Genomic DNA, 57,460 nt, shown 5'->3' with positions numbered 1-57,460 from the left:
TTTCATCAACCCACTACAGTTGACAAAGAGCCCACAAAATAAGCGACTCTCATCAAAGACTCGCTATTTATCTAACACCTCGATTTAATAGAAAAAAACACCTCACGGTGATTACTTATTATCAATCGTCCATTACTCCGCCTGTAAGTTGGTACATGAGATAAATGTGCTCCAAGGTTTTTAGCTTATCCATATGTTCCACATCTTTAAAGGCACCTAATGCTAGTAAAGGAACAAAACCGAAACATTGGTTATAAGACAAGGGACCATCTTTTAACACAGCCTGTCTATATAAATCCAGTTCAAAGTTATCAGTCACATATGAGTTATCTAAATACTGAAGAAAATATTTCAAGCTCTTGATAATAATGTCGCAGTTTTGAAGATTGTATTTTACAATACCAACAAATTCATTCTCTTCCCAAGTAATAATATCTCCAAAGGCTGTTACGAACATCGGAAAAAGAAGTAAGGAACTATTCATAATAATAGCCGTAGCAAATCTTTGCATTTTTGCCTTATCTTATTTAAGATAGTACTATTAAAAAAAGAAAAGGTGAAAATCATGGAAACATATACACTTGCAAATGGGGTTGCTATTCCTAAAATTGGTTTTGGAACTTGGCAAATTGCTGAAGGCGAAGAAGCCTATAACAGCGTTAGCTTCGCACTTAAGGCGGGTTACACACATATTGATACCGCACAAATTTACGGTAACGAGGTTTCTGTAGGTAAGGCGATTGCTGATAGTGATTTGGCACGTGAGGATATTTTCCTAACTACCAAACTTTGGAATGATAAGCACGATTACGAGTTGGCTAAGACTTCTATCGATGAGTCTCTCGAAAGACTTGGTGTGGATTATTTGGATCTTTTGCTTATCCATTGGCCTAATCCAAAGGCGCTTCGTGAGAATGATGCTTGGAAGTCTGGTAATGCAGGCGCTTGGAAGGCAATGGAAGAAGCCTACAAAGAAGGTAAGGTGCGTGCTATCGGTGTGTCTAACTTTATGCAACATCACCTAGAAGCTCTTCTTGAAACAGCTGAAATTGTACCACATGTCAATCAAATCCTCTTGGCTCCAGGTTGTGACCAAAAAGACTTAGTTGCCTATTGCCAAGAGCGCGATATCCTTCTTGAAGCCTATAGTCCACTAGGTACAGGTGGTATTTTTGGAAATGAAGATGTTGAAGCAGTGGCTGAACGTAACGGTAAATCTGTGGCACAAGTTGCTCTGCGTTGGAGCCTTCAAAAAGGTTTCTTGCCACTACCTAAGTCTGTGACACCTAAAAATATAAAAGCTAACTTGGATATCTTCGGCTTCGACTTATCAGAGGAAGATATGGCGGTCTTGGATAAGATTCAAGGCATCAAAACTCAGGATGATCCTGACAAAGTTAATTTTTAATAGGATTTTAATCAACTCGTCAGGGTTGCTTTTTAGCGTGTTTCTTTAGATTTGCTATAATGAAACAATCATTTTTTTATAGATGGGAGTTACGTAATGGAGTCTCGAAATCTTTTGCCTCAAAATACACGTACTTCATTATCAATCGTCAAACATTCCGCCTGTAAGCTGGTACATGAGGTAAATATGTTCCAAAGTTTTGACAATTCGCGCCACATGAAGTTATTTAAGCATATCCTTTTCTCTCATTACCATTTTCTGTTATAATAAATTGTACTTCTAAAATAGAAAGGTCTTAAGATGACAACTCTTATTAAACATAAACGTGTAGAATTTTCAGAACTTTTTTATGACTTAGTTTTTGTTTTTGCAATTTCAAAAGTAACTACTTTAATTGACCATCTTCATAACGGTATTTTGACTTGGAATTCTTTCCTTGATTTTCTCATTGCTACTTTGTTTCTCATCGATTCCTGGATGATTCAAACCGATTATACCAATCGCTATGGAAAGAACTCTTTATTTAACATAGTAATCATGTTTATCAAAATGGGAATTTTACTCTTTATAGCCAATATGATTGGACCTGATTGGCAACAATATTTTCATTATGTCTGTTGGGCTATTGGTACATTAACCCTTACCTTATTTTTTCAATATTTGGTTGAGTTTTTTAAAAAATCAACCGATAATGTTCATAGGGAAAGTATCAAAGGTTTTCTATGGATAACAGGTCTACGAAGTTTAGAAATCTATCTAGCAGCTCTTCTTCCTATTTACATTGGAGTCTATATCCTTTATGCTAGTATTCTGCTAACATTTATTACGCCAATTACCTCGATTAGTAAAGATGATCATTTCCAGGTAAATCTCCCCCATTTAATCGAGCGCATCTCCCTTCTTGTCATTATTATGTTTGGAGAGATGATTACGGAGCTAGCTAACTTCTTTACAATCGAGAATTTCTCGATTTATTCGGTTCTTTATTTCATTATTATGATTTCTCTGTTCTTGTTTTATTTTGGTCAATTCGACCATGCTATTGATGAAAAATCTAATCAAAAGGGGCTATTTCTAATTTACAGTCACTATCCTATTTTCATTGGACTTATGATGATGACTGTATCGATGGGATTTCTTCAGAATCCTGAAGCTAATCGTCTCTTTGCAACCAGCTTCTCTTATATCGGATTTGGCCTCTTTCAAGCTGCTGTCCTAGTAAATGGGCCCCATAACAAACACTATCTTCGCTATTCGAAAAGTTACTACTGTGTCCAAGCTACACTCTATCTGGCTGCCTTGATTCTCTCTTTAATCTTTGCTTCTAATCCTATAATAGTAGTGAGTATAACAACCATTTTAGCTCTAGCTATAGCTATTCATTCTATTTATTTTTATATGACACAGACTAAAAAACATTCCACACCTTACTGGGAGTTGTTTTAATGAGTTTATAAGATTAAAAAGCTTTGGGAACCAAGGCTTTTTTTTCATTAATTTGTTTTTCCATTTTATCCTCCGATTTGAACTCGCACTGACATTTATTTATAACAACACTATATATCTAGTATGGCATAATCATTAGGTATTATAGGTTTTCAAACCAAATGTGAGTCATTCGTTTTTGCCCCACTTTTGCCCCATTTTTAAATCCTGACATTGAAAACACCTAAAAGTATTTCCCTAAAATCAGCTATATTTCAACATTTTTGTTTATTTTCAATATGAAAAGTTCTTACAAATTCATGCAGGGGGCATCTAAACAACAGGAAAAAGCCTTGATTTCAAGGCTTTTTTGATGTCAAATAACTTTTTGTAGCAAATCATTATAAAGGTTTTCCAACCTTATCAAACTTATCATTTATTCTCAATCAATTGCTAGCAATATTTGATAAGACCAACTGTTTTTTACAGTACAGAGCTAGTCTATAATTAACTAAACTATACTAATTTGTGCCCATATTACATGGCCAATCCGCATAGAGATTAAAATGGGCTATTATGAATTCATAAATTTTCGCAACAGAACAAGAGCAAGTCATTTAGAAATAAAAGAGAAGAGAATCTTTCACTCTCTTCTTAGTATATCTTATTAAATTCAGTCTTTCTCAATCTACCTGATTTTCCTTTGCAACGACAAATTCTTTAACCAATCGATAGATAACAGCAAATATGGGTGTAAAGAATATCATTCCAAGTAAGCCAAATAGATTTCCTCCAATACTAGCTGCTGCAAGTGTGAAGAGAGCTGGTAAGCCGATAGATTGACCCACAACTTTGGGATAGATAAGGTTTCCCTCAATCAGCTGTATAATTTGATAAAGAAGGATAGACAGTAAAGCTTGACTTGGACTGACTGTAAAGATAAAAATCGCTCCTAGCACACAAGCAATCATAGGACCAACATAAGGAATGAAAGACAGCACTCCTGCAAAGATACCTGTCATTACTCCATAGGGTATCCCAAACACGCTGTAACCAACCGCTATCATAACTCCTATGATAACTGCTTCAATCAGCTGACTCATCAAAAATTGGTCATAAGTCTCTAGTGCTACTTGTCCAATGTAAGTCAACTTTATCACCACCTTCTCTGGAAGAAAAACTTTTAGAAGTCGACTCGTCATCGCTGCCAAATGTTCCTTACTGGATAAAAATAAAAAGGTGAAGACTATAATCAAAAAGGCATTCATCAAACTTGAAAAAATATTGCCGATATTACTAGTCAGACCTGATAAAAAACCTATCAAAGCTTGGCTAATAGAGCTAGACTGTCCCTGTATGCCTGATACGATAGTTGACAACATGTCTTTGGTTACAAATTCCGAGCTGCCTAGCAATTTCCCAAGTTGAGTAAGGACTGTTGAAAGGACTGTTCCCAGCTGACTAATAGTCTGGGCTAGGGTTGGCAGCACCAAAACCAAAAGAGCAATCACGATTAAGATAAGAGCTAGGAAAACAAGTACCATGGCAATCGGACGACGCAACTCTGCCTTTACCTTCAATTTAACTAAGTACTGTTCAATTTTTTTCATAGGAACATTAAGCACAAAAGCAATAACAGCACCATAAATCAAGGTTGATATTACATCAAAGAGAGAGATTGCTCCTGATATAAAGCTCGATGCATTCAGAATTACAAGAGCAACCAGCCCTATAAAAAGTATTAACGGGGTGTATTTTTTTACTAAGTTCATAAATTCTCCTTAATAAACATGTTTAGATACGACTATACTATTTGGTTTTTCAAACTCTCGATTAAGGTAGGCTTGGTAAGTTCCTGGAGCGATAAATCCTTTGGGTGAGAGGATATCGGTGCCAGCCTGACCGACTATGGTATCAGCCAAGAGCACACAGTTTGTAGATAAGACAAAGTAGGATTTAAACTTAGATTTGATAAATTTATAAAGTTCCCCATCCGTCTCATGTCTGATTTTATAAGCGTAGGTGTAGTCTTCCTTACCATCTTCCGTTTTAATTTTATCTGCGCTTGGCTCCCAAGGAATCGTTAGTTGTTTTAATTCAGCCAACTTTTTCTGAACTGCTTTTTCCATTTCAGGTGTCAAATCTATTCCGTAACCAAAAAGTGTTTTTTGACTCTCACGTTTACATAGATCAATGTACTTATCGCGGTCACAGAAATATAAGACACCATCTCCTACCATACCAAATAAGGTCTCAGATGACGGATCATAGTTGCCATAAGAAATAACACGGCCCTGATAGCAGATATCCACATGACCAATAGCTGAAAACAGGGAGGTCTCAGCTGTATGAACAAAAATTTCTAGCTCTGCTGTCTTACCAGACTTCACTATTCCAAGATGGATATCTTCTTCCTCATCAGCATTTTCCAGCATAAATTTGTTAATTTTTGCTAAAGTTCTTGCAGGGATGAGAGCGGCTAGGGCAATAGGTAAGCTCATTCTGACACGACGTTTGAGATGGTTTTTCCCAATTTCCTTTTCAAATAAGAAACCGTCACGGATATTGGACACACCATAAAGGCAAAAATAAGCCCCTAAAACAAAGAGTTGAAAGACAGAATTTCCCGTAGAGGACAAAAGACTAGTCCCACCAAGAAAAACTAGTACGAGACCATCTAGTAAGAAACGAAAACGAGGTCGAATTTTGTTTTTGCGGTAGAGAACATAGGTGACAAGGTTGATACTAGCATGAAAAATCTGATAAATTCCAATCACAAGAGCCAAAATATAAATTGGCACATCAGTAGCAAGATTCGAGCCTAGCAAATATCCCATCACTAACAATTTAACCAGTTCAACTCCCAAGGTGTCCGTTGACTGACTTTTTTTGAAAATACGTAATACTAAATCTAAGACCGTTGCTATCCAAGCTAAAAACAGAACCAGTCGAATAACCGTCACTGGCAACCAAGTTCCCGTGACCATCAAGATAAGACCTAGCAGAACAAACAAGAAACCCTGAACAAGTAATTTCTTACCTGTCAGACCTAAAGAAAGAATTTTTTCCATAAAAGACCTTTCAAAAATAATAATTAAGCCCTTTGATCAAATTGACTGGTAAATAGCTGACGGCACAAACAGCCTGTGCCAGCAAGACATGGCGACTGACTGTAGCAATGTCACCATCTTGTCTTTTGCACTTCTGAAATTTGTTTTATTGAGTCGAAATCAGAGCTTTTAAAAACTAGCTAAACTTGAAAGCTAACCATAATTGCTAGATAAAAAAGGTGCAACCAATCCTTCTTGTAAAGGTAGGAAAGAATTATATCCATTCCATTAATTATTTATATATTACCTATTGTGACACAATACTCACTATAATTCAACTTTTTACCTATTTAAAACCATAAAGCCTACATAACTCTTTGAAGAGAACAAAAATCTGAATGTAATAAGATAGTACCCATTACCCATATTATAATTAGATTATGAATTGAAGCTTTTTGGAACTAAAATTAGGAATAATTGAGAAAGTAGGGAGGGAAATTTTGCTTTTACCCCATTTTGAAATAATTTCATTTTAGATTTTTCTAAGTTTCTTTCAAAGAGCCTGCAGGGGGCATCTAAACAACAGGAAAAAGCCTTGATTTACAAGGCTTTTTTGTTTTTCTAAAAGATTTTCTCTAGATATTTAGCAGAATCCCAAGATAGTTTCTCAATGTTCCACTTCTTCCTTAAATCGTACTTTTCCTTGGCTGTATAATCTCATAATCTTCACAAAGCGAACTGGATTGTTTTGGTTATACAAAAGAAATACTGAAAAGAATAACAAGCCAGCAAACCACAAACCATAGCCTTCATCACCAATCGGTTGGCCAAATTTTAGAGGAAGAATCAAGAAATACAAAAAGTAATAGATAGACACTATATTTACTACAAAGCGGGCAAATCGATAAGGTAAAGCAGACAGTTGTCTAGGATCAAACTGGTTTTTTACAAACAAATTATGAGATGCTGCAAAGAAAAAGACTTTCTCTGTCGTTGGCTGGGCCTTTCGAACATTTTTATAAAGTGCTCGTTCAAGTATAGCAACCAACAAGGAAAACTGCATCAACCAAAATAGAAGAATACAGGCTAGACTGAACCAGTTATAGACACCAATAAACTTGAGGGAAAAGAAGCCCGAAATTGCAGGTCCACCTGCTAGTAAGAGAATTACCAATTGAGGAATAAAAGAATTCGTTTCACCAGCTTTTTCAGTATTGAGCAACTTACTCTTTGGAGCAGCTAAAGCCTCTCCTGTCTTTTGGTCATAATAAACAGCCTGACCATTGCATTCGCCGATAAAGACACGACGGCGTCCGAGAAAAAACATATTGACCTCTTTCTATTTATGAAAACAAGTCTTCAAATTTTGGAATTTTATTATCCTAGTATACCATAAACCAACTTGCTAGGTCATAAGATAGCTAAGAGCCACATCTTGCTAAAAGGTTGACAGAACTTCGCTCCATAGGATATGATGGGAATACCTAAAATTTTAACTCTGCATGATCTTTACGACTTCTACTGAAAAAGCGTTGGAGAGTTCAATTCTATATCTGGAGGTTTCTATGAAAATCTATTATTCAAAATTTGTCGGTGTCGGCTATCTAGTTTTTGCGGTAGGTATATTCTTTCAATTTTTCTTTTTTCTCGCGCATGGATTGATCGACTTTTCTCAGCTCAGTCTTCTCACTGTGGTACCAACCATCCTCTTTTTCACTGCTATCTATGCAACGATTGCAGGCATCAAAAGACTTTCTAGTCGCAGACTCTCCTTTGAGTTCACCTTGGAAGGTATTTATGTCTATCCTGGGCTCTTCTTTTCCAAGGAAATTTTCATCCCAAAAGAAGAATTGTTGCGAGCATCTTATGTTGAAGTGGATGTCAGTGACCCTGACCATACCAACAGCAAAGCTTACTATTTAGATTTTGATCTGAGAGAGGTCACCCAGCTAGAAGATATTTCTAAGTCAAATGTTATCATCAATACAAGTGCCCTGATATTGCGACTCGCTCTTAGCCTCTGTCGATTTAGAGAGGAAGAAAAAGCCGAGTTGGCAACCTATCTAAAAGAAAACTACGGCATTGATTTCTTATACTAGCAAGTAAAAAAAGCCCTACATCAGGGCTTTTGTGTTGTTAGCGATTTAGTACTTGCGCTTCAAAGTGGGCAGGTTTATCGTCCAACTTAAACGTCGTGTAAATTTGAATGCTTAAAATTTTATGCTTCGAAAACTATTAAAAAAGTAAGAGCGTTTCTACACCCTTACTTCTTACTGGTATTCTTAATTACGGTAAAAATGACTATCTTTGTCGCTTGGTGATTGGCCGATTGCCAAGACGTCTTGGCTACCATCCGTACCAGTTAATTCATTTGCTACGCCTGCTGGGGTAAAGATAAGGCGTGCTCCTTCTCCACCACCAACAAGATGAATTCCTGTCAAATAGTAACCGTCCTTCTCCTCTACTTTGTCCATCTCATATTTAAAGGTGCCTTTTGAGCTTTGAATGGTCACGATTCCATCCGCTGTGACTGTAGCAGTTGTTCCAGCATAATTCTCCCAAGTTCCAAGGAATTTAGAATAATCTTTTTGATTTTCCGCCTTTGTCTCAGTTTGACTACCTGTAGCGCTTGAAGAACTTGTCTCAGACTTCTGCTCCTCTTTTTGACTAGCTTCTGTTTTACTTGATGACTCCTTAGTTACTTTAGAAGAAGCCTCTTTGCTTGAAGATGCTGTAGTTTTTTCAGTATTTCCTCCACAAGCAGCTAATGTTAAGACCGCCAGCAAAGCAAGAGCTGAAAGACTAGTGTAACGCAATGTTTTGTTTTTCATAAAAATCTCCTTTTGAAATGGTGACCCAGTTTAGTCTGAATCTAAAATGGCTAGTCCGAAATTACATATATTTTTGACGGCTAACCTGTAGTTTTCAGTGTATCATTTATTTCCATATAATTCAATAGCTATTTTGGTAACTTTGTGTAAGATCAAGCAAAAAACTGATCCAAGAATGAATCAGTCTCTCTTTATATCTTCTTTGATTTTTCAATAGCTTTAATAGATAAACATGGCATCGCCAAAGCTAAAGAAACGATATTTTTGGTCAATAGCATGCTGGTAGGCTTCGAGGACCAATTCACGGCCTGCAAAGGCTGAAACGAGCATGACCAGTGTTGACTTAGGCAAGTGGAAATTAGTAGAAAAAGCATCCACAACCTTCCAGTCATAACCTGGCTTGATAAAGATATTGGTCCAGCCAGAGTCTGCTTGAATTTGACCGTCAAACTTGCTTCCGATAGTTTCTAGCGTACGGATTGAGGTTGTCCCCACGGCAATGACACGACCACCATTTTCTTTGACCTGTCTCAAAGTCGCTGCAGCTTCCTCAGATAATTGATAAAACTCTGAGTGCATCTCATGCTCATCCAAATTATCTACTGAAACAGGTCTAAAGGTCCCAAGCCCAACGTGCAAGGTCAAGTAAACTAAGTGAACTCCTTTTTGCTGAATTTCTTCCAGTAATTCCTTGGTAAAATGGAGACCTGCAGTCGGGGCTGCTGCTGATCCACTCTCCTTGGCATAGACTGTCTGGTAACGTTCACGGTCGTCCAATTTTTCATGGATATAAGGAGGCAAGGGCATTTCTCCAAGACTTTCAAGTACTTCTAGGAAAATCCCTTCATATTCAAAACGGACAATACGGACACCGTGGGTCAATTCCTCAGTCACAACTGCGCTTAGTCGGCCATCACCAAAGACAACGCGGGCACCGACCTTGAGACGCTTGGCTGGTTTAGCCAACACTTCCCATTCATCTCCTGCTGTATTTTTCAAGAGCAAGAGTTCAACATGGCCCCCTGTTTCTTCCTTTTGACCATGAAGTCGAGCTGGTAATACGCGGGTATCATTCATCACCAGGGCATCACCTGGCTCTAGCATTTCAATAATGGAGTGAAAGTGGCGATCTTGAAATTCTCCAGTCTGGCGATTGACCATCAAGAGCTTAGAGGCATCGCGCTTTTCCAGAGGTGTTTGTGCAATCAACTCCTCAGGCAAGTGAAAATCAAAATCATTGGTATTCATTGTAGTCATATTTCCTTTTCTTTTCTAATGTACTTACGATTAGCTATCAAAACGAACTTCTTCAAGCAAATACTCGATGAAGCGTTCACCCATCTTAGATAAGCTAGTCTTCTCATGCTGAATATAAACCAGTTCAATCGGATCATCAATATCAAGTGGAATCGAGACAATATTGTCTCCATTGAGGTTACTATTGAGGATACCTGTCGCGATGGTATAGCCGTCCAAACCAATCAAGAGATTGAACAAGGTCGCACGGTCACTAACCACGATGGATTTTTTGTGGTGTTCTTGTGACAAAATCTCTTCTGAGAAATAGAAGGAATTATGGGTTCCTTGGTCATAGCTCAAGTAAGGGAAGTCTTCTAGGTCTGTCAACTGCACCTTGTCTTTTTTAGCAAGAGGGTTGGTCTTGCTGACAAAGATATGGGGCTGCGCTGTAAAGAGAGGATGGGCAACCAGATGATTATCATCCAACATCTTCGAAAGAACATCTCGGTTATAGCTGTTTAAAAAGAGGACTCCTACTTCACTGCGGAAGTTCTTGACGTCGTCGATAATCTCCCAGGTTCTGGTTTCACGCAAAAAAAGCTCGTACTTCTCCATATCGCTTTTCTTAAGTAATGAAACAAAGGCATTAACCACGAAGGCATAGTGTTGCGAAGACACACTAAAAAGCTCGCGATGAGCGATGGGATTCTTATAGCGTTCTTCTAGAAGTTGCGTTTGCTCGACAACCTGACGGGCATAGGATAGAAACTCCATCCCATCACGTGTGAGGGTAATTCCCTTAGGATTTCGGATAAAAATCTCAATTCCCATCTCATTTTCTAGATCACGAACGGCATTTGATAGACTAGGCTGCGTAATGAAAAGTTGCTTGGCAGCTTCATTCATCGAACCAGTCTCTACAATTTTGATAATATAGTGTAATTGTTGAATTCTCATGCTTTTATTGTACCATACTTGAGGCAATATAAAAAGAACCAGTCACTGAAAGCTCTGTGGCTAAGCTTAGATGAGTGCTTTCAAAGGACTTTATATAGCGACCTAAAAAGAGAGAGTGAGACAGAAATCGGTAATTCGTTAGAATTCGATTTCGTCGTCCCACCTCCGCACAGTTGAGTAGGGCTGTAAAAGCTGATGAAATCAGCGTAGTAGAGCCCACTCAACCACTGCGTCTTGCTCGACAATCCAAAGACAATTGAGAGGCTAGGACTTTTGTCCCAGCCTCTCTCTTATTCTTTAGAGTTAATATGCCTTCCATAGCGAAACTTAGCTTCCTCTTTTCCAAAAAATGGCTAGCAGAATCATAGCCCCGAGAACTGATGGGATAATGGCTGTACCGCTTAGGCTTGGTCCCCAAGAACCAAAGATTAATTGTCCTAAAAAGGCACCAATCCAGCCCAGAAACATTTTCCCAAAGCAGCCCATGCGTTCGCCACGGTTGGTGATAGCTCCTGCTAGTAGTCCGATTAAAAGCCCGACAAACATACTTCCAATCATAGTTTCTCCTTAAATTGCCCAATCTCCATTGCGGAAGAGCGGTACACGTGTTCCATCCTCACGGATACCATCGATATCCATTTGGCTCGAACCAATCATAAAGTCAACGTGAACATCAGAACGATTAAGTCCTGCAGCTTCCAGCTCTTCTTCACTCATCTCTGCTCCACCAACAACGCTAGTTGCGTAAGCTGCACCAATAGCCAAGTGGTTTGAAGCATTTTCGTCAAAAAGGGTGTTAAAGAAGGTAATCCCTGACTGAGAAATTGGACTTGGATCTGGTACCAAGGCACACTCACCCAAGGCACGCGCACCAGCATTCTTAAAGACAAGGTCCTTCATAACTTGATCACCCTTCTCAGCAGTGATATCAACGATTTGACCATTTTCAAAGGTCACTTTGATGCCTTCAATAATATTTCCATTGTAGCTAAGAGGTTTTGTAGACGTTACATAGCCATCTGCGCGACGGAAATCAGGGGCTGTAAAGACTTCTTCTGTTGGCATATTTGGCAAGAAACCTTCGCCTTGAGCATTGATCGCTCCAGCTGATTCCCAGACATGGTTCTTAGGCAAGCCAAGTGTCAAGTCAGTTCCAGGAGCAGTGTAGTGAAGGGCTGAGAATTGCTCTTTATTCAGCATTTCCGCCTTGCTCTTGAGGATAGCAGCATGTTCTTCCCAAGCTTTAACTGGATCTTCTTCGTAGATACGGCAAGTTTTGAAGATTTGGTCCCAAAGGAGGTCTACTGCTTCTTCGTCGCTTGCAGCATTTGGAAAGACTTTCTTAGCCCACTCAAGTCCAGCAGCTGCTGCTACAGTCCAGCTAACCTTGTTAGATTGAGTTGCGATACGCATTGGCTTCATAGCAATTCCCATAGCTTTTGCAGAAGCTGAGAGCTTTTCCGCATCTACTCCGTTCAAGGCACCTGGATCAGAAGAACGAACACCGAGACGACTTGCTTTGTTTTCAAGAAGGTAGTTCATCTCAGCGATCTTGTATTCTGGTACATTGTCCAAACGCTCCATTGGCGCGTGAAGGAATTTCTCACGGTTTACAAAGTCATCTGCCCATTGGACGATAACTTCGTGCGCTCCAAGTGCATAGGCTTCTTTGACGATTAAGTGAGCCAACTCACGTTGCTCCACATCGATGGAGAGAGCTAAGGTGTGACCAGGTTGCACGTTCACTCCGTTTGCAACCAAAAGCTTAGCGTATTTTTCTAGATTTTCTTTAAAATTTGGTAAAACCATGTTGTTTCTCTTTTCTATTTTTATTTTTCTTTCAAAGCAGAAAATAATCCTGCCAAAGCAATAGCACCTGACAAGAGTGCTGTCGATAGAAGAATTGTCTGATCAGCAAGTTCCAATTGGTACTCAAACACCTTCTCAGCTGGCTTGTCTTCCGCGAAAATTCTTAGTTTCATGAAATATCCTTTCTTATTCTTCGTCCTCCCCTAGATAGAGACGTCGAGCCTCTGGGCTATTTGTAAGGATATCTACATAGGTTTCATAGTCATCAAGTAGGGGCTTTCCTAAAGAGATATCTTGTTCTGGATTTATATTTTTCCCATAAAGAAAGCAAAGATAGAGACGTTCGTTGAGTGTTGGAAATACTTCAATAGACATTAGTTCAGCCTGACCTACCCGATCCCAATCCTGTTCTTTGATATCTGGTATGATATAGGATTGGAAGAGCCCCATAAGTGGATTATCTTCTGGTAGTCCACTGTCTTTATCCGCCAGAACCAAAGAACAACGTCTACCAAAACCAGCAAGTTGGCGCTCCCTTCCCTTTACCGAAACAGTAATAGGATGCCCTCCAATATGGCTATAAATCCATTCTTTAGGCAGTGCATAATCTAACAATGGGTTAACTTCTTTGACAATCGTTACAGGACTACAGCGTAGAAACTGGCGAGTAACAGCCTTACAAAAGAGGATATCCTCCTCTTTCAAGGTCACTCCCTTCCAATTATTTTCCTCGTTAAAATGGTTGAAAAATACCAGATAGAGATCACGCACCATTTGTGCTAATACGTAAACGCCATTTCGTAAACATATAGAAATAACTTTCCCTGGTTTCCAGGGTGTTGCTCTTTTTTTCTTTTCCATCATGATACAACCTCAAACCTACACAAGACATTTCAAACTATTAAAACAAATCATCAAACAAGCTCAACTGATTATCCTCTGGCATATTACCGAGAATTCCCATTTCATCCATCTTTTCAACCAAGGTTGAGGAGAGTCCACCACGCTTGCGGAGTTCAGTTTTAGAGAGGAATTCTCCTTCTTTTCGAGCGCGCACCAATTGCTTGGCAACGTTCTCGCCTAGCCCATCCATAGCGACAAACGGTGGGATGAGGGTGTCTCCATCGATGATGAATTCAGTCGCATCACTGCGGTATAGATCTAGCTTGCCAAATTTGAAACCACGTTCCCACATCTCATTGACGATTTCAAGTGTGGTATAAAGGTCAATTTCTACGTTGGAAGCTTCATTGTTCTTGCGTTTTTCAGCAATTTCTTGCATTCTGCGTTTAATGGCATCCAAGCCCGCTCCCATGGTCTTGATATCAAAGGCCTTGGCACGGATTGAGAAGTAAGCACAGTAGTAATAAATCGGATGATGAACCTTGAAGTAGGCCACACGAAGGGCCATCATAACATAGGCAGCTGCGTGGGCTTTAGGGAACATGTACTTGATTTTTCCACAAGATTCGATATACCACTCAGGCACATTATTGGCCTTCATGGCTTCGATATAACCATTGCGCTCTTCTTCAGAAATTTTGAGCCACAATCCCTTACGCACTCGTTCCATGATGGTAAAGGCCATCTTTGGATTAAGACCTGCATGCATGAGGTAAACCATGATGTCATCCCGACACCCGATAACGGTTGAAAGGTCCGCAATCCCTGCCTTAATCAAGTCCTGGGCATTTCCCAACCATACGTCTGTCCCGTGAGACAGACCTGAAAGCTGGAGCAACTCCGCAAAGGTCGTCGGATGGGTTTCATCGACCATCCCACGTACGAAGTTAGTCCCAAACTCTGGAATACCAAGCATACCCGTTGAAGTCCCGATTTGTTCAGGCGTCACTCCCAGAATATCGGTACCTGAAAAGAGGGCCATGACACCAGGATCATCCATTGGGATATCATTTGGATCAATGCCTGACAAGTCTTGGAGCTTGCGAATCATGGTCGGATCATCATGTCCTAGAACATCGAGCTTGAGGACGTTCTCATCGATATCGTGGAAGTTAAAGTGAGTAGTCTGCCATTCAGCGGTTACATCATCTGCAGGATACTGCACTGGAGTAAAGTCATAGACATCCATATAGTTAGGAATAACAACGATTCCCCCTGGGTGCTGACCAGTCGTTCGTTTGACACCTGCAGCTCCTTGAGCAAGGCGCTCCACTTCGGCTTCACGGTAGAATTTGCCATAGTCACGCTCGTAACCCTTAACAAATCCATAGGCTGTTTTAGCAGCCACCGTACCAACCGTTCCTGCACGGAAGGCATACTCTTCCCCAAAGATATCACGAACATCCAAGTGGGCGCTCGGTTGGTCTTCACCTGAGAAGTTCAAATCGATATCAGGTACCTTATCCCCATCAAAACCAAGGAAGGTCTCGAAAGGAATATCCTGTCCATTCTTGCTAAGCTTGTGGCCACAGTTTGGACAATCCTTATCTGGCATATCAAATCCTGAACCGTAGGAACCATCTGTGATAAACTCACTGTACTGACACTGACCACAGACATAGTGAGGAGAGAGAGGATTAACCTCTGTAATCCCAATCATGGTCGCAACGAAACTAGATCCAACAGACCCACGAGAACCAACCAAGTAGCCTCGTTCGTTAGAGCGCTGCACTAGCATTTGCGAAGCCAGATAAATCACGGCAAATCCATTCCCCAAGATAGAGGTTAGTTCCTTTTCAATCCGTAAATCAACGATATCTGGGAGTGGATTTCCATAGATTTCAAAAGCTTTTTTATAGGTTAACTCGGCGACCGTTTCCTCGGCTTGGTCAATGAAAGGTGTATACAAGTCGCCTTTAACGACCTCAACAGGCTCAAAGATTTCTGCCAAGGCATTGGTATTTTCAATGACAATCTTACGAGCCAAGTCTTCCCCTAGAAAGGCAAATTCATCCAACATTTCATTAGTTGTTCTAAAGTGTGCCTTTGGTAGCGGAGCAGGCTGGGCAGCTTCTCCATGGCCGATCGTTCGGTTAATCATGGCACCCTGACCGAGACTTCGCACGATAATCTCGCGATAAATCTCATCCTCAGGTTCGATATAGTGGACGTTTCCTGTCGCAAGAACTGGCTTACCGAGACGCTCTCCAACCTCTATCAAGCTCTTGATAATGGTCTGAAGTTCCTCCATATCCTTGACCTGCTCTTTGGCAATCAGAGGCGCATAGATAGCTGGAGGCATGACCTCGATAAAATCATAGTATTTGGCTACTTCTACTGCCGCATCTACACCTTGTGATACGACTGCATCAAAGACTTCCCCTTCCGTACAGGCTGAACCTAAGATCAAACCTTCTCGATGGGCATCTAGTACCGTACGTGGAATCCGTGGAACTCCTTCAAAATACTGGGTATTAGAGAGGGAAACCAGCTTAAAGATATTTTTCAAGCCCACTTGATTTTTCACATAGATGGTCGCATGCTTGACACGAGCTTTCTTATAAGAATCCGGACTGATTAAATCAAGGTTTAATCGTGCTAAGTCCGTCACACCGTGTTTTTCTGCTACTTCTTTGATAAAGATAAAGAGCAGACGGCCAGTTGCTTCCGCATCATAGTTGGCCATATGGTGGTGTTCTAGAGCTACACCAAAACGTTTGGTCAAGGGTCCCAAACCATGTCGCTTGTACTCTGGATAGAGATTTCTAGCGAACTCTAGCGTATCGACGACAGGTTGAGTAATTTTGGGCAGACTGTGACGCTCATAGTTGGCATTCATAAAGCCAACGTCAAAGCTTGCATTATGGGCTACAAGAACTGTATCTTTACAGAATTCTTGGAATTCTTTCAGAACTTGAACCAAGGGTTTAGCATTTTTTACATGGTCATCGGTTATCCCTGTCAACTCGGTTGTAAAAGCTGACAAAGGATGCCCTGGATTGATAAACTCATCAAACTCAGCGATGATATTGCCCTTATACATCTTGGAAGCTGCCACCTGAATCAAATCATTATAGATAGCTGATAGACCTGTCGTTTCAACGTCAAAGACTACATAAGTCGCTTCAGACAAATTCATCTCAACTTCATTGTAGACGATAGGAACACGGTCTTCAACAATATTGGCTTCCATACCATAGATAAGTTGGATGCCAGATTTTTTGGCGGCCTTATAGCCGTGAGGGAAAGACTGAACATTGCCGTGATCTGTAATAGCAACCGCTTTGTGGCCCCATTTGGCTGCTGTTCCAACGATTTCCTCGACCTCAGGCAGCGCATCCATGGTCGACATATTGGTATGGGCATGAAACTCAACGCGACGCTCACCTTCTGGCATCAAGTCCTTACGCTCATAGTGGACGACTTCCTGGACATCTTGCACATTCATGGTCAAGTCTCGCGTGAAATTATTGACTTCAACATTTCCACGAACACGGAGCCAAGAATTTTTCTTGATCATGTCAAACTTCTGAGCTTCTTCTTCATTTTTGACCCATTTTTGCATAGAGAAGCTAGAGGTATAGTCAGTCATCTTGAAGTTAATCAAGACACGACCCGTTCTAGTCACCTTATGCTCAACATCAAAGACAACTCCTTCAAAAACCAATCTATTTTCTTCGGTATTGACCTCGATCATAGGAGTAATCTCTGCCTTATCAAGTTTTGGCTTTGCAGCTGCCTTCTTGGCTTGAAAATCAAAGACAGGTTTGTCCTCAACTGGAGGAGGCGGTCCCATCTGTTCTAACTGTTCCATGGCTCGAAGTGTCTCGTCATTAGCAGCCTGAACAATCATTTGATTCTCTGTATGGAAGGCTTCTTGTTCTTCCCTTGTCAGCTCTTCATTTTTTTCTAAGATGCAAGAAAGTTTAGGAAAACCAAAGAGTTCCAGTTGTTTACTAAGATTCGGGAGATGATTTTTCCTAAAATGCTCTGTATCTGCAGCTTCAGAGGCTTCGATAATCAACTGTTCATTTTCAAATCGCACCTGAAAATTTTGATACATGGAACGAAAACCTTGACTGGCGCAAGGACCATCCGAAAAAGCCTCTCGATAGTAGACTTGTAAAAGTTCTCTAGAAAAATCTTGATTTCTCGTTTTTATCTCAAAACTAGCCTGATTTCCTGTTTTTGAGAATTCATCCTTCAAACCTCTTTTCAACTCTAGAAAAAGTTCAAAAGGCAAGATATTTTCAAAAACAAAACGAAACTCCCAAACTTTGCTTCGTTTATGAACAATAACTTGTTCTATTTCAGCCTGAGAGAAGGCCTCATGATTTCTCATTGCAGCAGGTATTCCCAACTGATTCATTAAAATTTCAAAAGTGGTTGACATCCATTTTCCTCACAATATACTCCTTCTATTTTACCATATTTGAGGCACTTTTTCCTATTTCTACCAAACAGAAAAAGAAGCCACAAAGTGACTTCTTTTAAAGTGACGGTGAATTATTCTTCACCTTTGTTTTTCTTAATGATTTCTTCTTGTACTGACTTAGGTACATCTTCGTAGTGGTCGAATACCATCATGAATGTACCACGTCCTTGAGATGCAGAACGAAGAACAGTTGCGTAACCGAACATTTCAGCAAGTGGAACGTAAGCACGAACGATTTGGCTGTTACCGTGTGCTTCCATACCATCCACACGTCCACGACGAGCAGTTACGTGACCCATAACATCACCAAGGTTTTCTTCTGGAACAGTGATAGTTACAAGCATCATTGGCTCAAGGATAGCTGGTTGTGCTGATTTAGCAGCTTCTTTAAGGGCAAGTGAAGCCGCGATCTTGAAGGCAGTTTCAGATGAGTCGACATCATGGTATGAACCATCGTAAAGCTTAGCTTTAACGTCAACCATTGGGTAACCTGCAAGAACACCGTTAGCCATAGATTCTACCAAACCTTTTTCAACCGCTGGGATAAATTCACGAGGAACCACACCACCGACGATTGCGTTTTCAAATTCGAAGCCTTTACCTTCTTCGTTTGGAGTAAATTCAATCCATACATCACCGAATTGACCTTTACCACCAGACTGACGTTTGAAGAATCCACGTGCTTGAGTAGAAGCGCGGAATGTTTCACGGTAAGATACTTGAGGAGCACCTACGTTCGCTTCAACTTTGAACTCACGACGCATACGGTCAACAAGGACGTCAAGGTGAAGCTCACCCATACCTGAGATAACTGTTTCACCAGTTTCAACGTTTGTTTCAACGCGGAATGTTGGATCTTCTTCAGCCAATTTTTGAAGGGCGATACCCATCTTATCTTGGTCAGCTTTAGATTTTGGCTCAACCATCAATTGGATAACTGGTTCTGGAACGTTGATTGACTCAAGGATGATTTTAGCTTTTTCATCTGTCAATGAGTCACCAGTAGTAGTATCTTTCAAACCAACGGCAGCAGCGATATCACCTGAGTAAACAGTGTCGATTTCTTGACGGCTGTTAGCGTGCATTTGAAGGATACGTCCGATACGTTCACGTTTACCTTTAGAAGTGTTCAATACGTATGAACCTGATTGAAGCACACCTGAGTAAACACGGAAGAATGTCAAACGACCTACGAATGGATCAGTCATGATCTTGAAGGCAAGAGCTGCAAATGGCTCTTCGTCAGATGCTGGACGAGTTTCTTCAGCGTCTGTATCTGGGTTAATACCTTTGATAGCTGGGATATCAAGTGGGCTTGGAAGGTAGTCAATAACTGCATCAAGCATCAATTGAACACCTTTGTTCTTGAAGGCAGAACCACACAATACTGGGAAGAATTCAACATTGATAGTCGCTTTACGGATACCAGCTTTCAATTCTTCGTTGGTGATTTCTTCACCTTCGAGGTATTTCATCATCAATTCTTCGTCAGTTTCAGCAACTGCTTCGATCAATTTTTCACGGTATTCTTGAGCTTGGTCAAGGTATTCAGCTGGGATGTCTTCTTCAAGGATATCTGTACCAAGGTCGTTAGTATAGATTTCAGCTTTCATCTTGATCAAGTCAATGATACCACGGAAGTCATCTTCAGAACCGATTGGCAATTGGATTGGGTGTGCATTTGCTTGAAGACGATCGTGAAGTGTGCTTACAGAGTAAAGGAAGTCCGCACCGATTTTGTCCATTTTGTTAGCAAATACAATACGTGGAACTCCGTACTCAGTTGCTTGACGCCAAACTGTTTCAGTTTGAGGCTCAACACCTGATTGCGAGTCAAGAACGGTAACCGCACCATCCAATACACGAAGAGAACGTTGTACTTCGATTGTGAAGTCCACGTGTCCTGGTGTGTCGATGATGTTTACGCGGTGGTTGTTCCATTGAGCTGTTGTTGCAGCAGATGTGATAGTGATACCACGCTCTTGCTCTTGCTCCATCCAGTCCATTTGTGACGCACCTTCGTGAGTTTCACCGATTTTGTGGATTTTACCAGTGTAGTAAAGAATACGCTCAGTAGTTGTTGTTTTACCAGCATCGACGTGAGCCATGATACCGATATTACGAGTTTTTTCAAGTGAAAATTCGCGTGCCATGAGGTTTGTTTCTCCTATTTATTTTTGATTTCTATTCTATTATAACATGATTTTAATAAAAACGGATAGGCAGGACCTACCCGTTCTCAATGTTTTCATGCTATTGTTGGTTTCAACTTACGAGCTGGTAAGTTGAGTTATAGCTAATACTAATCGATTTAGCTAATTTGAACCCGGGCTAAAAGCTTGGAAAATAGATAAGCTCTCCTAGAATCTTCGATTCTTCGTCAAGCTTCCTAATTTTCAGTCGCTTTTTTAACGCCCTTAGTATCTTAATCTTACCAACGGAAGTGTGCGAATGCACGGTTAGCTTCAGCCATACGGTGAGTGTCTTCACGTTTCTTAACAGCTGCACCAGTGTTGTTAGCAGCGTCCAAGATTTCTTTTGCAAGACGGTCTTGCATTGTGTGTTCACCACGAAGGCGAGCGATTGTTACCAACCAACGAAGTCCAAGTGTTGTACGACGTTCTGGACGAACTTCAACTGGGACTTGGTAGTTAGAACCACCAACACGACGTGCACGTACTTCAAGTACAGGCATGATGTTTTCCATAGCTGTTTCAAATACTTCAAGTGCATCGTTACCAGTAACTTCTTTGATTTGTTCAAAAGCACCGTAAACGATTGAAGCAGCTGTACCACGTTTACCGTCAAGCATAACGCGGTTGATAAGACGAGTAACTAATTGTGAATTGTAAAGCGGATCTGGCAATACGTCACGTTTTGGAGCTCTATTTTTACGACTCATTTCTCTTTATCCCCTTTCCTTATGCTTTTTTCGGACGTTTAGTACCGTATTTAGAACGGCCTTGTTTACGATCGTTAACACCTGCAGTATCAAGTGCACCACGGACGATATGGTAACGTACCCCTGGAAGGTCTTTTACACGTCCACCGCGAAGAAGCACCACGCTGTGCTCTTGCAAGTTGTGTCCGATACCTGGGATGTAGGCAGTAACTTCGATAAGGTTGCTCAAACGTACACGAGCAAATTTACGAAGGGCAGAGTTAGGTTTTTTAGGTGTCATTGTTCCAACACGAGTTGCAACACCACGTTTTTGTGGTGAAGAAACGTTTGTTTGAACTTTTTTATGACTGTTGTAACCAACGTTCAAAGCTGGTGATTTAGATTTTTCTACTTTTGATTTACGCGGTTTGCGAACCAATTGGTTAATTGTAGGCATCTACATTCTCCTGTGTTTTTTTATTTTTGGTGATGATACACTTGGTGACAGCTATCATCTGTGTGTACTTTTGCAACATTTGTCAGCACGTCCCTGTACACTCTTGAGAGACCAAAAGTAAAAAGTACCGTCTATTATTGTACCACGTTTTTTCTATTTTTGTCAATATATTTCTACTTGTTTTTTGACTTCTTTGCTCTTAAATTTAGTTGAAAACGCTCGCCTACCAGATAGGTTCTCCAATTGACCACATAGACAAAGCCTCTTGTAATTGTCTAAAAAATGGTGTTTAATAGATTTGTAAGCAAGAGATCTCTATTACAACTTTTACAAAGGAGAAAATATGAAAGTCAGACTTGATATTGATGCCCAATACACTGAGGAGCAAATCATCTTAGAAGCCCCAAGCTTGTCTAAAAATATTCAAAAAGTCCAAGACTTTGTCCAATCCCTGGATCAAAAAGAAACCATCAAAGGGAAGTTTCAAGATCAGGTTTACCTGATTCAGATTAGTAAGATTCAACGAATCTACATTGAAAATCGAAAGGTCTTAGCCGAGACTGATCAGCAGACATATACTCTTGATATCCGTCTCTACCAAGCAGTTGACATTTTGCCTGCTTCCTTTATCCAAATTTCCCAATCGGAAATTGTCAACATCGATGCTATTAGTCATCTAAAACTAACCTCTAACGGCTTGATTGAAATCTATCTAAAAAATGACAGTTTCACCTACTCATCTCGCCGTTACCTCAAAACCATTAAGGAGAAATTAGAACTATGAAAAAACAAGTATTTCACGATGCCACAACCGGTATCCTCATCGGTCTCATCCTATCTATTATCTTTTCTTTTATCTATTCACCAAGCAACTATGCACCACTTAGCCCCAACTCTTTGATTGGCCAATTCATGATCCAACAACAGGTACATGGCGCTCTAGTTTTGCTCTACTGTTCTATCATCTGGGCAGCTATCGGAGTCCTCTTTAGTTTTGGTAGCCGTCTCTTTGCCAAAGACTGGAGCCTTCTTCGTGCTACTGTCACTCACTTCTTCCTCATGCTATTAGGTTTTGTTCCTCTAGCAATTCTGGCAGGTTGGTTTCCACTTCGCTGGACTTCCATCCTTCAACTCATCCCAGAGTTTGCCATCGTCTATCTCATCATCTGGGCGATTCTCTATAAAAGAGAATCAAAGAAGGTTGCCCACATCAACCAATTATTGGCTCAGAAGAAATAATGCAACAGAAACCCACTCATAGGACTGAGTGGGTTTTTGCTTATAATTTTTGCTTCCATTCTAACAAGAGATTCATGGCCTGCATCGGTGTCATATTGTACACATCTACTTTAGCCAATTCTGCTAGGATAGGATTTTCTTCCGCCGAGTCAAATAGGGAAATTTGTTCAGAGACTGCATGTGTTTGTTTCATTGGAGCAGGACTTTCCTGACCTTGGTTCTCTAATTGCGTTAATATTGCATCTGCCCTTACTAGCAAATCTGTCGGTAACCCTGCAATCTTAGCTACGTGAATACCGTATGATTTGTCTGCTGGTCCTGCTTCGATCTTGTGAAGGAAGGTAACCTGACCATTTTGCTCCAGCGTAGCCACGTGGACATTAACCAGATGTTCCAGACTAGATTCTAAGCTAGTCAATTCATGGTAGTGGGTCGCAAAGAGAGTCTTGGCACCAATATGCTCATGGATATACTCGATAATAGACTGGGCTAGAGCCATACCATCATAAGTTGCGGTTCCTCGACCAAGCTCATCAAAAAGAATCAATGAATCCTTTGTCGCATGACTAATGGCATTATTAGCTTCCATCATCTCTACCATAAAGGTAGATTGGCCTGAAACCAAGTCATCTGCTGCTCCGATACGTGTAAAAATCGCATCAAAAATTGGCAGTCGAGCACTTTCTGCAGGGACATAAGAACCCATCTGAGCCATAACCGCTGTCATAGCTAATTGGCGCATATAGGTTGACTTCCCGCTCATGTTCGGTCCTGTAATTAGTTGAATGCTAGTATCTTCATCCATCTGGATACTATTGGGAATATAGGTCTGAGCTCCCATGACCTTCTCAACGACAGCGTGACGACCATTCTGGATATCAATCCGCGACTCTTGCCCAAACTCTGGACGAATCAGGTGTTGATTTTCTGCAACTACTGCCAAGCCTTGCAAGACATCGACAGTGGCGATTCCTTGGGCTAGGGCTTGCAGGCGTTGGATATACTTGCCAACCTCCTCACGGATCCGCATAAAAATTTCATACTCTAGGTTTGCTGATTTTTCACGCGCCTCTAACATTTCTCCCTCGATACGAGCCAACTCCTCTGTCCCAAAACGTTCAGAGTTTTTTAGCGTAGCCTTACGGAAAAAGTGGGCTGGAACATTACCGAGCTGCGAGTTGGTCACATGGAAATAGTAACCATCTTTTTTATTGTAGTCAATCTTGAGCGTACTGATGCCAGAGTTTTCTCTTTCCTTGGCCTCAATCTCAGCAATCCAGCTGGTTCCCTCTCTCAGCACACGACGATACTTATCCAAGGTCTCATCAAAGCCAGTCCGAATAATACCACCTTCGGTAATCACGTGAGGAGCCTCAGGAGCAATGGCTGCGCTAATAAGACTTTCCAACTCAGGAATAGCATCTAATTGTTCAATCAGATAGGCAAGAGCTGGTTGCTCCATTCCTTCTAAAATTGCTCGAATTCGTGGAACACTTCTCAGAGTAGTCGCTAATTGTAAGAGGTCTTTAGGATTGCTTTTCCCAAAAGAAACACGACTAGCCAGGCGCTCAATATCGTAGACTCCCTTTAGGCTTTCTGTCAAATCACTACGTTCAAAGAAATAATCCAGAAAGACCTGTACAACCTCCTGACGTTCAAGGATACGATCCTTGTCAATCAAGGGACGGTGGATCCAAGAGCGCAAAAGACGCATTCCCATGGCAGTCTTAGTTTCATCTAGCAACCAGAAAAGACTCCCTTGTTTCTTGCCAGAACGAGCATTTTCTACTAGATCTAGACTAGCCTTGGTTGCATAATCCATCTGCAAGAAATCCTTAATTTCATAACGAATAACAGGTTTTAAGTGATTCAACTCTCTCATCTGAGTCCGATGAACATACTGAAGAAGCTTACTACTGGCAGCTTGTTCAATTGGCGCCAAGCGGGGATCCAGCAGATGTATGTCTTCAAATAATTCTTGCTCATAAGAAAGCACCAAATTCATTTGACGGCTGAGAATCTGTTCTTCCTCTTCAGTTAAGGTATAGCCGATGACAACTTCTCTTGCCTTAAGATTTCGGATTTCACCACAGACTAGGGTAAAATCCAATAAACCTGTCACATAGAAATCACCCGTCACTAAGTCCATGTATGCCAAACCAAATTGCTGACCGTCACGGTCGATAGCCACCAAAAAGTTGTTTTGACTATCTGGTTTACTACTATCGACGACTGTACCAGGGGTAATCACCTGCACAACCTCGCGTTTTACAACGCCAACAGCCTGCTTAGGATCCTCCATCTGCTCAGCAATGGCAACTTTGTAGCCACGCTCCACTAGGACATCAATATACTGTTGGGCAGAGTGATAAGGCACACCAGCCATGGGAATAGGATTGTCAGCATTCTTATTGCGACTGGTTAGTGAAATTTCTAGTATCTGGGCAGCATTGACTGCATCTTCGTAAAACAACTCATAAAAATCACCCATACGAAAGAGCAAAAAAGCATCTGGATATTGTTTTTTGATATCCACATACTGTTGCATGCCAGGTGATAATTTTTCTGTCATCATCCATTCTCTCCTTGTTAAAAATAGAGAGTGGGACAGAAATCGGTAATTCGTTAGAATTCGATTTCGTCGTCCCACCTCCGCACAGTTGAGTAGGGCTGTAAAAGCTGATGAAATCAGCGTAGTAGAGCCCACTCAACCACTGCGTCTTGCTCGACAATCCAAAGACAATTGAGAGGCTAGGACTTTTGTCCCAACCTCCTTATCTATCCTTCATCAAATCTAACAAACGATCTTCCATGAGTTTAGCAACATGCTGATCTCGGCAGATTACCAAGAGAGTATTGGCACCCGCAACTGTTCCTAAAATCCATTCATCCTTGTTGGCATCGACAACATTGGCTAAAACTGCGGCTTCACCCAATTTAGTGTGTAAAACTAAGGTAAACTCTGCTCTTGCTACACCTTCCAAATGATGGGACAAGAACTCAACCAGGTCAATCTTCTCTGTCTCATTTGCTAGTACGTAGTAGACCTTATCATTTTTCTTAACCTTGGTCAAGCCCAGTTCACGAAGGTCACGCGACAAGGTCGTTTGCGTCACAAAAACATTGCGTGCTTCCAACCGATCCTGGATCTCTTTTTGAGTCCCTAATTTTTCCTCAGTGATCATCTGCTTGATCAACTGATGACGTTCTCTTTTTCTCATAACATCCTCTCGAGTGAATATTTATAACATTTTACAACTATTTAATAAGAACATTATACCAAAAAAACTGAATATTTCAAAAAAAATTCTTATCATTCCTCAAAATTGTGATAAAATAGAAGAAAAGTCCAAAGGAGTTTATAATGAATACAAAACAATTGATCGCTAGCGAATTGGCTAGCGTCATTGACAGCCTGGATCAAGAGGCTATTTTAAATTTACTAGAACAACCCAAAAACTCTGATATGGGAGACATCGCCTTCCCTGCCTTTACTCTAGCAAAAGTTGAGAGAAAAGCTCCACAAATGATTGCAGCAGATATCGCTGAAAAAATCAATAGCCAAGCCTTTGAAAAAGTCGTCGCTACTGGACCTTATGTTAACTTCTTCCTTGATAAAAATGCCATTTCTGCTCAGGTATTACAAGCTGTTATCACTGAAAAAGAACACTATGCTGACCAAAATATTGGTAAACAAGAAAATGTTGTTATCGACATGTCTAGTCCCAATATTGCTAAACCATTCTCTATTGGTCACCTGCGCTCAACTGTTATCGGAGATAGCTTGTCACATATTTTCCAAAAAATCGGTTATCAAACGGTCAAGGTCAACCATTTGGGAGACTGGGGTAAACAGTTTGGAATGCTGATTGTTGCCTACAAAAAATGGGGCGACGAAGAAGCTGTAAAAGCTCATCCGATTGATGAACTTCTTAAACTCTACGTTCGCATCAATGCTGAAGCTGAAAATGACCCTAGCTTGGATGAAGAGGCACGCGAATGGTTCCGTAAACTTGAAAATGGAGACGAGGAAGCTCTCGCACTTTGGCAATGGTTCCGTGATGAAAGTTTGGTGGAATTTAACCGCCTTTACAATGAATTGAAGGTTGAATTTGATAGCTACAACGGGGAAGCCTTCTACAATGACAAGATGGATGCAGTTGTAGACATCCTTTCTGAAAAAGGACTTCTTGTTGAATCAGAAGGTGCCCAAGTTGTCAACCTTGAAAAATATGGAATTGAACACCCAGCTCTTATCAAGAAATCTGACGGTGCAACTCTTTACATCACACGTGACTTGGCCGCTGCCCTCTACCGTAAAAACGAATATCAATTTGCTAAATCTATCTATGTCGTTGGTCAAGAACAATCTGCTCACTTTAAACAACTTAAGGCTGTCTTGCAAGAAATGGGTTACGATTGGAGTCAAGATATTGTCCATGTTCCTTTTGGATTGGTAACAAAAGAAGGGAAGAAACTCTCTACTCGTAAAGGGAATGTCATCTTGCTAGAGCCTACTGTTGCAGAGGCTGTTAGTCGTGCCAAGGCCCAAATCGAGGCTAAAAATCCTGAACTAGAAAACAAAGACCAGGTAGCGCATGCTGTTGGGGTTGGAGCCATTAAATTCTATGACCTCAAGACTGACCGTACAAATGGGTATGATTTCGATTTAGAAGCTATGGTATCCTTCGAGGGTGAAACTGGACCTTATGTTCAATACGCCTACGCTCGTATCCAATCTATCTTACGCAAAGCAGATTTCAAACCAGAAACAGCTGGAAACTATAGCTTGAATGATGCTGAAAGCTGGGAAATCATCAAACTCATCCAAGACTTCCCACGTATTATCAACCGTGCGGCGGATAACTTTGAACCTTCTATCATTGCTAAATTTGCAATTAGCCTGGCTCAAGCCTTTAACAAATACTATGCACATACGCGTATCTTGGATGAAAGCCCAGAACGCGACAGCCGTCTAGCTCTCAGCTATGCAACTGCAGTTGTCCTCAAAGAAGCACTTCGGCTGCTGGGTGTGGAGGCGCCAGAGAAGATGTAAATCGTTACAAGAGACTGGAACTAAAGTTCCTAGTCTCTTGACGGCAATCGCTATATGGAGAATTGCCTAAACGCTTCACTAATCTTTCGATAGAAATATGATCGATTTCTACCGAAAGACGTCGCAATCTTAAAGTTACTGGAACTAAAGTTCCTAATTGTTATACGCTAGCCGATTTTATGCGGACTAGCTAACTACTTCACTAGAATGACTTGAAAAGCGGAGACTCTTCGCTTTTCTCTTGCTATTCATTTCTTTATCACTTAGGGAGAATTTTTATGAGCCAATACGCTTATATCTTAGTTGTTATTAGTCTTCTTTTTCTCTTTCTTGTCAACAAATATGAAAAAGAGAAACTTCAAAGACTGCTTCAGGACCAACTATTGAAAGATCAAAATTTTCGTGCAACTATCAAAGAAAAAATCCAAACGATAGAAAATATCAACGATGTCATTGATTACGTGAATAAAGGCTACCGTTTAGGGATCCCCATTTCAAAAGAAATCGTTGACGAAATTCGCAACTAACAAAAAGACTCGAGATGACATTTCTCGAGTCCTTTTCTATTTTTTCCGGAGAACTACGATTCCCACCAGTATAACAATTCCTAATGATGCCATGGTTCCGTAAGCTGACAAACTTTCATCAAGAAATTTCGCGGATAACTGCATCAGAGTGATTGCTAAGAGTAGCAAGGCACTGCATAGCATAATATCCTTGAAGCTTGGTTTGCGTTTTATATACTTTAAAAATGATCTCTGTAGTTTACTCATTTCGATTGGTCTCCAATGACAAAATCAGACCTATCACACTACCAGCTATAAATACCCACCAGCAAATCCTGATATCTTGTAAAGCTAAAAAGGAAAATAGAGACATTCCAAAAGGTAATGTTAAGGAAAAAATCATACTCAAGAAGTTATTACTTCTAGCTAATACGTCTGAACTCAAATTAGACAGTAACAGAGTATCTAATTTAGGCATCGATTTCGACATAAAATACATAACAAAGGCTAAGCAAATAATACCGACCAGAGGAGGAAAATCTAAAATATTGGCAATAGCAAGTAATACAAATAGGAGAGCATTAAGGGATAACAAATTTGAAAAAGATAATTTCCCAAAATAATCATTAGGAGTTAAACTTCCAATAATAGCTCCCCCTAAGCTGACACCTTCAATCAAAAAAAGAGCTTGGGCATAACTGAGATGATAGATATCATGGTCTAATAAGTAAAAATGATAAATACCTCCAATAGCACCTCCTAAAGTGTTCATAATTAGAATAACAAGTACAATTTTGAATAAGGATTTACTTTCATTTTTTCTAAACACATAGTCCATATCTGCATAGATTGTTTTCATTTGTTGGACTAAATTAATTGGTTGAGTCTCCACAGTTATAGACAAATGTGTCAGTTCTTTTCTATTTTTTAACAAAATCAGAGAAGATAACAGAAAGAAACCTGAGTTCACAATTGCAACTAAAGAAAAATTTTGTTGACTTGTAGTGAGTATCCATACCCCCAGAGCTTGACCTCCTAGATTTGATAAATAAGATACAAATTGAGTAAAGGAGTAGGCTTCATAGAGTTTATCTTCTGAAATATTATACTGAATAATCGGCATACGTAATCCCGCTGTATAATCTGATAAGACATCTGAACATATATTCATTAAACAAATAAAGGCAAAAGTAAAAAAATTAGAATCACGAATTACTATCGCAATCAAGAGAAATAAAATACTTTGCAAGCATCCAACCCAAATAATCATCCTTGCTTTATTTTGAGTCTGATCAGCCTTAATTCCCACATAAAAAGTAAATAAGAATGGCAAAATCGTAATCATGTTTGCCACAAACACAGCTAGACTTTTAAATGGCAAACTAGCAGCATAGACTACAAACACCAAATTATAAATGTATGCTCCACTTGAACTTAAAAATCTTGATAAAGTGAGTATTCTAAATAGATGATGTTTTAAAAATAGCTTCATAACAGATTTCTCCTATATTTCAAAGAATTTTCTATTGAAGCCAGTATAATAAAAAAATCGGGAGTCCCCACTTTTTTGTAATATATTTTTCTTCAAAGTAGATAAAATATCTTCTAGAAACTATTAAATATGCAACATTAAGAATCGAATTTATTTTTTGCCAGCTAACACCATAAGAATATATTACAACTCCTTGCATGAAAATTGATTTAAAAAGTAGTTTTCATAGTATGTCGCACCATCTACGTATTCTAAATCCTTCAAAATCTCAATACCTCTCTTAATTCTTACACCCCCTTTATCCGATAATGTAAAAATAGTATCGTAATAACCTTTGGCAATCATATAAATAATTTTAAGATAGGCTTCTTGCTCTGGTAAATCTCGCTTTTCAATCTGAAAGATGAAATAATCTGCCTTTAACTTATCTTTTTCCTCTACTGCTTTAAATAGTCCATTAATTAAAATCGTATCAATACTAACTTTATTATCCGGTAAAGAACCTAATAAATCTGTTTTTTGTAGCATCTCCCTAGCATATTTAAAATAGAGCGGAAGAGGAAACAAGGTAGAAATGGTTGAAAATAGTTCTAATTCGTAATTTCCCCAAATATCAATAGTAAAAAAATAGTCATAAAGAAAGTCCAACTCTTCATCAGTTGCCGTTGCTTCTAAATCAAAAAATGCCAGAACACTTTTGATACGAATCATTTGTAAAAGATAGCTTTTTTCAGCACTTGAGGCATACTTTTTAGATGTCCTTTCGTACAATGCTTGAAGAGAAGCAAGACCTTCTTTTTCATATGTGTTCCAAAGATTTTCTGTAAAAGTCAAATTCTTTTTCTGAGCAAAACCACGTACCAAATACATAAATTCATTCAAATCAGAATGAATATGATCTAAAGCAGTAATTAATTTTACAGATGATAAATCAGCCTCCCCTCGTTCAAATTTGCTCAACATGGAATAAGTAAACTCTCCTCCCGTCGCCTCTTGTAAGGATATATTCCGACTCTTTCGTAACTCTTTAAAAATCTCTCCCATATTTTGCATATTGACTCTCACACTTCTTAACTATCTAACTCATACAAGGCTGCAATAATCCCTGCAACCTTTTTAATATCTCCCAGCATTCCACGCATCTCAAAGTCAGCTAGAACGGGGAAACCAAAGCGTTGGCTGTATTGTTTAGCCGTCAAACAGTATTGGTTGTTAAAGTTACGATTACCGGATCCTACAACACCAAAACACTTGCTGGCATTGTCACCATAAGCGATAAAGTCCCCTACTGGAGTGGTCAAAATCTCCACATCACCATTATCAACACCATTGCCACCTTCTAGATAAGTCGGTAGGAAAGCCACATATGGATTGGTCATTTCAAAGAAATTCTCCCCCTCCTTGACTAGGTCTTTAATATGAATTTTTTCTACATCAATGTTCTCATACTGTTCTAACAGGTAGGCCTTCAGACGTGTAACGAAACTCTCCGTATTTCCGCTCAGACTGATATAGACTAAGGAAATTTTTTTCATTTTATCCTCCTTTTTGAATCATAAAAAATAACTACCAAGATTGTATCTTGATAGTTATCCTTTGTCAACTCTTAGGCAATTTCTTCCTCTTCTTGAGCTTCTGTTAATTCTTTTTGCTGACGCCACATTTTATAGAAGACGATTGCTAGGAAGATAATATTGAGTACAATCCCAAAAATAGCAGAACCTTTGGCACCAAGCTCCACTCCCATACGGATGTTAGGATCTGTAAAAAGTGAAACCGCATCCTGAACGCCGATAAAGTTGTAGATAGAACCAACGATGGCAACGAAGACATAAGCAAGATAAGTGTAGTTAGCCAATTGGATGTTTTTACGAATAAGGAAAACCAAAGCTACAACAACTAGAATAACAGATAAGACAACCAAGAGAATGCTGAAGACAGTATGACCATGCTCCGATACCTTAATAGTGTAATCAACGAGCTCCTTAGCATAAGTAGCATTAACACCTGATGCTGATGTTTCTAGATTGCTCATACCCTCCGCAGTAGGTACTGGAGATATGATTCCAAATAGTGACATTGCTGAGAGTAAGGCTGATAAAATAAGCAATACCCAAAGATAGATTGGTTTCTTTTTCATAAAAGTAACCTCCTCATAATTTTTTTATTATTATTATAGCATATTTTCCGAAGGAGAACAACTGCTACAAGTTCGTTTCCACCTGTTTACAGTAGGCTTTAGGAGACTTCCCACACAGTTTTCGAAAAACCTTATAGAAATAACCTACATTACTGTATCCAACCGTATAGCAGATATCCTCGATACTATCATTTGTAGATAGCAAGAGTTGCTGGGCCGCCTTGATGCGTTGCTTATTGAGAAGCTCTGCAAAGGTGGAATTGGTTTCCTTCTTGATCAACTGCCCCAAATAAACGGGATTGATAAAGAGATCCTTGCTGATATCCTTGAGAGAAAGCTCTTTTTGGTAATCTCTACCAATAACTTCAAGCACACTGACCACATTTTCATTCATTCGATATTGACCGAAGAAGGATGTCAAGGTTTCCTTGGTATAAGCGACTAAATCCTCAAAAGTTGTTATAGCATGAATGTTCTTGACAATATCTGTCATATCGTCTGCTTTCAAATGTTCAAAAAGATGGAAAACATCCATGACAAACTGGGTAAAGAGCTGCTTTGTGATAGATACTCTCGGTGTGTTTTCAATGACAATCTTCTCAAGCAAGGTCAATTCATCAATAATTTGCTGGAGATTTCCTTGAATAATCACCCGATAGATAGGTTCGTAGTAAGAAAAGAGACTTTCAGACTGATCTAAATTGACCGAACCATAAAAGAGAGTCTTTTCAACATCACGCTTCCATTTTTCAAAGTTGGATTGATAAGGTACTTCAAAAGGCATGACCAACAATCCCTCAAATTCCTGATCAGCAAGGACAATCTGCCAGTCTTGACCTAGGACGTAGTAAGGAATGACAAAATTCCCTTGTTTTTCTTTTGAAAGTCCAATCCACCAATTTTCTTTTTGGCTGAGATGAGTCTTGAAGGCTTCTTCATCGAGTTGCTGACTCAATATTTCGGGCTCATGAAATTTTGACTAGAGCGTTTTTCTATATATCCGAACATCTAATTTATTTCACAAAGAATGTAGTTTTTCGGTTAATTTTTATTGCAATACATCGAAATTTTAAAATTCAAGAATCGTGTTAAATCAAGGTTTTTAAACATCTAATAATATGCTTTTCTTTTATTTTAAAAACTTTTTGCCCGACCTTATTTCATTGTGAGATTTGTTATCTACATTATTTGCCTTTTTCTTTTGTCAAGCAATATGTGAGGACCACTGATGAAATTGCTGACATAAGGATTCTCCTTTTAATTTTTTTCTATTTTTGTTTATCATATATTTTAATGTTTGTCTATCAGTCACACATTCGTAATACACATTTATACAAAAAAGCTTTTTGCTTTGGAAGTCTTTAATAATAACAGTTTACATTAATGATTATTTTCCATTTAATACTATTTTACTGTATGTACTAATTTCAAATATCTTTTTAATGCATTGTACCCTTTATTTATCACATCCTTAACTGTCTATAAAAATCAGCATTCATTTCTAACAATTCTTTAAAAGGGACTATTTTTCTAGCTGCACCTGATGGAGTGTACTCCATTGACCAAATAAAAGGATAGGTCAAAACAACTTCATTTGATTCAAGCGATAAATCTAATGTGAACAAATCTGATACTATCAGCTCTTGATAAAATATGTCTAACTGATTTGTCGTCACCCAATATAAAAAGTCCTTATAATCTATCTCCAAATCCTCCCATTCTAATGTATCGGGAGCGAAATATTCTATTGCATTTAATTTTTCAATATTTATTGCAAATAGACCACCCAAGATATCATAAGCTATCAAACAACGATTCGAATTATAACATTTTGAAAACAATTTATTACAGTAGCTGAAGCCATTCTCTGAATCATTCCCCAAGATTTTTAAATAACCATTCACAGTTACATAAGAAAAATGTTCTAAGATAAACTTCAGTTCTTGTGGTCTTTATATACTATCCGTTAGTTTTTTGTTAAATTCAAGGAATTTAATATCATTAGAACTTTCCTCAAATTCCGCAATAATCTTTTTCGTAGTTAACATTTTATTCATCTACCCTATCCCATTCAATTTTTCACTCTTGCTTCATTTTTATTTATATACATAACATTAAAGAAGCTCAATCGCAGATACTCCATTATCTAAATCAACAAATTCAAACTTCTTAGGATATTGCAGATAATCAATACATTTTTTTAAAATATGAAAAAACTCAGAGAAACAATGTTAAAATCATCAAAACATTTGATTTCTCTGAGATAAAATTTGCTGATTGTACTCGAAACCTAGATCGTTCTTATCTACGATACTGCTTCAAGAAACGGGTCATCTTTTCTTGGATTTGGGCTAACTCATCTACGCGTGGCAGATAGACGATACGGAAGTGATCTGGCTCTTTCCAGTTAAATCCTCGTCCATGAACCAAAAGCACTTTTTCTTGCTTCAAGAAATCAAGGACAAACTGCTCATCATCATCGATCCGGTACATATTGCGGTCAATTTTAGGGAAGATATAAAGACCCGCTTTAGGTTTAACCGCGGACAAACCTGGAATATCTTGAATGGCATTATAAATAAAGTTTCTTTGTTCATAGATACGACCACCCGGCAAGAGTAATTCGTCGACCGACTGGTGACCACCTAGTGAAGTTTGAACAACCTGTTGAGCCAAGACGTTGGAACAAAGGCGCATGTTTGAAAGCATGTTGAGACCTTCAATATAGCCCTTTACATGATGTTTAGGCCCAGACAAGACCATCCAACCTACACGGAAACCAGCGATGCGGTGAGATTTAGACAGACCATTCATGCTGACACAGAAAAGGTCTGGAGCCAAACTTGCTACTGGTGTGTGGACATTGCCGTCCATAACCATACGGTCGTAAATTTCATCCGCAAAAATAATCAAGTCATTTTGACGAGCAATCTCAATGATATCTAGTAAGAGTTCTTTAGGATAGAGGGCTCCCGTTGGATTATTTGGATTGATTAAAACGATAGCCTTAGTATTTGAACTAATCTTAGACTTGATATCATCTAAGTCAGGATACCATTCAGCTTCTTCATCACAGACGTAGTGAACGGCATTTCCTCCAGCCAAGCTAACTGCAGCAGTCCAAAGAGGATAGTCAGGCATAGGAACCAAGACTTCATCGCCATTGTCCAAGAGACCTTGCATGGACATGACAATCAACTCACTAACACCATTTCCAAGGTAGATATCATCAATACCTACATTTGGGAATTTTTTGAGCTGACAGTACTGCATAATAGCTTTGCGGGCTGAAAAGATACCTTTTGAATCTGAATAACCTTCACTATCACGCGCATTCATAATCAAATCATGGATAACTTCATCAGGTGCTGTAAAGCCAAACTCAGCTGGGTTCCCTGTATTCAAACGGAGGATTTTTTCTCCATTTGCTCGCATACGCATGGCTTCCTCAAGAACTGGTCCACGAATATCATAAGCCACATGCTCTAATTTGATTGATTTGTTAAATTCTTTCATTTGATTTCCTCAATTCATCAGGATAGTTAATATTATACCACTTGATATAAAAATCGTAAATCGCCCAGTACTATTCCACAAAAAAACCTTGCTTAACGCAAGGTAAACAGAGCAAGGTCGATTTCTTTCTATTTTTGGGAGAAGAAAGAGAAAAATATGCACCTCTAGTAAGATATACATCTAAATCTAAAGTCTCGCATATAAACCTCGAATCGAAAACGAAGGCATCGTTATGGGTGATAGTTGCATGAACTCATGAATTTCTTCCTGTGTCCAGCAAAACGCAAAGAAAAAATAAGTCGACTCAACAAACAACATAGACGATGTCTGGGCTAATTCGAGTCTGTTTGTAAAGAATTTTACCATATCACTGACTTCTTTCCCTGCCCTGTCACTTAGTATTATACACTAAAACTTTTGCATTTTCAAATAAGTACATACAAAAAGAACTCTTTTTAAAGCGCTACCTAAACATTTAATTGAATATGATTCTACTTTGACAATAAAAAAAGAGAACCATGAGATTCTCTCTGAACTAAGTTCTACAATTACTATAGCCAAAAGTAGTCGGAACTTAGCTTATTTTGCAATTTCTGCCAACATTTTTTCGATGTGTTGGATTGATTTTTCACGACCAAGTAAGTAGATGGTTTCTGGTAGTTCTGGTCCGTGCATCTCCCCTGAAACGGCAATACGGATTGGCATGAAGAGGTTCTTCCCTTTGATACCAGTTTCTTTTTGAACCGCTTTGATTTGTGGGAAGATATTTTCTGCCACAAACTCTTCATCTGACATGGCTTCGAGTTTGGCTTTAAAGGCTTCAAGTACAGTCGGAACCGTTTCACCAGCCATGACTTCTCGCTCAGCTTCTGTCAATTCTGGGAAGTCTGAGAAGAAGAGATCCGTCAATGGAACGATTTCATCCACTGACTTCATTTGTGGTTTGTAGAGTTCCACCAATTTTTTAGCCTTGTCTGTCAAACGTCCTGCTTCTTCAAGGAATGGTTTTGCCATTTCAAAAATAGTCTCAAGGTCTGCGTTCTTGATATAGTCATTGCTCATCCAATCGAGTTTCTTCTGGTCAAAGGCTGCTGGAGACTTGCTAAGACGGTTTTCATCAAAGAGCTTGATGAGTTCTTGGCGAGAGAAGATTTCGTCTTCCCCGCCAGGGTTCCAGCCAAGAAGAGCGATAAAGTTAAAGACTGCTTCTGGAAGGTAGCCCTTCTTACGGTAATCTTCGATGAACTGAAGGGTATTGGTGTCACGTTTAGACAACTTCTTACCAGTTTCAGAGTTAATAATCAAAGTCATGTGACCGAACTCTGGAGCTTCCCAACCAAGCGCTTCATAAACCATAAGCTGTTTTGGCGTATTAGCAATGTGGTCGTCTCCACGAATAACGTGAGAGATTTGCATATCGTGGTCATCGATGACAACGGCAAAGTTGTAAGTCGGGTAGCCATCTTTCTTTTGGATAACCCAGTCACCACCGATATTGCCACCTTCAAACTCGATATCACCTTTGACCATGTCATGCCATTTGTAGATACCTGACTCATTAACTGCCAAACGAACAGTTGGGATGATACCTGCAGCTTCACGTTCTGCAACATAAGCTGCTTTTTCTTCTTCGCTCATGCCAAGGTATTCGTTGATGTAACAAGGTGTTTCCCCAGCTGCTTCTTGGCGTTCACGTTCCACTGCTAACTCTTCTTCTGTTACGTAAGATTTGTAGGCTTTTCCTTCAGCCAAGAGTTGGTCGATGTATCTTTGATAAAGTTCCAAACGTTCTGATTGGCGGTAGTTTTTATTAGTCTCTGGACTTTCATCCCAGTCCATGCCCAACCAACGAAGGTTTTCAAGCTGTGAACGTTCTCCATCTTCGACGTGGCGCTTACGGTCAGTATCTTCGATACGGATGATAAAAGTCCCACCATGATGACGGGCGTAAAGGTAGTTGAATAATGCTGTACGGGCATTTCCGATGTGTAGTAGTCCTGTTGGACTTGGTGCGTAACGTACGCGGATATCTTTTGACATATCTTCTCCTATAAAGTCTCTAGGCGTCTGCCTTTTTGCTCTCTATATTATATCACAAGTCTTGCCAGAGTCCAATTTCTCTTTTCGAGAAAAAGCAAAAAGAGTGGTAAAACCACCCTTTTTATATCCTATTATAGACGAGCGTTGAGTTCTTTGCTCAATTCTTCAAATCCTGGTTTACCAAGAAGGGCAAACATGTTACGTTTGTAAGCTTCAACACCTGGTTGGTCAAATGGGTTGATGGCATTCAAGTAACCTGAAAGGGCGATAGCCAATTCGAAGAAGTAGATTGTGTAACCAAGAGTGAAGGCATCTTTCTCAGAAAGAGTTACGTACATGTTTGGTACGTCACCATCTGTGTGGGCAAGAAGAACACCGTCAGTTGCTTTTTTGTTAACGAAGTCAACGTCTTTTCCCTGAAGGTAACCAAGTCCATCAAGATCTTCTTCCAAAGTAGGGATAATCACGTTCTTACGTGGTTTGTCAACACGGACAACTGTTTCAAACATGATACGAGTTCCTTCTTGGATAAATTGACCCAATGAGTGTAGGTCTGTTGAGAAATTAGCTGAAGTTGGGTAAATCCCTTTTTGGTCTTTTCCTTCTGTTCAGGCACCCCTTGTGGATGCATCTGCTGGAAATTCCCTTGCACTGACTGGCTAGTTTGATTGACTTGCCAATCAACCACTGCGTCATCTATTTTTTCTAATTTAGACCCAGAAGCCTGGACTTTTGGTCCAGGCTCTGAATCAATTTTTTAGACTTTTATTTTTCTAAATTGCTTGATTTGAAATTTTATTATGGTTAAGCAGTTTCAAAAATCTGAATGGTAGAATCTTTATCAATTACTACCGCTTGATCTGCTACAACATGGAGTGTACCAGGAAGGCTCCCCTCTTTTGAACCATCAAAAGAAATCGTGATATGTCCCAGTCCAGTTAAATTTTTTTCTACTACATTTCCTACGGAACTAATCGAATATTCCTGATTATCTACCACCAGCTTGCCACCTTCTAGTATTGAACCTAGCAGATTTTTGTTATCAATCTTAAAACAATACTCTGATAAATCTTCTGGTGCTTCTTCTCCAAATAAAATGAGCATATTGGCATCTTGAATCATATTCTGAGCTTCAGACCCTACTTGAATTACTTTAGTTTCAAAAATTTTCTTCATCTGATTTCTATTCATACTTTCTCTAATTTGTCATAAACTTAGGCTTATAGATAAGTTTAACATAATAGTTCTCTGTTTTCAGGCATCTATCAAAGGTCTACTGATAAAGACCAATACTAGCTATCCAAGCAACTAGCACCCGCGGAACACCATTGAGAAAGCGTGAATAAAGTACCGAAGGGACACCAACCTCAACTGTTTCAGCCTTGGCTTCAGATAGGCCGAGTGCTACAGGAATGAAATCACAACCGTTTTGAGTGTTGATAGCAAATAAAGCTGGCAGAGCCATTTGGGGCGGAATAGTCCCTTTTCCGATTTCGACTCCAATTAAAGTTCCAATAATCTGACTAATAACAGCTCCGGGACCTAACAAAGGAGATAGGAATGGTAAGGAACAGATAAAGCCAATTAAAACGAGTCCCCAGATGTTCCCCGCTAGGGGAACCATTAATTTTGCCAGCCAATTTCCAACACCAGATCCTTGAATAACCCCAATCAGCAAGGAAACAAAGGCCATGAAAGGAATTATTGTATTGAGCATTGTTTGGATGGCTTCACGAGCAGCCTGGTTGAAAGTTGCAACGACCTTACCAGCCCCCATCCCAATTCGTGCTACAATACTTGTTTCAGCTTTTTGCTCTGTAATTTTTTTACTAGTATCGTAAGTTGGCTTTTCAGTTACCACAGTTGTCGCTTTTTCGTCTTCATTAGCAGCAGAAATTTGATTAAGGCCAACTGCTGACACATAGATTTCCTCGGTTATATATTGAGCTAGAGGCCCACTTTTCCCTGTAGCGACAATATTTATTGTAGGGATTCCCTTTTTAGGATAAATACCACAGCGAAGAGTACCGCCACAATCCACGATTGCTAAAGCAATTTCCTCATCTGGGATAGAAGTTTTAAACCCATTAACAGCTTCCATACCGGTCAAATCAGCAATTTTATCTACAATATCTGGCTTTTCTCCGCCACCAGTAATATAGATGAATTTATGCTTAGCTTCACTAGGTGTAATGACCAAAGGTCCTCCGAAACCGCCATTTCCTTTAACAACTTTTATACTCTTATATGACATAATTTCACTCTTTCTATAAATCAAATGTTTTACTCAAGGTAACACCTTGCTGTTTTGCTACATAAGCAGTTGTAAAATCGGTTACCCAACCACCTACAAAGTTCATGACAAGCCCAACAAGCATGTAACGAATGGCTAAGTCCATTTGACTTAAACCTAAAGTTTGAATTCCTGTCGCAATTCCCATCCATACAAATAATTCCCCAGGATTGATATGTGGAAATACACCATTTGAAGTATGGCAAAACTGCATCTGAGCTGCTACAAAACTAGGTTTATAATATTCTGGTAAGAAACGTCCCATACTGATTGCCATCGGATTTCCCAGCATAAAAGCTGAAATGAAAGGTAAAATCATATACCGGCTAACAGGATTTTTGGCAGAAATCTTAGCCAAGGAATTGACCTTCTCTTCTCCCAAGAAAGCGATAAGGGTATTCATTGCAATCAATAGCATCAAGACAAGAGGTACAATATTTGTCATCCAGCTAATAAAGGTTTCTCCACCTAATTGGAAGAGTTTCATAAAACTCTCTGCAAATTCTGTAATGTAATTCATAAGGAACTCCTTTTCTTATTTTTTTTAAATAACTGTTTAATAGATAATTGTAAGTAATCCGCATAAAAGCCGAATCCCAGAAAAGAATCAGAAGAACTTGTCTCTTTCTCAATACCTGCCTCATGCCAAAGATAGACTTTTCTAGCATCTTCTATAGCTGATTGCATCAACTTATTTTCTTTTCTCACAAGAGGATTATACTTGTCAAAATAATGGATGTCTTCTCCAACATAATCGTCCATATTTTGAAAACGCGCTAAGATTGTGACTCCTTGCATTTTGCTAGCTTTAAGAACCCGACCGTTTTCATCAACCGCGAACATGACAATCGTACCGGATTTGATTCTTCCGGATTTTCTGCCAATCGCTACGCGCCCCAGTTTCCGGAGCATCGTATAGGTCTTATTGAAGTCTTTGAGTTGCTGCCAGCCGAGGAACATTTGAAATATATAAGCTGCCATGACAAATACAGCGAAAATTATTAGCGAATTCATTAAAATACTCCTTTGCTCTTAGAAAATGATAGAAATTCTGTCTCTGTTTCTACAGCCCTCAATGCTTCTTTTAGAGAAGGCTCTCCTGCAATTCGAAAATGTCGTCATACAATTCCAGCAATTCACTTTCCATTTTTCTTTCAATTTCTGAGGGTATAGCGACTAGAAAGATAAATTCAATCCAATCATCTCCTTTTTGATAAGGCTCTTCTAGTTTTCCAAACATTAAAATAGTTTTTGCATAACCTTGGTTAATTGTATGGGGAAAAGCAATTCCTCCGCCAAAAACGGTTGATTGTTTTTTCTCCCTATCAATTATCCGATTTCTAAAACCTTCATCAATCATCTGAAGTTTCTCTAACTCTGCAACCATATTTAGCAAGTATTGATGATAGGTTTTTTGTGGACCTAATCGAACAAATCGTAAGCTGACTGTTTCTAGATTTCTTTGATGAAAAGCATTGGCTCTCTGCCATTCTTCCCGCAACCATTGATCATCAAAAAGATGATTAACTTGAATGACTGGAGATTTAGAATCTTTATATTTTAGAGGAACTGTCGTAAAAATCGCGAAATAGTCCTGATTCAAATCCACATTAAAATCCTCTTCAGAATACTGAGTAATGTCTACATCATTTCCAAGGATTCGTCTGAGTTGCTGAATAATCATCGCAGCAGTTCCTCTTCCTGTTGTGCAAACTACAGCTATCTGCTTGCGAGAACTATTTACAATAGAGTTTTGCTTTCTTAAAATCATTTCAAAATACAAAGCCAAATATCCGATTTCAGATAATTCCAATTCAGAACCAAAAATTGCAGATAGTTCTTCTCCAGCAATTTTCGCCATTTCAAAAGCAAAAGGATATTGAGTTTGAACCTCGCCATGAAATATATCATTAGCTTGCACATGGAAAATCAGTCGATTGATTAAGGGGCCTAGATGAGACTTGATTTCTTCAAATAATTCTTCATCATCAAAGTTAACCAACATTGTTTCTTTGACTTTCTTGACAATCCCTTGAAAAATGTTTGCAAGCTGTTCAGATTGATAAGACGGCTTGCTTAAAGTGTCAATAAAACGGACATTAAAAGGAAAACACAAAAAGTCTATTTCAAACTGACTGAGGGAAATCTTATAAGTCATCACAATATGATAGATTAATTTCTCAACCAAAGGGGTCTCTGTTAAATCATTCCTATAGTAAGGAATAGGACAACTCAACACCCTAGATGCATGAATACGCTCCACCATAATTGAAATGGTCTTTCGAAGGAGTTCCTTTGTTTCTTTCGGGATTTTATACTCCTGGAGTAGCGTCTCCAGAAAAGAAGATGTTGCCTCGGTGAGTGTCCTTCCTTCAAAGTAAGGGGCCACTTGGTGAATATAGAGCAAGCGCAAATTCAGCTCGTCCCCCAAGACCTCCAGCCCACGGTTGGGCTTTCCTGAAATAGTGATAGAGTAACTATCTGCCAAAGATTTTACTTGTTTTAAATCCTTATTAAGGGTACTTCTACTAACACCTGCTTCCTCAGCCAAGTCGTCAATAAGAAGAGGGGAGTTTGACTTAATTAAACGTTTTAGTAAATAGGCAATTCTTTTACTGGAAGAATTGAAGTCACTCTCCTGTTTTAAACTACCAGATAAAATCCTTTCCAACTCTGTATAGTCATACACTTCTAACATTAACTTATCATCTTGTGAGATAATCTGGATATTAGGAGCCAAAACATCATTTAATTGTTGGATACTCTTTTGCAAGGTTTGCATACTAATATCCAGCTCTGAGCGCATATCTATCATGGAATAAGTTGGCTGTGAGACCATTTTTTCTAAAATGTTATACCATCGATTTACTAAGGTCAACTCTCTTCCTCACCTTCATTTTTTTAACCGCGAGTTTTCCCTCCAGCAATATTTGTAGTGACTCCAGTTATATAGCTAGAACGATCTGAAATATAGAATGCTACAAGATCAGCTACTTCCCGTAGTTTACCACTTCGTCCCAAAGGAGTTGTTGAAGTTGAAGCATAACCAGCTCGAATATCTTCTACCGTCTTTCCACGGGTATAAGCAAGAGCTTCCTCATAAGAAAGAGTTCGAAGTCCCGTAGCTTCCATAATTCCTGGAGCAATTCCAACCACACGTACACCATGCTTACCCAGCTCTTTCGCCCATGAACGAGTGTAACTATAGACTGCTGCTTTTGTTGCAGCATAGGCACTTTGTCCTTCAGAACCTTCCAAGCCTGCTTCTGAAGCCATGTTCACAATTACACCTTTTCCATTTTTCACTAAAATACGTCCTACTGCCTGACTAACCAAATACAAACCTTTTTGATTAATCATTGTTACTTTTTCAAACGTTTCATCGTCTAACTCGTAAGGACCTTTAGGATTTTCTGCATCAATTAATAATCTGGGAACATTAATCCCTGCATTATTGACTACCGCATCAATATTGCCAAATCTTTCAACTATTTTGGCAACACCCTCTTCTACTTCAGAGCGAGAAGTTACATCAACTTTTACAAATAATAGATTCGGGTGACGCAAATCGTTGTCGCTAAGATCAAAATTCGCTACATTGACTCCTAATTCCAGCAATTCTTCAACGATTGCCTTACCGATCCCAGATGACGCGCCAGTCACAAGAACTGTTTTGCCTTTTATGTTTAACCAATCATTCATTTTGATACCTCTCAAATTTTATTTACAAGGCAATTATACAGCGCTTTCATAAAAGAATTAAGACACTCTTTTTTACACTTTTAAAAAAAATAATAAACTAATTAAGAGGCTTGTACTAAAAATCCACAAGAAATGAACTTGTGGATCTTTTTATATTCTAAATGAACTCAAAGCATATGAGAATCAAAGGCGTGCATTCAACTCAGCACCCAGCTCTTCAAAGCCTGGTTTCCCAAGAAGAGCAAACATGTTTTTCTTATAAGCTTCAACTCCAGGCTGGTCAAATGGATTGATACCATTCAGGTAGCCAGAAAGAGCAATAGCCAACTCAAAGAAGTAAATAGTGTAGCCCAAAGTGAACTCATCTTGCTCAGGCAGTGTCACAAACATATTTGGAACTCCACCATCAGTGTGTGCTAACAGCACTCCATCTGTAGCTTTTTTATTGACAAAGTCAACATCTTTTCCTTGCAAGTAGCCAAGACCGTCCAAGTCTTCTGCCAATTCAGGAATCAGCACATTTTTGCGAGGTTTATCTACACGGATAACTGTTTCAAAGAGGATACGGGTACCTTCCTGGATAAATTGTCCCAGAGAGTGCAAGTCTGTTGAGAAGTTAGCTGAAGTTGGATAAATCCCTTTTTGGTCTTTCCCTTCTGACTCACCAGCCAGTTGCTTCCACCACTCAGAGAAGTATTGCAGAGATGGTTCATAGTTAGCTAGAACTTCTGTCAGATAACCTTTACGGTACAAGATATTGCGTACAACTGCATATTGATATGCTTCATTTTCAGCCAACTTATCAGAAGCATAAGCCTTGCGAGCAGCATTTGCTCCTTCCATTAACTTGCTGATATCAGCTCCTGCAGCTGCGATTGGCAAGAGCCCCACTGCTGTCAATACTGTAAAACGACCACCTACACTATCAGGCACTACAAAAGTATCCCAGCCATTAGCATCTGCTTCAACTTTAACTGCACCTTTAGCGCGGTCTGTAGTTGCGTAGATACGTTGGTTAGCTTCTTCTTGACCGTACTTCTTAACCAAGAGTTCTTTGAAGACACGGAAAGCAATAGCCGGTTCAGTTGTTGTACCTGATTTAGAAATCACGTTTACTGAGAAATCTTTGTCTGATACATAGTCTACCAAATCAGCCAAATAGCTTGAAGAGATAGAGTTTCCAGCATAGAGGATCTGAGGTGCCTTGCGTTCTTCCTTTCTTTGCAAGTTTACAAATGAATTATTCAAGAAATCAATAGCTGCACGAGCTCCTAAATAGGAACCACCAATACCGATTACGATCAATACCTCACTATCAGATTGGATTTTAGCAGCAGCCTTTTGAATACGAGCAAATTCATCTTTGTCATATTCTTCAGGTAAGTTCAACCAGCCAGTCATTTCTGCCCCAGGACCTGTACCATTTCTCAGAGCAGAATCTGCTGCAGTCACTTGAGGCTGCATATAATCTAGTTCATTTGGTGCAACAAATTTATCTAATACTTTTGAATAATCAAATTTAATATGTGACATAATATTCCTCCAAAATTTCTTCTCTTCTATCATAACCCTTACCTTAGATTTTTTCAAGTTTTTATACTGAATTTTTCCAAATTTTATCATAATTTAAACATTTGCGTAAAAAATGTTACAATATTAAAATTTGAACGAAATAAGACAAAAAAACGACTAGGTTTCCAGTCGTTACAATTCATTCAATAAATACTCAAATAATTCTAAGTTGCCATCCTCTTTATTGACCAAAAATTCTGGATGCCACTGCAAACCAATAATACGGTGTTCATCGATAGATTCGATTGCTTCAATCGTTTGGTCACGTGGATCTACTGCAGTTACGCGGAAATTAGGTGCCAAGTCTTTAATACTTTGACGATGAACTGAGTTTACTTGACTTTCTTTACTAAACAACTTGGACACAACACTTCCTTCCACTGTTTCAATAGAATGTGAAGTTCCAAAAGGTAGACCTTGCCAATGACCTTCAATCTCCTGATTGAGTGTCCCACCAAAGGCAACGTTTACCAACTGAACGCCACGGCAAATGGCTAAGATTGGCTTGTTCTGACGCAAGGCTTCTTGTAGAAGAGCTAGCTCAAACTCGTCGCGAGCTAGATTATAGTCATCGCTATCAATTGTTTTTTCCTCACCATAAAACTGAGGATGAACATTTTGTCCTCCAGTCAAGATGAGCTTATCAATCATTTCTACATAGTCATGGACAAGTGTCTCATCACCAACCGGAATGACCAAAGGAAGTCCGCCAACCTGACGAATACTTTCAGCAAATTTACAGGATACAGATGAGTGGATGTTTTTTCCTTCTGCGTCTACAGGACATAGGTTTGCCGCTACTCCAACAACTGTTCTTACCATTACTGACTTCCTTTCGTTCTCCATTGATAATCTTATCTTATCACCCTTACCCACTCCTGTCTAATATGTATTTTTTAAGTCCGTGATAAAATTTTTTTATCAGAAAAAGTTGCCCAAAATTAGGACAACTTTTTTGCTTATTCAAAGACAAATTGATTATGGTACAGTTCGGAGTAAAAGCCTCCAAGCTTGAGTAATTCGTGATGATTTCCTTGTTCGATAACCTCACCATCCTTAAGGACAATAATCTGATCGGCATTGAGAATAGTTTTCAAGCGATGGGCAATCACAAAGCTCGTTCTTCCTGCCACAATTGCCTCCATAGCATTTTGAATCTTGCTCTCTGTTACAGTATCCACGTTTGATGTTGCCTCATCCAAGATTAAGACCTGGGGATCCGTCATTAAGGTTCGAGCGATGGAAATCAACTGCTTCTGACCGGTTGAGAAGACGCTCTGGTCATCATTAATCAGAGTATCGTACTTATCTGGTAGACTTTCGATATATTCATGGATATGTGTAGCCTTAGCAGCTGCTTCTACCATCTCCTGACTAGCATCTGGTACACCGAATCGAATATTGTCCCGAATAGTTCCGCTGAACAAAACAGAATCCTGCAAGACAATTCCCACCTTACTTCGCAAACTGTCTAAATCAAACTCGCGAATATCTCTGCCATCAAAGCTGATACTTCCTGCATCCACATCATAAAAACGATTGATCAAGTTCATGATAGTTGTTTTCCCTGAACCTGTCGGACCAACTACCGCAATCATTTTTCCTTTTGGAGCTGAAATGCTAACATCTTTCAAAATGGGTTTTCCTGGCAGGTAGGAGAAGTCCACCTTACGAATCTCTACACCTTCTTTTAATTCGTTAAAGACTGGAGCATCTTGAGGACGAATTTCTTCTTCTGCATCAAACATTTCTTGGATACGTTCTGCACCTGTAAAGGCCAGTTGCAAACTTCCCCAACTAGCTGCCAATTGGATTATGGGTTGATAATACTGTTGTGAAAACTGGGTAAACATGACAATCAAACCCAGAGCAGTTGCTGTCTCGATGTTCTTATCATTCAGTAAGACAGCTGAACCTACAAAAATAACTACTGCTGTGTTGACCAAGCTCATTCCGTTCATGACAGGAAAGAGAATTCCTGAAAACATTCTGCCCTTAAAAGTTGCTTTACGGACACGCTCGTTTTGCTCAACAAAACCTGCAATCACATCTTCTTGAATGCCTTGAACAATAACGGCTTTTTGTCCAGAGATACTCTCATCCATGTAAGCGTTGAGCTTCCCAACCTCTTTTTGCTGAAGATTGGTATATTTTCTTGCCAATTTCAAAATGACAATCAACATGATGACAGCTATCGGAGTGCTAGCAATCGTAATCAAAGCCAAGGTCACATTCTTTGCGAACATGACAATCAGCAAGCCAATATAAAGGGCAATATTGGTCATGACAGACACTAAACTTTCGTTGAAAGCTTGGAGGATATTATCCAAATCACTGGTAAAACGTGACAGGATATCACCATCTTGATGGCGGTCAAAGAAGGAAACAGTCAAGCGAGAAAGCTTGCCAAAAAGTCCCTTACGCATCTCATTTGTCGATTCGGCAATAATACGGCTCATCAAAACCATATAGATAAGACTCGACACCACGAGCACAATCAAAATATAAGCAAGATTAATCAAGAGTCCTAATAGACTTTGCCAAACCATATCAGGATTTCCATTTTGATAAGCTATAACTAAATTAGCTAGTTCCGTGACTGTTTGACCTGCAAATACTGGAAAGAGGGCTTGTGCAATCGTTGCAATGATAATCATAGCAATAACAACGACAAAGGATATCTTATAAACTTTAAAATAGTTCCAAAAAAATCGAAATGTATTCATCCTACTCCTCCTTTCCTTTTTGCGTTTCGTAAATTTCTCGATAAACTGCGTTTGTTGCAACCAAGTCAGCGTGTTTGCCTTGACCAATCAAGCGACCTTGGTCAAGCACTAAAATTTTATCAGCATGTACAACAGAGCTAATCTTTTGTGCGATGATAATCGTAGTCGTCCCCTTCAAATCCTTGTTGAGAGCTTCTTGAACCAAGCGTTCTGACTTGGCATCCAGTGCTGAAGTAGAATCATCAAATATCAAGATTTTAGGATTGCTAACAACCCCACGCGCAATGGACATTCTTTGTTTTTGTCCACCAGAAAAGTTGGTCCCACGTTCTTCAACCGGACTCTCAAAGGCCAAGTCCATACGGCTGATAAACTCACTAGCTTGGGCGATACGAGCTGCGCGTTCCATTTCTGAAACTGTCGCATCTCCCTTACCTTGTCTGAGATTATCTGCGATGGTTCCACTAAAGAGAATGGCTTTTTGTAGGACGATAGAAACTGTCTTACGAAGCGTCCCTTCACTAACTGTCCGAATGTCCTTTCCACCAATCTTGATCGAACCTTGCTGCGGATCAAATAATCGTGGAATCAACTGAGCCAAGGTTGATTTCCCTGCACCAGTTGCTCCGACAACACCAACCATTTCACCAGCTGCGATATCGAAGGATACATTTTTTAGGATAGGTTCTTCATCATTTGGATAGGTAAAGGTAACATTTTCAAAACTGAGACTTCCTTCCAATTCTTCATCTTCCACATCATTGAAAGTCATAGCTGGTTCAGTATCAAGGATTTCACGAATACGACGAAGGGAAATCATGGCACGAGTGACTGAATTCCCCAAAAATCCAACCATGACGATGGTAAAGATAATCTGACTCAGGTAGTTTACAAAGGAAGCAATGGAACCAACTACTGAAGGATCTGACTCTGCCATACCTGCTACAAGCCAGATTGAAAGAAAGACAGCCCCGTATGAAATCATCATCATTACAGGTTGAACGATAGAAAAGGCGTAGCCGATATAAAGGTTTTCACCCAGTAATTCATCGGATACCTGCGTAAACTTAGCAAATTGATCTTTTTCTCGAACAAAAGACTTAACCACGCGCACACCACGTAAATTTTCTTTGGCAATGGCATTGATACGCTCCAATAAAGTCTGGAATTTTGCAAATCGAGGTCCCATCATCCCCATCATAAGACCTGTCATGGCGACGATCAAAACGACCATAAGAACCAGCACCCACCACAACGAAGGTAGAGTGACAACGGCTAATATAAAGGAACCAATAAATAAAATAGGTAGTCGAAAGAGGATTTGGAAGGTCATCATAACGACGTTTTGAATCTGGTTGATATCGTTGGTCATACGCACAACGAGGTTCCCGGCATTAAACTTCTCAATATTGGCGTATGAAAAAGTTTGAATCTTACGAAAGGCATCTTCACGCAAGTCAGACGAAACTCCTTGAGCAATGTAAGCTGCTAACACTACATTGATCCCACCTGCAATCAAACCAATCAAGGCAACAAGGATTAACCAAAAACCAATATGATAAATAGCTTCGTTATCACCCGTTAGCAGTGCCTCTAAAACCTCCTGCAAATAACGTGGTTGCAAGAGTGAACTCGTTACCATTAGACCTGTCATAACCAAGGAAGCCAGGGCCTGCCATTTATAGGCTTTTATTTTCTGAAACAGCATATTTCCCCCTTATAAGATAGACAAAAGGGGACGACAGTTCTGTCAGTCCCTTCTTATGCTTTTATGTTGATACTATTCTAACAAAAAAGAATGCTATTGTCAAAGCACTCAGCTCTCAGAAGCTTGTGCAAGCACGACATTAGCATTCTATCAATCCTTTAAAAATTCTTCTAAATTTTATTGTTCTGAACTAGCTTGCTCGTCTAGCTTAATTCGTCCAATTTCACGGTAGCTACGGTCCCCAACAATCTTGACCGAGAACTGACCATCTTGGTACTCGAGAATCGTCACACTTCCATTATCAAGGCCATGCGGATGCATTCCGTTGATTAAATAAACAATGGTTCCAATAGTCATTCCATGGCTGACTACGAGGGCATTTCCTCCTCCATTAGCTTCCATTTCCTTTGCAATGGCTTCAAAACCCTCCCAGATACGACCACTTAGTTTTTCCCAGCCTTCAGCCCAGCCTGCTGTATCCACTTCTACCAAGCCTTCAGCTAGCTCCGCGTAGGATAAACGATGCACATGATCGACATTAAAAATACGAGGAATGATCCCCATAAAAAGGTCTCCATCATAAGCACCATCAAAACTACCAAAGCACCATTCACGGATTCGCTTATCCATACGATAAGGAATTTGCCCTGTTAAACCTAGTTCCTCAAGGATAATTCCCATAGTCTGAATAGTCCGCCCAGAGTCGCTTGAATAAGCACGCTCAAACTTTAAGCCAGACTCACGCAAACCAATTCCCAATTCGTGAATACCTCGCTCACCTTCAGTTGTTAGTGGAGTATCACTCCAACCTTGAGCACGCCCAATCGTATTAAACATTGTTTTCCCATGACGCACTAGATACAATTTTACACTTGCCATTTTCCGTCCTCCATATGTATCTATTATAGCATGATTTCAAGCAAAAACCTCGTCCTAACCCACTGAGTCCAACATCACCACTTAAACTAGATTTTACAAATCTGATAATCTATGTCTTATCATTCTTAGAAGGATCATCTTTAGATGCCTCGGTGGTCTCATTTTTTACCTGTTCTTCTTTTTTCTTCTCGCTTTCTTCTTTTGACTTTTTTTCTGTTTTCTTCGTCTTGTCGTCGGTCTTTTTCAAAGGTGGAAAACGAAATTCAAATTGATTTTTCCCAGTGTCAACAATCGCTATGAAGCTCTTTTCGTCACTACGATAAGTTGCCTTTCCTGCATTAAATGACAGCTGACCACTCTCCGAACTAGCTTTTTCATAGGTCCTCTTAACAATTGCAAATGCAAGAAGTTTTTCTTTGTTCAGTGCATAATCCTGATGATGAGCTACTTGCCGATTCAGATAAAACTGCAATAAGAGACTAAAAATTCCAGCAATAGTGACAGCGTAAAGAAGAACGCCTGCTCTAACTTTTTTCTTTTTCAACACGATAGATAAACTCCCTCTCTAGTCCCTTTTCAAACTGAAAATTGAAATGAACATTTTGCCCTTTTTGGTAAATATGTGCTGATTTCAGACCGTAGACCATGGGTTGATAGCCACGTCCACTAGCATCTGTTTTCCGAAAATCATCTGACCTTGATTTACCCATGGAAATAGGTTTACCATCTTGTTTGAGGTAAAGCCTATCATTCTCAACTTTTTCAAACTGGGCTCGATTCAGCTCCGCTTCCAGCTGATCTACAAATAAGAGCCATTCCTTCTGCTCACTTCTCTGCTGATAGCGAACTTCTGAAACCAAGAGTCGGCTCATAGCTTGAAAAAGAAGTAAACTCCCACTAATCACAATAAGAGCAACCAGGGATTCTAAAAGAGTAAAAGCTCTAGCTTTACTTTTCCTCAATCGCCAATAATTTCTCCGTTCCATGGTATACCTCCAAACCTCGCTCATTCGAGACAACATGAACCGTAAGGCCATTGACAGTTAACTGCTTTTGTCCAGTCTGCAAAGCCATACGAGCCACTCGCAAAACTTCTTCCTGTTTTAGAAGTTCTACTTCTCTTTTTCTACTTTCTTGAATTTGTCCCAGCAAGAGGGTTGCAATACTTGCAAAAATGGCTAGCGAAATCACTGCCTCTAGTAAAATAACCGCCTTAGTTTTTTGCTTCTTGAATACGTTTAATCTTTCCATTTCCTAGATATAGTTGGTAGCGAACCACTTCTTTCCTTGTTTGAAATCTCACGCTAGCTAGAGACGAATTCCCTCCAGCCTTATCAAAAGTGATTGACTGAGTGGACTGCAGTTGAATCCCTTTAGGAATGGCTAATTTCTGATAGCCATTCCCAATACTTCTCTCTTCTAACATTAAGTTGATCTTCTGCTGACTAGCCAGACTTCGCTTCTGGGTTTCTCGATAAAGTTCCTCAAACTCCATAAAGAAAATTTGCTCTTCCACAGCCGCAAAAGTGGACTGAACTGAACTTGACAAGCCCAAGGCTAACATACTAGCTATTCCTAAAACTAATAAACTTTCCAACATGGTAAAAGCCCTAATCCTCAACTGACTGACTCTTGTTTTGTTTATCATGATATTCTTTGTAGGCTTTTACTTGCTCAACAGTGATACGTCCATCTGCCTCTAGCTTGCTTAGGCTTGCACGCTCATTTTTCTCCAAGCTATAGAGTTCTGCTTGACTTTCTACCACCTTGACGACAGCTGCTTTACCCTTGTCATTCACTGCATCCTTTTGCTTAGTAAGATTTGGCACAAACAGTAAGAGTAGGACGCTAATGATAAGCAACACCACCAACATTTCTACCAGTGTGAAAGCTTTTGCCTTAGCTTCTTTTAATTTCATCAACATCTTTTTCATCTAAAAATTTACCTCCATATTTTGATACATTGGCAGCAACATAGCTGCATACAATAAAACGATTAGCAGGGCTACAAAAATAAAGACCAGTGGTTGAACAAGGTTCATGGTCCGATTAACTCGGGTAAAGAAGGATTCCCAGGTTTTTTCCGCATAGATTTCCAATTCACTTCCCAACTTGGATTTAACTTCTCCATATTCAATGATTAATCCCAACTCCTTTCTAAAGAAAGGATAATCTTGCACAACTTTCGAAAATTCATGCCCATTTTGCAAAGATTGATCTAAATCGTATCCAATTTCCTTAAAAAGAGGATCTCCTTGCTCCTGCATCATCTGGAAAATCTGTGCCAACTCTAAACCTTGTCCAATCATATTTCCCCATTCCCGAGCATAATAGGCAGTTAGATAATACTGAACAAATACACCTAAAAAGGGGATTCTAGCCAGATAAGAAAAGACTTGTATCTTCTTAGATTTTCTGTAGAATATCAGTCCTGTTAAAGATACAAGACTTAGTGCCAGAGTAAGTCCGAGAAAAATCTGTGGCAGGTTACTAATCACTAAGGTAGCTATGTTACTACTATCCAGTTGGGGCAAGAGATAATTCCGCAATCCTAGCATAATTAACAGTAAAAAAGCTAGCAAAATAAGTGGATAGGTCGCAACTTCAATTAACTTCTTTTTTACCTTGGCTAGATTATCCAGATATTCTTCAATTTTCCGCAAGCTCAAATGGAGATTCCCATGAACTTCAGCCAGCGAAAGCTGCGTGACAATTGCACTCGAAAAACCTAAATTCCCCATCATTTCCGAGAAAGATTTCCCTTGCGAGAGTCCTAGGCACATCTGAGTTACATATTCCTTCTCCAACAAAAGACTTCTATCAAGAAAGGAAATAATTTCTACCAAGTGAAAACCACTCGAAAACAAATTGTTAAAGAGAGTGATAATTTTCTTCTGCTTACTGGTAGCCAATTTTCTCCGTTTCAGCTTGAAGGGCAGTGATATGTCCATTTTTAAAAAGTTGGTCAATTTGCTCATTCCAGTTTTCTGCCTGGTGTTCTGAATAATTTTGGTTTGCAAAATCAATAATTCCTCCTCCCCCGATTAGTCTCTGGTAGCATACGCCTTGTAAAACAACTGCGAGTTCATCTTCACTGACGCCAAGTTCTAAAAGACGCTCATAGACCCCACGAATACTCTTTGCATGTATGGTCGAAAACACTGTAGCTCCCGTTAAACTCGCTCGTACAACTGCACGGGCTGTTTCTCTATCCCGAATTTCCCCAATAATCAAAAGATCTGGGCGGTGCCGCAAAGAAAGTTTTATCAAGTTTTCATAGCTCAGTCCAATAGCTTCATTGAGTTGTAATTGTAGCATCTCTTCTTGCTTAATCTCGACTGGGTCCTCAATGGACATGACTTGTTGTCCCTTAAACAATGACTTAGCTAATTCATGCATTAAGGTAGTTTTACCACTTCCTACAGGTCCTGCAAATAGATAAAGGCCGCGTTGCCTAAAGCCCTTTTCTAATTCCTTAAGGTCTTGAAACCAGAAGCGCAACTCTTGTTCTTCATCGTGCAAAAGGCGAATAACTAGACTCTCATGACCACGATAATCTCCTACCGTCGATAAGCGTAGTGAAGAAACCTTGCCATCATGCTGATAATCACAGGACCCAAGCTGACTACGACGCTTTTCTCCAACATTCATCCCCGCAATAAACTTAAAATGACTAATAACTGCGCCCAACTTTTCAAAGTCATAACTATCAACAAATCGCCTCTCGTCTCCAATTCGCATATGTAGCTCATAGATCAGATTTTTAGGAACAAAATAGATGTCTTGAGCTCCTTCTTTTTTGGCCAGTGTAATCAATCCTTGTGCAAGTGCTTGTACCATATCTTCCTCCTTACTGTTATTATTCGAAGAAAATACAAAAAAAGAACAACTTCCTTAAAAAGTTGTCCCTTCGTTTTTGATACGGCAGGTTCGGTGCACCTCAAGCCCTGTTTGTTTTTCATAGCCAGGTCTAAATTTTTCATCTGGAATGACTTGCCCATCTTCCAACAAAGCCAAGGAATGATATTGCTGAAGAAATTCATCGCATTCTTCACACCAGCGTTTATCTTCTGGATCCCAAAAAATAGTCATCAAGTCTCCTCTACTTTTGTAAAGGGGAATCTCCTTTTCTAACTCAAACCAACAAGACTTATAATATTTCAAGGCGTCATAATAGTTATCAAATTTTTTGCTCGCAATGACGTCGTCTTCCCAGCCTTCTATAAACCACCACGGTTCAAAATCTCCGTACATTTTTATAACTCGATACATAGTTTAACTTCCTTTGTACCGTATATTATAGCGAAATTTTAAGAACAATGAAAGAATTTTGCTCATTTTCACGAATTATATAACATTTTCAAAAAATCCAGCTATTCAAAAACGAATAACTGGATTTAAAAACAAGATTAACCTTCTGAAATATCGTTTTCAATGATCACTTTAATCGCATGATGATCGTCGGCCTTACTAAATACTTCATAGGCCTTTTCTATTTCACTAAGTTTGAAATAATGAGTTACCAATTTTTCAGGTTCAATTTTATGACTTTCTAAGGCTTTCAAAAGCTGAGGAGTTGTATTGGTAGAAACCAATCCAGTAGTAACATTAATGTTACGAATCCAAAGAGTGTCCAAATCAAACTGAACTGGTCTACCATGCACACCACAGTTGGCTACTGTCCCATCTACACCGATAATCTTTTGGCAGAGATCAAACGTTGCAGGAATACCAACAGCTTCTATAGCAACATCCACACCTCTACCATCTGTTAAATCATAAATTTCTTGAATTGCTTTTTCAGGGTCTGAAGAATTAATCTTATGAGTAGCACCGAAAGAAACTGCAGTATCCAAGCGGTTATCGTCTAGGTCCACCATAATCAATTTAGCTGGTGAATAGAATTGTGCCGTCAAAAGAGCTGCCAATCCAACTGGCCCTGAACCAACGATGGCTACACTACAGCCAGGCTCAACTTTCCCTTTTAAGACACCAATTTCATAGCCAGTTGGCAAGATATCAGATAACATAACTAAGGCTTCATCAGACAAGTCAGATGGAGTATGATAAAGAGTATTATCAGCATGAGGCACACGAAGATATTCTGCTTGCATACCGTCGATCAAATGTCCAAAAATCCATCCACCTTCGTCTTCACAGTGAGCATAGATTCCTTTTTTACAATAGTAACACTTGCCACATGCACAAACGCAAGAAATTAAAACCTTATCACCCTTTTTGAAGTTTGAAACTCCTGCTCCGACTTCCTCTACAATACCAATTCCTTCATGCCCTAGGATAGTTCCACTCTTACAAGCAGGAACATCTCCTTTAATAATATGAAGGTCTGTACCACAAATAGTAGTCTTAACGATACGCACAATAGCATCTGTTGGCTTGCGAATAACTGGTTTGTCAACATCAACAAATGACGCAAGGCCGGGTTTAACGTAAGTATAAGCTTTCATAAGCAATCCTCCGCTTTTTTATTTGTATTGTTTATATCACAATTGTAAGCCTTTTCAACATAAAAATCAAGTGATATGTGAAAGAGCTCACAAATTTATTAAAAAAAGTAGAAACTAAAGTCGTTTCTACTTTTTAGATTATGCTTGATAGCGTTTTTCTCCATCTAGATAAGTTGCTACTAATTCCAAATCTTTATCTAGCACGATAAAGTCAGCATCATAGCCTTCACGAATTTGTCCACAGACGTCATCGATATGAACTGATTTAGCTGGATTCAGACTAGCCATCATGACTGCTTCATGAGAATTTGCAATTCCCCACTCAACAACATTTTTCAAACCATCTTTAAGTTTGAGAATGGAACCTGCCAAGTTACCTGTAGATTTAAGGCGAGCAGTCCCATTTGCAACTACAACTGGAAATTCACCTAACATATAATCGCCATCTTGCAAACCACCTGCTGTCATACAGTCAGTGATAAGGGCAATATTTTCAGTTCCTTTTTGTTTAAGAAGAATTTCGCAAGCCTTAGGATCAACGTGATGACCATCACAAATCAATTCTGCATAAGTGTGTGGCAACTCATACATAGCACCAACCATACCAAGTTCGCGGTGTGTTAAACCACGCATTCCATTATAGGCGTGAACCCATACACTAGCTCCAGCATCAACAGCTTTTTTTGCTTCATCAAAGGTAGCATTAGAGTGACCAAGAGCAACAGTTACACCTTCACCAGTAATTGTACGTACAAAATCCTCAACACCATCACGTTCAGGTGCAAGAGCAATTTTATTAAGAAGACCATTAGCAGCCTTTTGCCAAGCGCGGAATTCATCCATACGTGGATCTTTCATATAGGCAGGATTTTGAGCCCCCTTAAATTCTTCGGTGAAGTAAGGTCCTTCAAAATAAATACCACGAATCTTAGCACCAGATGCTTCTTGATAGCGTGCACCAATGTTTTCAGTAACAGCCAGCAATTGTTCGTATGATGAAGTTAGTGTAGTTGGTAAGAAACTAGTAACACCTGTGCTAAGAAGGCCTTCACTCATCGTATGAAGTGTACCTTCGATATTATTATCCATAACATCGACACCACCAAAACCGTGAATGTGTGTATCAACTAGACCCGGTGCAATGCTGTAACCAGAGTAGTCTAAAATTTCTGCATCATCCGAAATCTCTTCAACGTGCTTACCAAACTTGCCATCAATAAGTTCCAAATAACCACCGCGACGAATACCATGTGGATAGAAAAATTGATCAGCTTTAATATATTTAGGCATAATGAAAACCTCCTTAAGAAAATATTCTACTATTTATTATGTCAATTACATTATAAACTTTTCAAAACAATTTGTAAATGGTATAGACCTTTTTTAGTGAAATTTTAATAAAGAAATAATCATAACCACCCGTCTAACGGGTGGTTTGCCCCAGGGCTATAAGCCCAAATTACCAGCCAGCGCCTAAAGACGCTGGCTTTCACGTTGTTCAAGCCTCATTGCTCTTGACTCGTCACTTGCCTCTCAAAGAGGCTTTAGTATTACTTACCACTATCCCTAAAGAGATCCTCATATTCTTTGACACTCAATTTATCTAGTGCTATATCATGCTTTTCCTGTTCTTGGATATATTTCTTAATTGTGGCTTCATTGAGTCCCACCGCACTTACATAATAACCTTCCGCAGATTGGCGTGTTTGTCAAACATCATGAGTGCAC

Annotated in this window: 50 protein-coding genes and 5 pseudogenes; 7 read left to right on the top strand and 48 right to left on the bottom strand. The window is 39.5% G+C overall.

The features are described from left to right. Window positions 1-121: 121 nt before the first annotated feature. Window positions 122-463, bottom strand: a pseudogene (locus tag HMPREF2837_RS07335) (T6SS immunity protein Tdi1 domain-containing protein); the annotation flags it as partial. A gap of 102 nt (window positions 464-565) precedes the next feature. Here HMPREF2837_RS07335 and HMPREF2837_RS07330 point away from each other — a divergent pair. Together HMPREF2837_RS07330 and HMPREF2837_RS07325 are read left to right on the top strand one after the other, a co-directional pair. Further along, on the top strand, window positions 566-1,408 hold the full coding sequence (locus tag HMPREF2837_RS07330; protein ID WP_006152895.1) for an aldo/keto reductase: 843 nt from the start codon (window positions 566-568) through the stop codon (window positions 1,406-1,408). A 300-nt stretch (window positions 1,409-1,708) separates the two neighbouring features. Then, on the top strand, window positions 1,709-2,854 hold the full coding sequence (locus HMPREF2837_RS07325; protein ID WP_075230790.1) for a low temperature requirement protein A: 1,146 nt from the start codon (window positions 1,709-1,711) through the stop codon (window positions 2,852-2,854). A gap of 662 nt (window positions 2,855-3,516) precedes the next feature. Here the strand turns inward: HMPREF2837_RS07325 and HMPREF2837_RS07320 are convergent. The 3 genes from HMPREF2837_RS07320 to HMPREF2837_RS07310 all read right to left on the bottom strand — a co-directional run bounded on the left by HMPREF2837_RS07320 (window position 3,517) and on the right by HMPREF2837_RS07310 (window position 7,210). Continuing rightward, the gene (locus HMPREF2837_RS07320) at window positions 3,517-4,605 is read right to left on the bottom strand and encodes an AI-2E family transporter (protein WP_049509309.1); all 1,089 of its coding nucleotides are present in this window, start codon (window positions 4,603-4,605) and stop codon (window positions 3,517-3,519) included. Between the two features lie 9 nt (window positions 4,606-4,614). Then, complete coding sequence (locus HMPREF2837_RS07315; RefSeq protein WP_075230789.1) at window positions 4,615-5,904, bottom strand: hypothetical protein; 1,290 nt, start codon at window positions 5,902-5,904, stop codon at window positions 4,615-4,617. Window positions 5,905-6,550: 646 nt separating this feature from the next. Continuing rightward, a complete protein-coding gene (locus tag HMPREF2837_RS07310) occupies window positions 6,551-7,210 on the bottom strand; it encodes a hypothetical protein (RefSeq protein WP_075230788.1) in 660 nt (219 codons plus the stop codon). Window positions 7,211-7,448: 238 nt separating this feature from the next. On the opposite strand from HMPREF2837_RS07310, the gene HMPREF2837_RS07305 reads away from it, so the two are divergent. Then, on the top strand, window positions 7,449-7,982 hold the full coding sequence (locus tag HMPREF2837_RS07305; RefSeq protein WP_006153113.1) for a hypothetical protein: 534 nt from the start codon (window positions 7,449-7,451) through the stop codon (window positions 7,980-7,982). 183 nt (window positions 7,983-8,165) lie between these two features. Here the strand turns inward: HMPREF2837_RS07305 and HMPREF2837_RS07300 are convergent, their stop codons facing one another. The 11 genes from HMPREF2837_RS07300 to rpsL all read right to left on the bottom strand — a co-directional run bounded on the left by HMPREF2837_RS07300 (window position 8,166) and on the right by rpsL (window position 21,395). After that, the gene (locus HMPREF2837_RS07300) at window positions 8,166-8,714 is read right to left on the bottom strand and encodes a DUF6287 domain-containing protein (protein ID WP_004250743.1); all 549 of its coding nucleotides are present in this window, start codon (window positions 8,712-8,714) and stop codon (window positions 8,166-8,168) included. Between the two features lie 219 nt (window positions 8,715-8,933). Beyond that, entirely contained in the window at window positions 8,934-9,962 is a 1,029-nt protein-coding gene (gene queA, locus HMPREF2837_RS07295; RefSeq protein ID WP_075230787.1) for a tRNA preQ1(34) S-adenosylmethionine ribosyltransferase-isomerase QueA, read from the bottom strand. Window positions 9,963-10,001: 39 nt separating this feature from the next. Then, window positions 10,002-10,910 (bottom strand): LysR family transcriptional regulator, encoded by a 909-nt coding sequence (locus HMPREF2837_RS07290; protein ID WP_075230786.1) that lies wholly within the window; start codon window positions 10,908-10,910, stop codon window positions 10,002-10,004. A gap of 327 nt (window positions 10,911-11,237) precedes the next feature. Then, complete coding sequence (locus tag HMPREF2837_RS07285; protein ID WP_075230785.1) at window positions 11,238-11,468, bottom strand: GlsB/YeaQ/YmgE family stress response membrane protein; 231 nt, start codon at window positions 11,466-11,468, stop codon at window positions 11,238-11,240. Between the two features lie 9 nt (window positions 11,469-11,477). Next, window positions 11,478-12,719 carry an aminopeptidase gene (locus HMPREF2837_RS07280; RefSeq protein ID WP_075230784.1) on the bottom strand — a complete coding sequence of 414 codons (1,242 nt, stop codon included), beginning with the start codon at window positions 12,717-12,719 and terminating at the stop codon, window positions 11,478-11,480. A 20-nt stretch (window positions 12,720-12,739) separates the two neighbouring features. Continuing rightward, a complete protein-coding gene (locus tag HMPREF2837_RS11210) occupies window positions 12,740-12,892 on the bottom strand; it encodes a hypothetical protein (protein ID WP_000776626.1) in 153 nt (50 codons plus the stop codon). Window positions 12,893-12,905: 13 nt separating this feature from the next. Next, window positions 12,906-13,583, bottom strand: coding sequence for a hypothetical protein (locus HMPREF2837_RS07275; protein ID WP_075230783.1), 678 nt, complete (start codon window positions 13,581-13,583; stop codon window positions 12,906-12,908). A 37-nt stretch (window positions 13,584-13,620) separates the two neighbouring features. Further along, window positions 13,621-18,015: a PolC-type DNA polymerase III gene (locus tag HMPREF2837_RS07270; protein ID WP_075230782.1), complete on the bottom strand. Its 4,395-nt coding sequence runs from the start codon at window positions 18,013-18,015 to the stop codon at window positions 13,621-13,623. Window positions 18,016-18,128: 113 nt separating this feature from the next. Then, window positions 18,129-20,210, bottom strand: coding sequence for an elongation factor G (gene fusA, locus HMPREF2837_RS07265; RefSeq protein WP_075230781.1), 2,082 nt, complete (start codon window positions 20,208-20,210; stop codon window positions 18,129-18,131). Window positions 20,211-20,488: 278 nt separating this feature from the next. Then, window positions 20,489-20,959, bottom strand: a complete 471-nt coding sequence (rpsG, locus tag HMPREF2837_RS07260; protein ID WP_000087876.1) for a 30S ribosomal protein S7 — start codon at window positions 20,957-20,959, stop codon at window positions 20,489-20,491. 19 nt (window positions 20,960-20,978) lie between these two features. After that, window positions 20,979-21,395, bottom strand: a complete 417-nt coding sequence (rpsL, locus tag HMPREF2837_RS07255) for a 30S ribosomal protein S12 (protein ID WP_001142333.1) — start codon at window positions 21,393-21,395, stop codon at window positions 20,979-20,981. Between the two features lie 343 nt (window positions 21,396-21,738). Between rpsL and HMPREF2837_RS07250 the strand changes: the two genes are divergently transcribed. Then, window positions 21,739-22,179, top strand: a complete 441-nt coding sequence (locus HMPREF2837_RS07250) for a LytTR family DNA-binding domain-containing protein (protein ID WP_075230780.1) — start codon at window positions 21,739-21,741, stop codon at window positions 22,177-22,179. Beyond that, window positions 22,176-22,634: a DUF3021 domain-containing protein gene (locus HMPREF2837_RS07245; protein ID WP_075230779.1), complete on the top strand. Its 459-nt coding sequence runs from the start codon at window positions 22,176-22,178 to the stop codon at window positions 22,632-22,634. The genes HMPREF2837_RS07250 and HMPREF2837_RS07245 overlap by 4 nt, the downstream gene beginning before the upstream one ends. Before the next feature lie 40 nt (window positions 22,635-22,674). On the opposite strand, the gene mutS is transcribed toward HMPREF2837_RS07245, so the two are convergent. Then, complete coding sequence (gene mutS, locus HMPREF2837_RS07240) at window positions 22,675-25,209, bottom strand: DNA mismatch repair protein MutS (protein ID WP_075230778.1); 2,535 nt, start codon at window positions 25,207-25,209, stop codon at window positions 22,675-22,677. A gap of 199 nt (window positions 25,210-25,408) precedes the next feature. Continuing rightward, entirely contained in the window at window positions 25,409-25,855 is a 447-nt protein-coding gene (gene argR, locus HMPREF2837_RS07235) for an arginine repressor (RefSeq protein ID WP_001231485.1), read from the bottom strand. 143 nt (window positions 25,856-25,998) lie between these two features. Here argR and argS point away from each other — a divergent pair, with 143 nt between their 5' ends. Both argS and HMPREF2837_RS07225 read left to right on the top strand, forming a co-directional pair. Next, window positions 25,999-27,690: an arginine--tRNA ligase gene (gene argS, locus HMPREF2837_RS07230; RefSeq protein ID WP_075230777.1), complete on the top strand. Its 1,692-nt coding sequence runs from the start codon at window positions 25,999-26,001 to the stop codon at window positions 27,688-27,690. A gap of 278 nt (window positions 27,691-27,968) precedes the next feature. Next, window positions 27,969-28,217, top strand: a complete 249-nt coding sequence (locus tag HMPREF2837_RS07225; RefSeq protein ID WP_075230776.1) for a MarR family transcriptional regulator — start codon at window positions 27,969-27,971, stop codon at window positions 28,215-28,217. 238 nt (window positions 28,218-28,455) lie between these two features. On the opposite strand, the gene HMPREF2837_RS07215 is transcribed toward HMPREF2837_RS07225, so the two are convergent. The 31 genes and pseudogenes from HMPREF2837_RS07215 to HMPREF2837_RS10790 all read right to left on the bottom strand — a co-directional run. Continuing rightward, on the bottom strand, window positions 28,456-29,688 hold the full coding sequence (locus tag HMPREF2837_RS07215) for an MFS transporter (RefSeq protein WP_075230774.1): 1,233 nt from the start codon (window positions 29,686-29,688) through the stop codon (window positions 28,456-28,458). 183 nt (window positions 29,689-29,871) lie between these two features. After that, window positions 29,872-30,741, bottom strand: a complete 870-nt coding sequence (locus HMPREF2837_RS07210; RefSeq protein ID WP_075230773.1) for a helix-turn-helix domain-containing protein — start codon at window positions 30,739-30,741, stop codon at window positions 29,872-29,874. 17 nt (window positions 30,742-30,758) lie between these two features. Continuing rightward, window positions 30,759-31,223, bottom strand: a complete 465-nt coding sequence (gene nrdI / locus HMPREF2837_RS07205) for a class Ib ribonucleoside-diphosphate reductase assembly flavoprotein NrdI (protein WP_075230772.1) — start codon at window positions 31,221-31,223, stop codon at window positions 30,759-30,761. A 71-nt stretch (window positions 31,224-31,294) separates the two neighbouring features. Beyond that, complete coding sequence (locus HMPREF2837_RS07200) at window positions 31,295-31,828, bottom strand: ABC transporter permease (protein ID WP_075230771.1); 534 nt, start codon at window positions 31,826-31,828, stop codon at window positions 31,295-31,297. A 64-nt stretch (window positions 31,829-31,892) separates the two neighbouring features. Next, window positions 31,893-32,786, bottom strand: a pseudogene (locus tag HMPREF2837_RS07195) (helix-turn-helix domain-containing protein); the annotation flags it as partial. Window positions 32,787-33,291: 505 nt separating this feature from the next. Further along, a complete protein-coding gene (locus HMPREF2837_RS07190) occupies window positions 33,292-33,732 on the bottom strand; it encodes a DUF2625 family protein (protein WP_186823212.1) in 441 nt (146 codons plus the stop codon). A 397-nt stretch (window positions 33,733-34,129) separates the two neighbouring features. After that, the gene (locus tag HMPREF2837_RS07185) at window positions 34,130-35,344 is read right to left on the bottom strand and encodes a pyridoxal phosphate-dependent aminotransferase (RefSeq protein WP_045762715.1); all 1,215 of its coding nucleotides are present in this window, start codon (window positions 35,342-35,344) and stop codon (window positions 34,130-34,132) included. Between the two features lie 579 nt (window positions 35,345-35,923). Continuing rightward, the gene (gene gltX, locus HMPREF2837_RS07180) at window positions 35,924-37,384 is read right to left on the bottom strand and encodes a glutamate--tRNA ligase (protein ID WP_075230769.1); all 1,461 of its coding nucleotides are present in this window, start codon (window positions 37,382-37,384) and stop codon (window positions 35,924-35,926) included. Window positions 37,385-37,515: 131 nt separating this feature from the next. Continuing rightward, window positions 37,516-37,992, bottom strand: a pseudogene (pgi, locus tag HMPREF2837_RS07175) (glucose-6-phosphate isomerase); the annotation flags it as partial. A gap of 196 nt (window positions 37,993-38,188) precedes the next feature. Beyond that, a complete protein-coding gene (locus HMPREF2837_RS07170) occupies window positions 38,189-38,560 on the bottom strand; it encodes a PTS glucitol/sorbitol transporter subunit IIA (RefSeq protein ID WP_033585537.1) in 372 nt (123 codons plus the stop codon). Between the two features lie 97 nt (window positions 38,561-38,657). Beyond that, complete coding sequence (locus tag HMPREF2837_RS07165) at window positions 38,658-39,638, bottom strand: PTS glucitol/sorbitol transporter subunit IIB (protein WP_000120696.1); 981 nt, start codon at window positions 39,636-39,638, stop codon at window positions 38,658-38,660. Between the two features lie 13 nt (window positions 39,639-39,651). Beyond that, a complete protein-coding gene (locus HMPREF2837_RS07160) occupies window positions 39,652-40,197 on the bottom strand; it encodes a PTS glucitol/sorbitol transporter subunit IIC (protein ID WP_001106813.1) in 546 nt (181 codons plus the stop codon). After that, complete coding sequence (locus HMPREF2837_RS07155) at window positions 40,194-40,691, bottom strand: transcriptional regulator GutM (RefSeq protein ID WP_049548210.1); 498 nt, start codon at window positions 40,689-40,691, stop codon at window positions 40,194-40,196. Before HMPREF2837_RS07155 ends, HMPREF2837_RS07160 begins: the two co-directional genes overlap by 4 nt. Then, window positions 40,691-42,516 (bottom strand): annotated as a pseudogene (locus HMPREF2837_RS07150) (BglG family transcription antiterminator). Before HMPREF2837_RS07150 ends, HMPREF2837_RS07155 begins: the two are co-directional and overlap by 1 nt. Window positions 42,517-42,578: 62 nt before the next feature. Then, window positions 42,579-43,379, bottom strand: a complete 801-nt coding sequence (locus HMPREF2837_RS07145) for an SDR family oxidoreductase (RefSeq protein WP_038804195.1) — start codon at window positions 43,377-43,379, stop codon at window positions 42,579-42,581. A gap of 183 nt (window positions 43,380-43,562) precedes the next feature. Further along, complete coding sequence (locus HMPREF2837_RS07140) at window positions 43,563-44,912, bottom strand: glucose-6-phosphate isomerase (protein ID WP_075230768.1); 1,350 nt, start codon at window positions 44,910-44,912, stop codon at window positions 43,563-43,565. Between the two features lie 171 nt (window positions 44,913-45,083). Continuing rightward, on the bottom strand, window positions 45,084-45,773 hold the full coding sequence (locus HMPREF2837_RS07135; protein ID WP_070889112.1) for a gamma-glutamyl-gamma-aminobutyrate hydrolase family protein: 690 nt from the start codon (window positions 45,771-45,773) through the stop codon (window positions 45,084-45,086). A 137-nt stretch (window positions 45,774-45,910) separates the two neighbouring features. Beyond that, window positions 45,911-47,677: an ABC transporter ATP-binding protein gene (locus tag HMPREF2837_RS07130; protein ID WP_075230767.1), complete on the bottom strand. Its 1,767-nt coding sequence runs from the start codon at window positions 47,675-47,677 to the stop codon at window positions 45,911-45,913. Between the two features lies 1 nt (window position 47,678). After that, window positions 47,679-49,385, bottom strand: coding sequence for an ABC transporter ATP-binding protein (locus HMPREF2837_RS07125; protein WP_075230766.1), 1,707 nt, complete (start codon window positions 49,383-49,385; stop codon window positions 47,679-47,681). A gap of 177 nt (window positions 49,386-49,562) precedes the next feature. Further along, window positions 49,563-50,264: a histidine phosphatase family protein gene (locus HMPREF2837_RS07120; RefSeq protein ID WP_049548215.1), complete on the bottom strand. Its 702-nt coding sequence runs from the start codon at window positions 50,262-50,264 to the stop codon at window positions 49,563-49,565. Window positions 50,265-50,373: 109 nt separating this feature from the next. Further along, entirely contained in the window at window positions 50,374-50,811 is a 438-nt protein-coding gene (comGG, locus tag HMPREF2837_RS07115; RefSeq protein WP_049548216.1) for a competence type IV pilus minor pilin ComGG, read from the bottom strand. Next, window positions 50,789-51,250, bottom strand: a complete 462-nt coding sequence (gene comGF / locus HMPREF2837_RS07110; protein WP_049548217.1) for a competence type IV pilus minor pilin ComGF — start codon at window positions 51,248-51,250, stop codon at window positions 50,789-50,791. Before comGF ends, comGG begins: the two co-directional genes overlap by 23 nt. Beyond that, window positions 51,213-51,515, bottom strand: a complete 303-nt coding sequence (gene comGE / locus HMPREF2837_RS07105) for a competence type IV pilus minor pilin ComGE (protein ID WP_049548218.1) — start codon at window positions 51,513-51,515, stop codon at window positions 51,213-51,215. The genes comGF and comGE overlap by 38 nt, the downstream gene beginning before the upstream one ends. After that, window positions 51,478-51,912, bottom strand: a complete 435-nt coding sequence (gene comGD / locus HMPREF2837_RS07100) for a competence type IV pilus minor pilin ComGD (protein ID WP_049548219.1) — start codon at window positions 51,910-51,912, stop codon at window positions 51,478-51,480. Before comGD ends, comGE begins: the two co-directional genes overlap by 38 nt. Further along, window positions 51,875-52,198: a competence type IV pilus major pilin ComGC gene (comGC, locus tag HMPREF2837_RS07095; RefSeq protein WP_049548220.1), complete on the bottom strand. Its 324-nt coding sequence runs from the start codon at window positions 52,196-52,198 to the stop codon at window positions 51,875-51,877. The genes comGD and comGC overlap by 38 nt, the downstream gene beginning before the upstream one ends. Further along, window positions 52,199-53,215 carry a competence type IV pilus assembly protein ComGB gene (comGB, locus tag HMPREF2837_RS07090; protein ID WP_075230791.1) on the bottom strand — a complete coding sequence of 339 codons (1,017 nt, stop codon included), beginning with the start codon at window positions 53,213-53,215 and terminating at the stop codon, window positions 52,199-52,201. After that, window positions 53,163-54,104, bottom strand: coding sequence for a competence type IV pilus ATPase ComGA (gene comGA / locus HMPREF2837_RS07085; protein ID WP_049548221.1), 942 nt, complete (start codon window positions 54,102-54,104; stop codon window positions 53,163-53,165). Before comGA ends, comGB begins: the two co-directional genes overlap by 53 nt. 54 nt (window positions 54,105-54,158) lie before the next feature. After that, on the bottom strand, window positions 54,159-54,536 hold the full coding sequence (locus HMPREF2837_RS07080; protein ID WP_049548222.1) for a DUF1033 family protein: 378 nt from the start codon (window positions 54,534-54,536) through the stop codon (window positions 54,159-54,161). A 137-nt stretch (window positions 54,537-54,673) separates the two neighbouring features. Beyond that, complete coding sequence (locus tag HMPREF2837_RS07075; RefSeq protein ID WP_049548223.1) at window positions 54,674-55,732, bottom strand: zinc-dependent alcohol dehydrogenase family protein; 1,059 nt, start codon at window positions 55,730-55,732, stop codon at window positions 54,674-54,676. Window positions 55,733-55,870: 138 nt separating this feature from the next. Continuing rightward, window positions 55,871-57,022, bottom strand: a complete 1,152-nt coding sequence (gene nagA, locus HMPREF2837_RS07070; protein ID WP_049548224.1) for an N-acetylglucosamine-6-phosphate deacetylase — start codon at window positions 57,020-57,022, stop codon at window positions 55,871-55,873. A 260-nt stretch (window positions 57,023-57,282) separates the two neighbouring features. Continuing rightward, window positions 57,283-57,460 (bottom strand): annotated as a pseudogene (locus tag HMPREF2837_RS10790) (IS200/IS605 family transposase); the annotation flags it as partial.

The sequence above is a fragment of the Streptococcus sp. HMSC071D03 genome (genome assembly GCF_001812125.1).
In the GTDB taxonomy this organism is placed as follows: Bacteria; Bacillota; Bacilli; order Lactobacillales; family Streptococcaceae; genus Streptococcus; species Streptococcus pseudopneumoniae_N.
Note: the sequence above shows the minus strand (reverse complement) of the source record. Positions and strands in the feature narration are given on the sequence as shown.

Coding starts and splice junctions, on each gene's coding strand:
- HMPREF2837_RS07330 (WP_006152895.1), top strand. CDS start 566: ATGGAAACATATACACTTGCAAATGGGGTTGCTATTCCTAAAATTGGT.
- HMPREF2837_RS07325 (WP_075230790.1), top strand. CDS start 1,709: ATGACAACTCTTATTAAACATAAACGTGTAGAATTTTCAGAACTTTTT.
- HMPREF2837_RS07320 (WP_049509309.1), bottom strand. CDS start 4,605: ATGAACTTAGTAAAAAAATACACCCCGTTAATACTTTTTATAGGGCTG.
- HMPREF2837_RS07315 (WP_075230789.1), bottom strand. CDS start 5,904: ATGGAAAAAATTCTTTCTTTAGGTCTGACAGGTAAGAAATTACTTGTT.
- HMPREF2837_RS07310 (WP_075230788.1), bottom strand. CDS start 7,210: ATGTTTTTTCTCGGACGCCGTCGTGTCTTTATCGGCGAATGCAATGGT.
- HMPREF2837_RS07305 (WP_006153113.1), top strand. CDS start 7,449: ATGAAAATCTATTATTCAAAATTTGTCGGTGTCGGCTATCTAGTTTTT.
- HMPREF2837_RS07300 (WP_004250743.1), bottom strand. CDS start 8,714: ATGAAAAACAAAACATTGCGTTACACTAGTCTTTCAGCTCTTGCTTTG.
- queA (WP_075230787.1), bottom strand. CDS start 9,962: ATGAATACCAATGATTTTGATTTTCACTTGCCTGAGGAGTTGATTGCA.
- HMPREF2837_RS07290 (WP_075230786.1), bottom strand. CDS start 10,910: ATGAGAATTCAACAATTACACTATATTATCAAAATTGTAGAGACTGGT.
- HMPREF2837_RS07285 (WP_075230785.1), bottom strand. CDS start 11,468: ATGATTGGAAGTATGTTTGTCGGGCTTTTAATCGGACTACTAGCAGGA.
- HMPREF2837_RS07280 (WP_075230784.1), bottom strand. CDS start 12,719: ATGGTTTTACCAAATTTTAAAGAAAATCTAGAAAAATACGCTAAGCTT.
- HMPREF2837_RS11210 (WP_000776626.1), bottom strand. CDS start 12,892: ATGAAACTAAGAATTTTCGCGGAAGACAAGCCAGCTGAGAAGGTGTTT.
- HMPREF2837_RS07275 (WP_075230783.1), bottom strand. CDS start 13,583: ATGATGGAAAAGAAAAAAAGAGCAACACCCTGGAAACCAGGGAAAGTT.
- HMPREF2837_RS07270 (WP_075230782.1), bottom strand. CDS start 18,015: ATGTCAACCACTTTTGAAATTTTAATGAATCAGTTGGGAATACCTGCT.
- fusA (WP_075230781.1), bottom strand. CDS start 20,210: ATGGCACGCGAATTTTCACTTGAAAAAACTCGTAATATCGGTATCATG.
- rpsG (WP_000087876.1), bottom strand. CDS start 20,959: ATGAGTCGTAAAAATAGAGCTCCAAAACGTGACGTATTGCCAGATCCG.
- rpsL (WP_001142333.1), bottom strand. CDS start 21,395: ATGCCTACAATTAACCAATTGGTTCGCAAACCGCGTAAATCAAAAGTA.
- HMPREF2837_RS07250 (WP_075230780.1), top strand. CDS start 21,739: ATGAAAGTCAGACTTGATATTGATGCCCAATACACTGAGGAGCAAATC.
- HMPREF2837_RS07245 (WP_075230779.1), top strand. CDS start 22,176: ATGAAAAAACAAGTATTTCACGATGCCACAACCGGTATCCTCATCGGT.
- mutS (WP_075230778.1), bottom strand. CDS start 25,209: ATGATGACAGAAAAATTATCACCTGGCATGCAACAGTATGTGGATATC.
- argR (WP_001231485.1), bottom strand. CDS start 25,855: ATGAGAAAAAGAGAACGTCATCAGTTGATCAAGCAGATGATCACTGAG.
- argS (WP_075230777.1), top strand. CDS start 25,999: ATGAATACAAAACAATTGATCGCTAGCGAATTGGCTAGCGTCATTGAC.
- HMPREF2837_RS07225 (WP_075230776.1), top strand. CDS start 27,969: ATGAGCCAATACGCTTATATCTTAGTTGTTATTAGTCTTCTTTTTCTC.
- HMPREF2837_RS07215 (WP_075230774.1), bottom strand. CDS start 29,688: ATGAAGCTATTTTTAAAACATCATCTATTTAGAATACTCACTTTATCA.
- HMPREF2837_RS07210 (WP_075230773.1), bottom strand. CDS start 30,741: ATGCAAAATATGGGAGAGATTTTTAAAGAGTTACGAAAGAGTCGGAAT.
- nrdI (WP_075230772.1), bottom strand. CDS start 31,223: ATGAAAAAAATTTCCTTAGTCTATATCAGTCTGAGCGGAAATACGGAG.
- HMPREF2837_RS07200 (WP_075230771.1), bottom strand. CDS start 31,828: ATGAAAAAGAAACCAATCTATCTTTGGGTATTGCTTATTTTATCAGCC.
- HMPREF2837_RS07185 (WP_045762715.1), bottom strand. CDS start 35,344: ATGAAAGAATTTAACAAATCAATCAAATTAGAGCATGTGGCTTATGAT.
- gltX (WP_075230769.1), bottom strand. CDS start 37,384: ATGTCAAAAGATATCCGCGTACGTTACGCACCAAGTCCAACAGGACTA.
- HMPREF2837_RS07170 (WP_033585537.1), bottom strand. CDS start 38,560: ATGAAGAAAATTTTTGAAACTAAAGTAATTCAAGTAGGGTCTGAAGCT.
- HMPREF2837_RS07165 (WP_000120696.1), bottom strand. CDS start 39,638: ATGTCATATAAGAGTATAAAAGTTGTTAAAGGAAATGGCGGTTTCGGA.
- HMPREF2837_RS07160 (WP_001106813.1), bottom strand. CDS start 40,197: ATGAATTACATTACAGAATTTGCAGAGAGTTTTATGAAACTCTTCCAA.
- HMPREF2837_RS07155 (WP_049548210.1), bottom strand. CDS start 40,691: ATGAATTCGCTAATAATTTTCGCTGTATTTGTCATGGCAGCTTATATA.
- HMPREF2837_RS07145 (WP_038804195.1), bottom strand. CDS start 43,379: ATGAATGATTGGTTAAACATAAAAGGCAAAACAGTTCTTGTGACTGGC.
- HMPREF2837_RS07140 (WP_075230768.1), bottom strand. CDS start 44,912: ATGTCACATATTAAATTTGATTATTCAAAAGTATTAGATAAATTTGTT.
- HMPREF2837_RS07135 (WP_070889112.1), bottom strand. CDS start 45,773: ATGGTAAGAACAGTTGTTGGAGTAGCGGCAAACCTATGTCCTGTAGAC.
- HMPREF2837_RS07130 (WP_075230767.1), bottom strand. CDS start 47,677: ATGAATACATTTCGATTTTTTTGGAACTATTTTAAAGTTTATAAGATA.
- HMPREF2837_RS07125 (WP_075230766.1), bottom strand. CDS start 49,385: ATGCTGTTTCAGAAAATAAAAGCCTATAAATGGCAGGCCCTGGCTTCC.
- HMPREF2837_RS07120 (WP_049548215.1), bottom strand. CDS start 50,264: ATGGCAAGTGTAAAATTGTATCTAGTGCGTCATGGGAAAACAATGTTT.
- comGF (WP_049548217.1), bottom strand. CDS start 51,250: ATGGAACGGAGAAATTATTGGCGATTGAGGAAAAGTAAAGCTAGAGCT.
- comGE (WP_049548218.1), bottom strand. CDS start 51,515: ATGGAAAGATTAAACGTATTCAAGAAGCAAAAAACTAAGGCGGTTATT.
- comGD (WP_049548219.1), bottom strand. CDS start 51,912: ATGATAAACAAAACAAGAGTCAGTCAGTTGAGGATTAGGGCTTTTACC.
- comGC (WP_049548220.1), bottom strand. CDS start 52,198: ATGAAAAAGATGTTGATGAAATTAAAAGAAGCTAAGGCAAAAGCTTTC.
- comGB (WP_075230791.1), bottom strand. CDS start 53,215: ATGGACATATCACTGCCCTTCAAGCTGAAACGGAGAAAATTGGCTACC.
- comGA (WP_049548221.1), bottom strand. CDS start 54,104: ATGGTACAAGCACTTGCACAAGGATTGATTACACTGGCCAAAAAAGAA.
- HMPREF2837_RS07080 (WP_049548222.1), bottom strand. CDS start 54,536: ATGTATCGAGTTATAAAAATGTACGGAGATTTTGAACCGTGGTGGTTT.
- HMPREF2837_RS07075 (WP_049548223.1), bottom strand. CDS start 55,732: ATGAAAGCTTATACTTACGTTAAACCCGGCCTTGCGTCATTTGTTGAT.
- nagA (WP_049548224.1), bottom strand. CDS start 57,022: ATGCCTAAATATATTAAAGCTGATCAATTTTTCTATCCACATGGTATT.